The 55,080-nt window shown below is 64.6% G+C and carries 58 protein-coding genes and 1 pseudogene (1 of these 59 only partly in view); 30 read left to right on the forward strand and 29 right to left on the reverse strand.

Features of this window, described 5'->3' with window-relative positions; genetic code table 11:
• Positions 1-362 carry the 5' end (the start) of an ABC transporter permease gene (locus EA473_RS10935; RefSeq protein ID WP_124195702.1) on the reverse strand. 1,261 nt of this gene lie to the left of the window's left edge, so 362 of the gene's 1,623 nt are visible here — the first part of the coding sequence; its start codon is at positions 360-362; the stop codon falls past the left edge of the window.
• A 151-nt stretch (positions 363-513) separates the two neighbouring features.
• Complete coding sequence (locus EA473_RS10940) at positions 514-1,776, reverse strand: extracellular solute-binding protein (RefSeq protein ID WP_124195703.1); 1,263 nt, start codon at positions 1,774-1,776, stop codon at positions 514-516.
• A gap of 353 nt (positions 1,777-2,129) precedes the next feature.
• On the opposite strand from EA473_RS10940, the gene EA473_RS10945 reads away from it, so the two are divergent.
• Positions 2,130-2,810 carry a class I SAM-dependent methyltransferase gene (locus EA473_RS10945; protein ID WP_124195704.1) on the forward strand — a complete coding sequence of 227 codons (681 nt, stop codon included), beginning with the start codon at positions 2,130-2,132 and terminating at the stop codon, positions 2,808-2,810.
• Between the two features lie 123 nt (positions 2,811-2,933).
• Here the strand turns inward: EA473_RS10945 and EA473_RS10950 are convergent, their stop codons facing one another.
• A complete protein-coding gene (locus tag EA473_RS10950) occupies positions 2,934-3,314 on the reverse strand; it encodes a 2Fe-2S iron-sulfur cluster-binding protein (RefSeq protein WP_124195705.1) in 381 nt (126 codons plus the stop codon).
• Positions 3,315-3,478: 164 nt separating this feature from the next.
• Entirely contained in the window at positions 3,479-4,063 is a 585-nt protein-coding gene (locus EA473_RS10955; protein WP_124195706.1) for a DUF1684 domain-containing protein, read from the reverse strand.
• Positions 4,064-4,213: 150 nt separating this feature from the next.
• Between EA473_RS10955 and EA473_RS10960 the strand changes: the two genes are divergently transcribed.
• Positions 4,214-5,173, forward strand: a complete 960-nt coding sequence (locus EA473_RS10960) for a CPBP family intramembrane glutamic endopeptidase (protein WP_124195707.1) — start codon at positions 4,214-4,216, stop codon at positions 5,171-5,173.
• A gap of 665 nt (positions 5,174-5,838) precedes the next feature.
• Here the strand turns inward: EA473_RS10960 and EA473_RS22270 are convergent.
• Positions 5,839-5,991, reverse strand: coding sequence for a C2H2-type zinc finger protein (locus EA473_RS22270; RefSeq protein WP_165875263.1), 153 nt, complete (start codon positions 5,989-5,991; stop codon positions 5,839-5,841).
• 441 nt (positions 5,992-6,432) lie between these two features.
• On the opposite strand from EA473_RS22270, the gene EA473_RS10965 reads away from it, so the two are divergent.
• From EA473_RS10965 to EA473_RS10970, 3 genes are all read left to right on the forward strand, one after another.
• On the forward strand, positions 6,433-7,398 hold the full coding sequence (locus EA473_RS10965) for an alpha/beta hydrolase (protein ID WP_124195708.1): 966 nt from the start codon (positions 6,433-6,435) through the stop codon (positions 7,396-7,398).
• Between the two features lie 423 nt (positions 7,399-7,821).
• Entirely contained in the window at positions 7,822-7,956 is a 135-nt protein-coding gene (locus tag EA473_RS23070) for a hypothetical protein (RefSeq protein ID WP_279387658.1), read from the forward strand.
• A 307-nt stretch (positions 7,957-8,263) separates the two neighbouring features.
• Positions 8,264-10,708 carry an ATP-dependent DNA helicase gene (locus tag EA473_RS10970; RefSeq protein WP_124195709.1) on the forward strand — a complete coding sequence of 815 codons (2,445 nt, stop codon included), beginning with the start codon at positions 8,264-8,266 and terminating at the stop codon, positions 10,706-10,708.
• 204 nt (positions 10,709-10,912) lie between these two features.
• Here the strand turns inward: EA473_RS10970 and EA473_RS10975 are convergent, their stop codons facing one another.
• The 4 genes from EA473_RS10975 to EA473_RS10990 form a co-directional block, all read right to left on the reverse strand.
• Complete coding sequence (locus tag EA473_RS10975) at positions 10,913-11,224, reverse strand: DUF7521 family protein (RefSeq protein ID WP_124195710.1); 312 nt, start codon at positions 11,222-11,224, stop codon at positions 10,913-10,915.
• Between the two features lie 274 nt (positions 11,225-11,498).
• On the reverse strand, positions 11,499-11,984 hold the full coding sequence (locus EA473_RS10980; RefSeq protein WP_124195711.1) for a GNAT family N-acetyltransferase: 486 nt from the start codon (positions 11,982-11,984) through the stop codon (positions 11,499-11,501).
• Between the two features lie 123 nt (positions 11,985-12,107).
• Positions 12,108-12,320 (reverse strand): ubiquitin-like small modifier protein SAMP2, encoded by a 213-nt coding sequence (gene samp2 / locus EA473_RS10985; protein WP_124195712.1) that lies wholly within the window; start codon positions 12,318-12,320, stop codon positions 12,108-12,110.
• A gap of 68 nt (positions 12,321-12,388) precedes the next feature.
• Positions 12,389-13,480: a bactofilin family protein gene (locus EA473_RS10990; protein WP_124195713.1), complete on the reverse strand. Its 1,092-nt coding sequence runs from the start codon at positions 13,478-13,480 to the stop codon at positions 12,389-12,391.
• Between the two features lie 136 nt (positions 13,481-13,616).
• Here EA473_RS10990 and EA473_RS10995 point away from each other — a divergent pair, with 136 nt between their 5' ends.
• Positions 13,617-14,621, forward strand: a complete 1,005-nt coding sequence (locus EA473_RS10995; protein ID WP_124195714.1) for a replication factor C small subunit — start codon at positions 13,617-13,619, stop codon at positions 14,619-14,621.
• A 95-nt stretch (positions 14,622-14,716) separates the two neighbouring features.
• On the opposite strand, the gene EA473_RS11000 is transcribed toward EA473_RS10995, so the two are convergent.
• Complete coding sequence (locus tag EA473_RS11000; protein ID WP_124195715.1) at positions 14,717-16,474, reverse strand: GAF domain-containing protein; 1,758 nt, start codon at positions 16,472-16,474, stop codon at positions 14,717-14,719.
• Positions 16,475-16,626: 152 nt separating this feature from the next.
• Between EA473_RS11000 and EA473_RS11005 the strand changes: the two genes are divergently transcribed.
• The 3 genes from EA473_RS11005 (at position 16,627) to thiM (ending at position 18,794) form a co-directional block, all read left to right on the forward strand.
• Positions 16,627-17,235 (forward strand): GNAT family N-acetyltransferase, encoded by a 609-nt coding sequence (locus EA473_RS11005; RefSeq protein WP_124195716.1) that lies wholly within the window; start codon positions 16,627-16,629, stop codon positions 17,233-17,235.
• 63 nt (positions 17,236-17,298) lie between these two features.
• On the forward strand, positions 17,299-17,964 hold the full coding sequence (thiE, locus tag EA473_RS11010) for a thiamine phosphate synthase (protein ID WP_124195717.1): 666 nt from the start codon (positions 17,299-17,301) through the stop codon (positions 17,962-17,964).
• The gene (thiM, locus tag EA473_RS11015) at positions 17,961-18,794 is read left to right on the forward strand and encodes a hydroxyethylthiazole kinase (RefSeq protein WP_124195718.1); all 834 of its coding nucleotides are present in this window, start codon (positions 17,961-17,963) and stop codon (positions 18,792-18,794) included. The genes thiE and thiM overlap by 4 nt, the downstream gene beginning before the upstream one ends.
• Before the next feature lie 144 nt (positions 18,795-18,938).
• On the opposite strand, the gene EA473_RS11020 is transcribed toward thiM, so the two are convergent.
• Positions 18,939-19,571 carry a rubrerythrin family protein gene (locus EA473_RS11020; RefSeq protein ID WP_124195719.1) on the reverse strand — a complete coding sequence of 211 codons (633 nt, stop codon included), beginning with the start codon at positions 19,569-19,571 and terminating at the stop codon, positions 18,939-18,941.
• Positions 19,572-19,625: 54 nt separating this feature from the next.
• Complete coding sequence (locus EA473_RS11025; protein WP_124195720.1) at positions 19,626-20,615, reverse strand: aldo/keto reductase; 990 nt, start codon at positions 20,613-20,615, stop codon at positions 19,626-19,628.
• A gap of 164 nt (positions 20,616-20,779) precedes the next feature.
• Between EA473_RS11025 and EA473_RS11030 the strand changes: the two genes are divergently transcribed.
• From EA473_RS11030 to EA473_RS11040, 3 genes are read left to right on the forward strand one after another with little or no spacing between them, the layout of a single operon-like run.
• Positions 20,780-21,097 (forward strand): DUF5789 family protein, encoded by a 318-nt coding sequence (locus EA473_RS11030; RefSeq protein ID WP_124195721.1) that lies wholly within the window; start codon positions 20,780-20,782, stop codon positions 21,095-21,097.
• A gap of 15 nt (positions 21,098-21,112) precedes the next feature.
• Positions 21,113-21,697 carry a YciE/YciF ferroxidase family protein gene (locus tag EA473_RS11035; RefSeq protein ID WP_124195722.1) on the forward strand — a complete coding sequence of 195 codons (585 nt, stop codon included), beginning with the start codon at positions 21,113-21,115 and terminating at the stop codon, positions 21,695-21,697.
• Between the two features lie 19 nt (positions 21,698-21,716).
• Positions 21,717-22,220, forward strand: a complete 504-nt coding sequence (locus tag EA473_RS11040) for a YciE/YciF ferroxidase family protein (RefSeq protein WP_124195723.1) — start codon at positions 21,717-21,719, stop codon at positions 22,218-22,220.
• A 16-nt stretch (positions 22,221-22,236) separates the two neighbouring features.
• On the opposite strand, the gene EA473_RS11045 is transcribed toward EA473_RS11040, so the two are convergent.
• Together EA473_RS11045 and EA473_RS11050 are read right to left on the reverse strand one after the other, a co-directional pair.
• Positions 22,237-22,998 (reverse strand): ABC transporter permease, encoded by a 762-nt coding sequence (locus tag EA473_RS11045; RefSeq protein ID WP_124195724.1) that lies wholly within the window; start codon positions 22,996-22,998, stop codon positions 22,237-22,239.
• Between the two features lie 135 nt (positions 22,999-23,133).
• On the reverse strand, positions 23,134-23,703 hold the full coding sequence (locus EA473_RS11050) for a DUF6789 family protein (protein ID WP_124195725.1): 570 nt from the start codon (positions 23,701-23,703) through the stop codon (positions 23,134-23,136).
• A 359-nt stretch (positions 23,704-24,062) separates the two neighbouring features.
• Here EA473_RS11050 and EA473_RS11055 point away from each other — a divergent pair, with 359 nt between their 5' ends.
• Positions 24,063-24,419: a hypothetical protein gene (locus tag EA473_RS11055; protein ID WP_124195726.1), complete on the forward strand. Its 357-nt coding sequence runs from the start codon at positions 24,063-24,065 to the stop codon at positions 24,417-24,419.
• Positions 24,420-24,485: 66 nt separating this feature from the next.
• Here the strand turns inward: EA473_RS11055 and EA473_RS11060 are convergent, their stop codons facing one another.
• Positions 24,486-24,752 carry a DUF7553 family protein gene (locus EA473_RS11060; protein ID WP_124195727.1) on the reverse strand — a complete coding sequence of 89 codons (267 nt, stop codon included), beginning with the start codon at positions 24,750-24,752 and terminating at the stop codon, positions 24,486-24,488.
• Between the two features lie 311 nt (positions 24,753-25,063).
• Between EA473_RS11060 and EA473_RS11065 the strand changes: the two genes are divergently transcribed.
• Positions 25,064-26,347: a DUF7125 family protein gene (locus EA473_RS11065; RefSeq protein WP_124195728.1), complete on the forward strand. Its 1,284-nt coding sequence runs from the start codon at positions 25,064-25,066 to the stop codon at positions 26,345-26,347.
• Between the two features lie 28 nt (positions 26,348-26,375).
• Here the strand turns inward: EA473_RS11065 and EA473_RS11070 are convergent, their stop codons facing one another.
• Together EA473_RS11070 and EA473_RS11075 are read right to left on the reverse strand one after the other, a co-directional pair.
• On the reverse strand, positions 26,376-27,161 hold the full coding sequence (locus EA473_RS11070; RefSeq protein ID WP_124195729.1) for a MinD/ParA family ATP-binding protein: 786 nt from the start codon (positions 27,159-27,161) through the stop codon (positions 26,376-26,378).
• A complete protein-coding gene (locus EA473_RS11075; protein WP_124195730.1) occupies positions 27,158-27,529 on the reverse strand; it encodes a DUF7857 domain-containing protein in 372 nt (123 codons plus the stop codon). Before EA473_RS11075 ends, EA473_RS11070 begins: the two co-directional genes overlap by 4 nt.
• Positions 27,530-27,668: 139 nt before the next feature.
• Between EA473_RS11075 and EA473_RS11080 the strand changes: the two genes are divergently transcribed.
• Complete coding sequence (locus EA473_RS11080; RefSeq protein ID WP_124195731.1) at positions 27,669-29,807, forward strand: S9 family peptidase; 2,139 nt, start codon at positions 27,669-27,671, stop codon at positions 29,805-29,807.
• 72 nt (positions 29,808-29,879) lie between these two features.
• Positions 29,880-30,080: a YgaP family membrane protein gene (locus EA473_RS11085; RefSeq protein WP_124195732.1), complete on the forward strand. Its 201-nt coding sequence runs from the start codon at positions 29,880-29,882 to the stop codon at positions 30,078-30,080.
• Positions 30,081-30,148: 68 nt separating this feature from the next.
• Here EA473_RS11085 and upp read toward each other — a convergent pair whose 3' ends face one another.
• The gene (upp, locus tag EA473_RS11090) at positions 30,149-30,826 is read right to left on the reverse strand and encodes a uracil phosphoribosyltransferase (protein ID WP_124195733.1); all 678 of its coding nucleotides are present in this window, start codon (positions 30,824-30,826) and stop codon (positions 30,149-30,151) included.
• 102 nt (positions 30,827-30,928) lie between these two features.
• On the opposite strand from upp, the gene EA473_RS11095 reads away from it, so the two are divergent.
• The 5 genes from EA473_RS11095 to EA473_RS11115 all read left to right on the forward strand — a co-directional run bounded on the left by EA473_RS11095 (position 30,929) and on the right by EA473_RS11115 (position 35,601).
• Positions 30,929-31,651 (forward strand): DUF5828 family protein, encoded by a 723-nt coding sequence (locus tag EA473_RS11095; protein ID WP_124195734.1) that lies wholly within the window; start codon positions 30,929-30,931, stop codon positions 31,649-31,651.
• Positions 31,652-31,781: 130 nt separating this feature from the next.
• Positions 31,782-32,972 (forward strand): inorganic phosphate transporter, encoded by a 1,191-nt coding sequence (locus EA473_RS11100; RefSeq protein WP_124195735.1) that lies wholly within the window; start codon positions 31,782-31,784, stop codon positions 32,970-32,972.
• Positions 32,973-33,194: 222 nt separating this feature from the next.
• Positions 33,195-33,932, forward strand: coding sequence for a hypothetical protein (locus EA473_RS11105; RefSeq protein ID WP_124195736.1), 738 nt, complete (start codon positions 33,195-33,197; stop codon positions 33,930-33,932).
• Between the two features lie 100 nt (positions 33,933-34,032).
• Positions 34,033-34,404, forward strand: coding sequence for a phosphoribosyl-AMP cyclohydrolase (gene hisI, locus EA473_RS11110; protein WP_124195737.1), 372 nt, complete (start codon positions 34,033-34,035; stop codon positions 34,402-34,404).
• 3 nt (positions 34,405-34,407) lie between these two features.
• A complete protein-coding gene (locus EA473_RS11115; protein ID WP_124195738.1) occupies positions 34,408-35,601 on the forward strand; it encodes a DUF7118 family protein in 1,194 nt (397 codons plus the stop codon).
• Between the two features lie 63 nt (positions 35,602-35,664).
• On the opposite strand, the gene EA473_RS23160 is transcribed toward EA473_RS11115, so the two are convergent.
• The 4 genes from EA473_RS23160 to EA473_RS11135 all read right to left on the reverse strand — a co-directional run bounded on the left by EA473_RS23160 (position 35,665) and on the right by EA473_RS11135 (position 37,665).
• Positions 35,665-35,967 (reverse strand): HalOD1 output domain-containing protein, encoded by a 303-nt coding sequence (locus EA473_RS23160; RefSeq protein WP_165875265.1) that lies wholly within the window; start codon positions 35,965-35,967, stop codon positions 35,665-35,667.
• Entirely contained in the window at positions 35,921-36,100 is a 180-nt protein-coding gene (locus tag EA473_RS11125; protein WP_124195739.1) for a hypothetical protein, read from the reverse strand. Before EA473_RS11125 ends, EA473_RS23160 begins: the two co-directional genes overlap by 47 nt.
• A 559-nt stretch (positions 36,101-36,659) precedes the next feature.
• The gene (locus tag EA473_RS11130) at positions 36,660-37,097 is read right to left on the reverse strand and encodes a hypothetical protein (protein WP_124195740.1); all 438 of its coding nucleotides are present in this window, start codon (positions 37,095-37,097) and stop codon (positions 36,660-36,662) included.
• Positions 37,090-37,665 carry a DUF7342 family protein gene (locus EA473_RS11135; RefSeq protein WP_124195741.1) on the reverse strand — a complete coding sequence of 192 codons (576 nt, stop codon included), beginning with the start codon at positions 37,663-37,665 and terminating at the stop codon, positions 37,090-37,092. Before EA473_RS11135 ends, EA473_RS11130 begins: the two co-directional genes overlap by 8 nt.
• A gap of 337 nt (positions 37,666-38,002) precedes the next feature.
• Here EA473_RS11135 and EA473_RS11140 point away from each other — a divergent pair, with 337 nt between their 5' ends.
• Positions 38,003-38,425, forward strand: coding sequence for a universal stress protein (locus EA473_RS11140; RefSeq protein WP_124195742.1), 423 nt, complete (start codon positions 38,003-38,005; stop codon positions 38,423-38,425).
• 114 nt (positions 38,426-38,539) lie between these two features.
• Entirely contained in the window at positions 38,540-39,049 is a 510-nt protein-coding gene (locus EA473_RS11145) for an HPP family protein (RefSeq protein ID WP_124195743.1), read from the forward strand.
• 27 nt (positions 39,050-39,076) lie between these two features.
• On the opposite strand, the pseudogene EA473_RS11150 reads toward EA473_RS11145, so the two are convergent.
• The 3 genes and pseudogenes from EA473_RS11150 to glmM form a co-directional block, all read right to left on the reverse strand.
• Positions 39,077-39,388, reverse strand: a pseudogene (locus tag EA473_RS11150) (hypothetical protein); the annotation flags it as partial.
• A gap of 61 nt (positions 39,389-39,449) precedes the next feature.
• Positions 39,450-40,667, reverse strand: coding sequence for an RNA-guided endonuclease InsQ/TnpB family protein (locus EA473_RS11155; RefSeq protein WP_124195744.1), 1,218 nt, complete (start codon positions 40,665-40,667; stop codon positions 39,450-39,452).
• A 154-nt stretch (positions 40,668-40,821) separates the two neighbouring features.
• Positions 40,822-42,186: a phosphoglucosamine mutase gene (gene glmM / locus EA473_RS11160; protein WP_124195745.1), complete on the reverse strand. Its 1,365-nt coding sequence runs from the start codon at positions 42,184-42,186 to the stop codon at positions 40,822-40,824.
• A gap of 115 nt (positions 42,187-42,301) precedes the next feature.
• On the opposite strand from glmM, the gene EA473_RS11165 reads away from it, so the two are divergent.
• From EA473_RS11165 to EA473_RS11175, 3 genes are all read left to right on the forward strand, one after another.
• A complete protein-coding gene (locus EA473_RS11165; RefSeq protein WP_124195746.1) occupies positions 42,302-43,195 on the forward strand; it encodes an HVO_0234 family beta-propeller protein in 894 nt (297 codons plus the stop codon).
• 111 nt (positions 43,196-43,306) lie between these two features.
• Positions 43,307-44,158 carry a ribose-phosphate diphosphokinase gene (locus EA473_RS11170; RefSeq protein ID WP_124195747.1) on the forward strand — a complete coding sequence of 284 codons (852 nt, stop codon included), beginning with the start codon at positions 43,307-43,309 and terminating at the stop codon, positions 44,156-44,158.
• A 151-nt stretch (positions 44,159-44,309) separates the two neighbouring features.
• The gene (locus tag EA473_RS11175; RefSeq protein ID WP_124195748.1) at positions 44,310-44,837 is read left to right on the forward strand and encodes a heme NO-binding domain-containing protein; all 528 of its coding nucleotides are present in this window, start codon (positions 44,310-44,312) and stop codon (positions 44,835-44,837) included.
• 25 nt (positions 44,838-44,862) lie between these two features.
• Here EA473_RS11175 and EA473_RS11180 read toward each other — a convergent pair whose 3' ends face one another.
• The 3 genes from EA473_RS11180 to EA473_RS11190 form a co-directional block, all read right to left on the reverse strand.
• A complete protein-coding gene (locus EA473_RS11180; protein ID WP_124195749.1) occupies positions 44,863-47,130 on the reverse strand; it encodes a hypothetical protein in 2,268 nt (755 codons plus the stop codon).
• Positions 47,131-47,315: 185 nt separating this feature from the next.
• Complete coding sequence (gene ileS, locus EA473_RS11185; protein WP_124195750.1) at positions 47,316-50,615, reverse strand: isoleucine--tRNA ligase; 3,300 nt, start codon at positions 50,613-50,615, stop codon at positions 47,316-47,318.
• A 151-nt stretch (positions 50,616-50,766) separates the two neighbouring features.
• Positions 50,767-51,009 carry a hypothetical protein gene (locus EA473_RS11190; protein ID WP_124195751.1) on the reverse strand — a complete coding sequence of 81 codons (243 nt, stop codon included), beginning with the start codon at positions 51,007-51,009 and terminating at the stop codon, positions 50,767-50,769.
• Positions 51,010-51,113: 104 nt separating this feature from the next.
• Here EA473_RS11190 and EA473_RS11195 point away from each other — a divergent pair, with 104 nt between their 5' ends.
• Both EA473_RS11195 and EA473_RS11200 read left to right on the forward strand, forming a co-directional pair.
• Positions 51,114-51,803, forward strand: coding sequence for a uracil-DNA glycosylase (locus EA473_RS11195; RefSeq protein ID WP_124195752.1), 690 nt, complete (start codon positions 51,114-51,116; stop codon positions 51,801-51,803).
• Between the two features lie 70 nt (positions 51,804-51,873).
• Positions 51,874-52,629 (forward strand): metallophosphoesterase family protein, encoded by a 756-nt coding sequence (locus EA473_RS11200; protein WP_165875264.1) that lies wholly within the window; start codon positions 51,874-51,876, stop codon positions 52,627-52,629.
• 153 nt (positions 52,630-52,782) lie between these two features.
• Here EA473_RS11200 and EA473_RS11205 read toward each other — a convergent pair whose 3' ends face one another.
• Complete coding sequence (locus EA473_RS11205) at positions 52,783-54,042, reverse strand: MgtC/SapB family protein (protein ID WP_243645234.1); 1,260 nt, start codon at positions 54,040-54,042, stop codon at positions 52,783-52,785.
• Positions 54,043-54,313: 271 nt separating this feature from the next.
• Here EA473_RS11205 and EA473_RS11210 point away from each other — a divergent pair, with 271 nt between their 5' ends.
• Together EA473_RS11210 and EA473_RS11215 are read left to right on the forward strand one after the other, a co-directional pair.
• On the forward strand, positions 54,314-54,733 hold the full coding sequence (locus EA473_RS11210) for an HIT family protein (protein WP_124195754.1): 420 nt from the start codon (positions 54,314-54,316) through the stop codon (positions 54,731-54,733).
• On the forward strand, positions 54,730-54,963 hold the full coding sequence (locus tag EA473_RS11215; RefSeq protein WP_124195755.1) for a hypothetical protein: 234 nt from the start codon (positions 54,730-54,732) through the stop codon (positions 54,961-54,963). The genes EA473_RS11210 and EA473_RS11215 overlap by 4 nt, the downstream gene beginning before the upstream one ends.
• Positions 54,964-55,080: the final 117 nt, after the last annotated feature.

The raw sequence follows: 55,080 nt of genomic DNA on the forward strand, positions 1-55,080 counted from the left end.
GGAATGACGAGCGGGAGCGCGGCCACGACCGTCCAAAATCGGGGATATGGGAGGTCGGTTCGTGTCGTCAGTACGGCGAGCGGAACGCCGAGCAAGATCGAAAACAGCGTGACGGACAACATCAATACGATGCTGTTCGCGGTGATCAGCGCGGTCTGTGAGGAGACGACGAGGTTGTACGCACGTGAGAACTCGACCGTCGACGCTTGCCACACCACCCAGAACATCGGGGTGACGACGAGAAAGGCGACAATGGCACTCAGCGCACCCAACCCGACCATCCACGGGTCGATGCGCTTGAGCCGACCACCGATCGAATCGGATCGATGTGTGGTCTCGGCGTCGTTCGTTGTCGATTTCATCGTGTGTCTCGCGCACCGATTGGATCAGTTCGCGTAATCGACCGGTCGGCGCTCGACGTTCTTGAAACTCTTGATTGGCTCGTCGGACAGTTCTGATCGCCTGCGGACAGCGACCGCGTTTCCGATCGGTGATCGAAACGGCTGACTGCCGCTATAGCGGCATCATGCCTTCGTCTTCCAGAAGTTCGCTGGCTTCTTGCAGTTCCATGTCGAACTCGCTGAGATCGAACGTCGGCGAGTTGAGCTCGTCGGGGCTGGGTAGCGGGCCGACGTAATCGACGCCTTCGACGACGGGGAATTCGCCGTTGGCGTCCATCATGAACTCCTGTCCTTCCACGGCGACGAGGTGACGAACGAATTCGGCGACAAGTTCGGGGTCCTCGACGCTGTTCGTGGCGGCGACGCCCGCGACGCTGAACAGGCTTCCTGGGTCGTCTTCCGTAAACGTCACCCGGATCGGCGAGTCAGGATCCTCGTTAACCAGTCGCGCGGCGTAGTAGCTGTTGCCGAGCCCGATGATCGGGTCGTCGTCACCGCCCTGTTCGACGGCTGCGGCCTGGCTGCTCCCACCCGAAAACAGCTGTGGGTCCTGATCCATGAAGTCCCGAACCCACTGTCGCGTCGCCTCTTCGCCTTCGAGGTCGACCATCGCCTGAATGAACCCGCGGAACGTTCCGGAGTTCGGACGCGTCGAGATGATGCCCTTGAATCGATCGTCTTCCGCGTACGCGAAGATGTCCGTCGGAAGCTCGTCCCAGCTATCGAACGGCGTTTCGTCCAGGCGATCCTCGTTGTACATGATCGAACGGACGCGTCCGCTGACGCCGGTCCAGTGTCCGCCGGGTTCGCGGTAGCTCTCGGGAACGGTGTCGACGACGTCTTCCGGAAGCTCCTGGACGAGGCCCTCGTCGTGGACCGCACCGAGCGCTCCTGGGTCCTGTGAGTAGAACACGTCTGCTGGTGTTGCGTCGCCTTCCTGGACCAGTTGATTGACCTGCACGTCGTTGTCGTCGTAATTTCGGTGGATTTCGAGTCCGTCGTACTCGTTCTCGAGTTCTTCGAACACCAGATCGATCTGGTCGCGAGTTCGACCGGAGTAGACAGTGATATCACCCTCGAGATCGCCGAGATCGTCCCAGGAAACCCCGCTCGGGTCGACCGGGCTGGCAAGCGGCTCGGCGTCGGCGACAGTTGTGCCCCCGGCGTCTCCGTTGCCGTTGCCACCGTCGTCACTTCCGCCGTTGCCACCGCCGTTGCCGCCGTCGTCACTTCCGCCGTTACCACTGCCGTTGCCGTTCTCGTCCCCGAGACAGCCTGCGATCCCGGTCGTTCCGGCGACGGCGGCGCCTGCCAGGGCGAGAAACGGTCGTCGACTGGTCGTTCGAGGCGTCTGACTGCTGTCGCGTCGTACCATGTCTAGTTTTAGGTCGACCTAAAACACATATAGCTTCCGATGTTCGTCGTCGGTTCGGAAAAAACGCGGCGGCAGCTACCGCTCGAGGGTCGTCAGCCTCGATGATGCCCACGGTTTTGGCTGACCTAAACCCCTGCACACTACTTTTTAGGCTATCCTAAAGAGTCTGTCGGTCGGCTTGAGTTCCCGGAGAAAGACGGCTCGAGCCACCGGCCATCTTGCGCCTCGGCCGATGTCAATCACCTCGCGTTCCGGTCGATCGGGTCCGGCTCGCGACGTTGTACCCTCGAAGACGGCTCGAGCGCCGACCGGGAACCCGTAACGGGGAAGGCGTTTCTGCTCGAACGACGGATATGAGCGTCCGCGAGGAGTTCGACGAGTGGGCGGCGAGCGGGAAAGACAGAGGGATGGAAGAACGCCACTGGCACACCGCGAAACACGCGCTGGCGCGGATGCCGATCGAACCGGGCGACGTTGTCCTCGACCTCGGCTGTGGCAGCGGATACGCCGGGCGAGCCTTACGGGAGACGAAGGGTGCCGGCCGCGTCTACGGTCTGGACGGCGCACCGGAGATGGCGCGAAACGCCGCCGGCTACACCGCCGATCCCGGTGTCGGCTATCTCGTCGGCGATTTCGACTCGCTTCCGTTCGCCGCCGACTCGATCGACCACGTCTGGTCGATGGAGGCGTTTTACTACGCGGCGGATCCACACCACACCCTCGAGGAGATCGCCAGAATCCTCCGGCCGGGTGGGACCTTCTACTGTGCAGTCAACTACTACGAGGAGAACGTTTACTCTCACGCGTGGCAGGAATCGATCTCGATTCCGATGACTCGCTGGGATCGCGACCAGTATCGGAGCGCCTTCCACGATGCTGGCCTCTACGTCGCAGAACAGGACAACGTTCCGGATCGCGAGATCACGATCCCCGACGCCGACGAATTCCCGACCGACGACTGGGACAGCCGAGAAGAGATGGTCGAGCGCTACCGCGAGTACGGTACGCTGCTCACGGTCGGTGTCGCCCCCTGATTTCCACTCGAGCGAACTTCGAAGTCGGGCTATCGATCGCCGTCTGCGTTCGAGTACGCACGCTGAGCGGGAACTCTCCGGTTTCGATCCCGCAGTGGGACGTATTTCCAGTCAGCCCCTCGTTCACTGGGTCGAATCCGGCGTGTCGGTTCGCTCGTCGGACTCGATCGATCCGCGCGGTTCCTCCACTCGCTCTCGCTGGCCCCACAGGCCGTCACCCTTCCTCACGTCGACGTCTCCGAGCACCTCGGTCTGACAGGACAACCGCAGGTCGTCCTGGCCTCGCAGGGGTGGAATCCCGAGCCGTCGACGCTCTGCCGCCGACGGTTCGCTCACGTCACCATCGATTCGGACGGCACAGGTGCCACACGTCGCGCGACCGCCGCAATTGAGCCGCGTTGCCGCACCGTTGTGTGGCGACAGCCCCGCATTCAGCAACGCATCCCGGAGAATCTCCCCTCGGTCGCACTCGAGTCGCTCCCCGTCGTAGTGTATCGTCGGCATATATGGATGTGTGCTAGCAAAGAACAAGTCTCTGTGGGTCCTCAAGGTCCGTCAGTGTGAACAGACAGTTTCGGGGTCCAGTGTGAACGAACACTTCGCGTGGAACGTTTTCGATTCTGGGACGTGAACGTACGCTCTCGCGATCCGAGGACGTCGCGACCGTCTCACTCGAAGCGTTCGCCGGCGGGAACCGCGATCTCGAGCCAGTTTTCCTCGGGTGGAAGGGGACAGTCGTAGGTCTCGCTGTAGGCACAGAACGGCGTGTACGCGAGGTTGAAGTCGACGACGATCTCGTCTCCGTCTTCGAGGTCCTGCTCCGGTGCGAGTTCCATGTACCGACCGCCCTCGTAGCTCTGTTGCCCGGTCGTCTTGTCCCGGAACGGGACGAACAACTGCCGCTCGTTCGGATTCTCGAGTCGGTAGGCAGCCAGTTCGAACGTTCCGTCCTCGAGGTCGTCGTCCGCGCGCTCGAGGTCGAACGAGAGTGTCGCGACGCGGAGATATCGCATCTCCCGACCTGCGGTCGTGTCCATCAACACGACATCGGGGTCGTCGTGGCTCTCGACCGTCGCGTTCACGCGGTAGGACGGATCCGGGCCGAAGTACTCGAGTCCGTCGAACGTCTCCCGTTCGTCGGGGGGAATCGGCGACTGGGGGTGCTCGGCGAAGAACTCGTCTTTCTCGGCTCGTTTTTCCTCGAGTTCGGTTCGCCACTGGTCGACGGCGTCGCCCTCGAACGATTCGGTCATACCCGGTGTAGCGGTGCCGGACGGGAAGGGGTTGCGCTTTGCGGGTCCCATCAATGCACCGCCGATACCCGTCGCGATTCCACCGAACGAACGATGTAAAATACACAGCTACATTACAGCATCGCGCGTATCTCCCGGGACGAACACGCGATGGATCGTCACCCACTCCTGATCTTCCTCGGATCGCTCATCGCGCTCTCGAGTGCGTTCGTGGCCGTCTCGCAGTTCGTCGGCGTGAGCATGATCGCCCTCGCGCCCGCGTACATGTTCACGCCGATGCTCGCCGGTATCCTCACGTGTATCGTCGCGACACCGTCGTTCGAACGGGCGGGCCTTCGGTTCCCGTGGAACGAGTATCGATGGCTCGCCGTCGCCGCCGTCGCGCCGATCGTCCTGATACTGATCGGTACCGGCCTCTCGATACTCCTTCCCGGCGTCGAGTTCGTCCCCGACGCGAACCCGCTCACCGGCGAGGGAACGGAGTTCGCGCCCGAAGGGGGTGACGCGGACGCCCCCGTCGGTCCGTCGCTCCCGGAGTGGCCGCTCAACCTTCTGATCACAGTCGTCGCCGCGCTCGTTTTCGGCGCGACGATCAACGCCGTCTTCGCGTTCGGCGAGGAGTTCGGCTGGCGGGGCGTCCTCCTCACGGAACTCGCCCCGCTCGGTTTCTGGGGCGCGTCGGCGATCATCGGCGTCCTCTGGGGGCTCTGGCACGCGCCGGTCATCCTCGAGGGGTACAACTATCCGAACAACCCGGTCCTCGGCGTCGCCGTTATGACCGCCGCCACGCTCACGATGTCACCGGTGTACACCTACGTCACGGTCCGCGCCAGATCCGTCCTCGCACCGACGGTCTTCCACGGGACGTTCAACGCCTTCGCCGCGACCATGTTCGTCTTCGCACAGGGCGGGTCGGAACTGATCGTCAACCCCGTCGGCGCGGTGGGCATCTTGGTGTTCGCGGCCGTGGCCGTCGTTATCGCCGTCACCGGTGCGCCCGACCTCGAGCGCGACTGGGCACTCGAGGACGACGCCACGGGCGGGCCTCGAGCGGATTCCGACGCCGAATCGGTCGACGTTGACGTCGAATCGGGCGAACACGACGTGTAGTCCCGGGCCTGACCCGACCTCGACCGGCATCATCGCTGAAGTGAGTACTGGAAACCCAACCCAGTGTCCGAACCCTGCTACTGAATAACCTGCCACCATGCGGAGCTACACATGGTCGTACAACTCACCACCAACTGCGACTGTGGTACCGACGTTCGTACGAAGCGGACCGACGGCACGGTGATCTGCCCCCACTGGGAGTCATACGGATTGCTGTAACGATTTACCGGCGCAACCGCGACCCGGGCGGCGGTTGCGCCGGAAATGACTTACAGTAAACCGTATCAGTGCTCGAGACGACGGTCATCGAACTCGAGAACGATCAGGATGCATCCAGCACTCGCTACGGCACTCCGGACCGCTCGGGGTGGCAGTGATCGAGGAAAGCGGGTGACTGGCCGTTGGCTGCCATCACATCCTCTCGCTTTTAGTGCTGTTCAGATCACACGGGAAGGGATGACGTAGGCGTCTTCTGACAGCATTGATTACACTGACTTCTCCAGCGAACATCCAGACACGTAGGGCAGTTTATTGAACGTTGAACGGTCTATCAGCATTGAACGGCGTTCAGAATATCGTGCAAATATGGCGTATATCTTGTCCGGACGTGGATACCGTCAGGAACGCTGTCCTTGGGCTTGACAGCGATTAGAGGGGTTGTTCTGTTAGTGCGATTCGTGGATGTGGTCGCGCAGCGACTCTGTATCGTCGAACTCCTCGCTGCAGACTCCACAGGTGTGGTGGTGGAGCGGAAGGTGTTGGGTTAGTCCCGCTGCCGATTCGAACTCTTCGTCGCACGTTGAACATTTGACTGCCATTGCGTTGTTAACGTGGACGCGACACCATAAAAAGGATTGTTAAGACAGCGCGAAAAATCCCGACATAACGTATTAACTTCGATACGTGGGTTCTCATCATACGGGCGTTATAGTGCCCACTGCAAGTCATTGTACACCCGATCGCCAGACGAGTCGGCGATCAGTGTGTAAATCGTTGCAGTTGTTACTGAAGAGAGGGCGCGAATGTTGCACGGACTGAGGGGCAATAGACGCGGAAGGCTGAACGCTCAGGACGGGAGAAGCAGGTAACGGAGGTGTGTTTGATTCCTCCATAGCCGACAATAATAGTCAAATTGTTCAATTATGATGAAACAGTTAATACATTCGACCACGAATTCACCCCGGGCGTTCGTTAGACAGGAAATGTGTGGTCGGCGCTGTGAGTGTTGTAATGAATGCTCGCCAAAGGAGGGAGGATCCATGACAGACACAACGCCGGAAAGCGACGAAGAGACAGAACCCCACCCGACCGACACTACCGGCAGTACCAAGATCGCCGGGGAGGCGAAAGAATTGCGCTTCCGGTCGGACGATGAAGAGTGCGCCGCCTCGCTGTATCGTCCCGACGGCCCCACCGAGGTCGACATACCCTGTGTCGTGATGGGCAATGGCTTCAGCCTGACTCGCCGCGACGGGCTCCCCTACTTCGCCGAACGCTTCGCAGCCGCGGGAATCGCGACGCTGACGTTCGACTTCCGTCATCTCGGGGACAGCGATGGCGAGCCCCGTCAGTTGATCGACTACCAGCGCCAGCGCGCCGACCTCACCGCCGCCATAGACTTCGCACGATCGCTCGAGGGAATCGACGCCGACCGGATCGCGACGTGGGGGTTCTCGTTCGGCGGTGGACACGCCGTCCACGTCGCCGCAAACGACGACCGGGTGGCAGCGGCTGTCTCGATGTTCCCGATTATCGACGGATTGGCGGCGGCACGAGAGTACGGGCTGCGCACCAACGCGCGGCTAATAGCCGCAGCAGCACGCGCCGCGATGGGCCGTCGGCCGCTGCGGATGCGCGTGACCGGGCCGCCCGGGTCGCCGGCCGTGTTGAACCAGCCGGAGGCGGAACCCGGCTTCGCCGCCGTGTGTGCGGAGGACTCCACTTGGCGTAACGAGTTCCTCGCGAAGCCGAGCCAGCCACTCGCGGAGATCCGCCCGGTGCACGACGTCCCAAACGTGGGTTGCCCGCTGTTGTTCTGTCTCGGCACCAAGGACACGATAGCGCCAGTCGGGCCGATCGAACGAGCTGCCGACCGAGCACCCCGCGGCGAGTTACGCCGTTACCCTGTCGGCCACTTCGACGGGTTCCTCGATGCGTTCGAGGAGGTGGTTGGCGACCAGATCGAGTTCCTCAACCGCCACCTCACAGTGTCGCCCTCGGCCTGATCGATCGCCGACACAGTAACATCGCAGCACGAACGATCGGTCTCTGCTGACTACAGGGCGCGAATGTCCCACGGCAACGTAGTGGCGCTTCAGGTATGAACTGATAGAGGTGACTTAGGACCGCTGTAGTGCAAAGATCTAGCGATTTGCGGCTGAATCTCCACTACCCAAACAAAGTTCGGTGCTGCATATTGGATTCTACCGTCCGACGGACAACGGCTGTATTTTACCCCATCGAATAGATACGTCTCGTCGGCTCGTCGAGCACCTCATCGGGACCGTTCAGGATAGTTCGGATTCGCACTTAGTTAACAACTGAATTCAGAAATTTACTACGTGTTGCCAACTCCTATCTGTTATTACACAATCCTGTTCCGGATACTAACAGGGCTTATACTCTCCAAAACCCACGTTCCAGACGGAATGTGTCACTGCTTCGAATCCGTCGACGACCTCTCGGAAAGCGAGCGAAAAGAAATCGTCACTGAACACAGCACGGACGAACTCCGTGCCGAGTATTCGAGTGAAGAACTCGAAAAGCTCGGTATCGCAGCTTGAGCTAGCCACGACTAAACACAGTAGCCACTGCACGTCAGCCCACACCCGATCGCCAGCCGAGTCGGCGATGGGTGTGTAAATCGTTGCAGTTGTTACTACAGTAGTTGCTGAAGTAGCCAAGCGACGATTGTTGTCTCGGTCGTTATCTCGATACGGTCGAGACAACCGAGGCAACTACTGTAACGCCGTAGGTTTTCTCCAGTGTCTCGTATAACCAGAGAGATCGTCCGAACACTCCTCACACTCGAGCCGACAGTTTATATCCGATGGCGAGGCACGACTCCGTCAACGCTATGGCCGACCGACGATGAGTACGGGGAGAGTCATGGACTGGCGCTCGATCTTCGGTCACGCCCGACCCTACGACCAGCAGGTCGATGGTATCGAGACCGTCCTCGAGACGGCTCGAGACGGCGGCTACACGGTCGTCGAGGGTGCCTGTGGGACCGGAAAGACGATGATCGCGCTCACCGCCGGCATCGATCTCGTGCGCGATCCCGAGACGGACTACGAGCGCGTCTTCGTCCTCACGAGCGTCAAACAGCAACTGCGCCAGTTCGAGGCCGACCTCGAGACGATAAACGAGAACCTGCCAGGCGGCTGGGATCCGGTGTCCGGACTCACGCTCGTCGGCAAGGCGGACGTCTGTCCGTACAACCGCGAGGGTGCGGGCGGGATCGACGACGGAAACGTCTACGACCGGTGTGAGACGCTTCGGGACCGGACGCGGGACCTCTCCGGTGAGGGCGGGGAGACGACCGCGGCCAGCCTGGCCGCGGGGGCCCGCAGCCAGCAGATCGGACTGGCCGACAGCGGGGATCGTGGCGGCGGCGCGAACTTCCTCGAGACCGCGGGCGAACCGACGCCGTACCCGCCCGATCTGCCGACGTACAGCGACGGCGGAGCCGCCGGGGTCGAAACCGAGTACTGTCCGTTCTACGCGCAGTACCTCGAGGATCTCCCGGAGGAGGGGAGCGAGGGCGACGCGGCCGAGGCTGTCCCGTTCGATTTTACCGGTGCCGGAATGGTCACGCCGGAGGACCTCGTCGCCCGCTCGATACGTCACGGTACCTGTCCACACTCGGTGATGGGTGCCCTCCTCGGACACGCCGAGGTCGTCGTCGGCAACTACTACCACGCCTTCGACCCCCGAACCGTCGGCTCCTTTACCGGCGCGTTGCTCGACGAGTCGACGTTCGTCGTCTGCGACGAAGCGCACATGCTCGAGCCCCGCGTTCGCGATCTGGTCAGCGACGGGATCGCCGACGCGACGCTTCGGGACGCCGAAACCGAACTCTCGCGGGTGATCCAGCCGGTGAAGTTCGAACGCGAGGGTCGCCAGGCCGAGGGCGGGTCGAAGACCGCCGACGCCGACCTCGTGCGAGCCGAACTGAACGATACCGACGTCTCCTACGAGGACCTCAACCGTACACTCGAGTTCCTCCGGGATATCCGGGGCGAACTCGATCGACGGGTGACCGCCCACCTCGACCGAAACCACGGGGCGTGGAAGTCGGATCTCACCGACCTCTCGGACGACGAAATCCCTCTTCGCGATCCGGCCCAACCCGCCGAGGACGACCTCACGGCGTGGGCGCGCGAGGCGGGCTACGGCGACGCGGACTGGGTTCGAGCCGAGGCCGTCGGAGCCGTCGCCGCCCGGATCCTGAACGAAGCCGAAGACGAAGAGCGGACGCGGGCCGCGCCGTCGGTCGGCCGCGTCCTCGGCGAGTGGTACCGGTGTGGACACACCGACTACTTTCGCGAGATCGAACTCGAGCGGACGTGGAACGAGACCGAACCGGCCGACTCGTGGCGACGCGCCTACACCGCTCGCCTCGCCCTTCACAACTGCGTCCCGAGCGACGCCATCGGGTCACGACTCGCTGCTTTCGGCGGCGGAATCCTGATGAGTGCGACCCTCGAGCCGATGGACGCGTTTACCGAGGTGACGGGACTGGAGTATCTCGACCGCGAGGAAGATCGGCCGGTGGTTACGCGCCGCTACGGGCTGCACTTCCCAGAGGAGAACCGGGAGAGCTTCGCGGTCGCCGCGCCGAAGTTCACCTACGAAAACCGGGGGCCGCCGGGAGGCGGAGCCTCGAGCCCGGGAGACGGGAGTTCGACACGGGGTGACGAGAACTCCACGCGAGCTCACTACGTCGACGCCGTCTCCCGGGTCGGTCGCCTTCCCGGGAACGTCCTCGTCGGAATGCCGAGTTACGCGGAAGCGGAGTGGATCGCCGGGGCCCTCGAGGATTGCCTCGAGAAACCCGTCTTGCTCGACGCCTCGAGCGGCGACGAGGCCACGGAGGCGCTCAAATCCCAGTTCTTCGACGGTGAGGGGAAGGTCCTCGTCACGAGCCTCCGCGGGACGCTCACCGAGGGGGTCGATTACAGCGGCGACAGACTCTCGGCAGCGGTCGTCTGTGGCGTTCCGATCGTCAACACCGCGAGCCCCCGAACGAAGGCCGTCCGTCGAGCGTACGACGACGAGTTCGAGGACGGGTTCACCTACGCGCTGTTGATCCCTGCGGTCAGAAAGGCGCGCCAGGCGGTCGGCCGGGTCATCCGCTCTCCCGAGGACGTCGGCGTCCGCGTCCTGCTGGACGAACGCTACGCTCGTGAGAGCTGGGACTCGGTCCGACCGTACCTGCCCGACGACGGCGAGTTCCAGCCCGTGAGTCCGGACATGCTCGAACTGGGCCTCGATCGGTTCCGATCGAAACTCGAGCCGGAATACTCGCCGTAGCTCCCTTCGGAACGGGTGGATTCGGACGGTCCACGACGTCGTTTTCCTCACCCGACGAACCGACGTCGTTTTCCTCACCCGACGAACCGACGTCGTTTTCCTCACCCGACGAACCGACGTCGTTTTCCTCACCCGGCGAACCGACGTCGTTTTCCTCACCCGACGAACCGACGTCGTCTTCCCCGTCCCGGCGAACCGCCGTCGTCACTCCGTGACCGCCACCGTCTCCGTTCGCGTCGTCGCCGTCTCGACGTACAACGAGTACAGCAGGATCCCGAATCCGCCCGCGACGAACGAACTCTGGATCGCGACGCCGAGTGCCACGTTCCCCTCGAGGAGGTGTACGACGCCGCCGACGACGGAGCCGACGACGATGAACACGAATCCGGCAGCGACCGCCTTGAGGGATCGCGATCCGGTTCTCCGATACGCCCTGTAGGAAAACGTCGCTACGGCACCGCCCGTCAGCAGCGTTGCGGTGTTGGCGACCGCGATGATTAGCGTATACTCGTCCATGGGTCTCACCGGATCGGTCGCGATCCGATCTCGAGCGGCCGGAACTCGATTGGATCGATCGACTCGATACCGGTCGATTCGCGGTCCGGATCCTTCAGTAACGACCGTCCTTCTCACTCGAGGGGAACCACGATGAATATGTTCGGCAAACGTCGTCCGGGAGAGAAAATCGTTCGTCAGATCCGGTGTCGACAGTTCCAGTACGACCGGCTGGTAGTTCCAGAACGTCCAGATTGTCCCGATATCACGCCGCAGACCGGAACGGGAGACCGCATCAGTCCTGTTCGTACGTTCGCCCCGTCTCTACGGCGACGCCGTGATGTCGTCTGTCGTCGATCGGCTCGATCGAAAACCCGAGGGACTCGTAGAACGGCCGGACCCGATCGTCGAACCGGACCGTTAGCCGCCCTTCGCGCTCGAGCGCTCGCTCGACCAGCGCGCGACCGATTCCGCGATTCCGGTGGCGACGGCGAACGCCGACAGCGGAAACGTGTGCGCCCGTCTCCTCGACGACTGGCTCGAGGACGAGCGCTCCGAGGATCCGCTCGGACCCGCCGGCGGAATTCGGCCCACCAGTCGGCTGCGAGCCCGAACTCGAGCGCTCGCTCGTGGTGGATCGTCCCCGACGGTCCCCCGCCACGAGGACGTCGTCGGCTGCGATTCGACCCTCGATGTCCCCCGGCTCGAGCATCGCAGCGTCGAGGATGCGTCTCACCTCGAGGGCGTCGTCGTCAGTCGCGGTTCGAACGTAGGGTGACATCGCAGCGTAAACGGGGTAGGACGCGGATCGGCAAAACGGCGGAGCTTTCGACGCCCGATTTCGTGGGTGTCGGTTCCCCGGTTTCGTGGGTATCGTCCCCGCTTTCGTCGCGATCGAACTGGCCTACCCGCCTTTGATGAGTCTGAGGACGGTGACGTGATCGCTTTCGACCGGTTGATCTTCTGGAACCGGGCGGCCGTCGACGAGAACGCTCACCTCGTGGGGGCTGAGGCCGACCTCGGCGAGGAGACTCGCGTACGTTGGCGGAGACCCGTCCGTCCGCTCGAGTTCGAGTTCGTGGGTGTCTTCGCCCTTGACGTCGACGGTGACCCGCATACCAGCAGTTACGAGAGGACGAACTTGAGCGCGTCGCTCGCGGCGTGCTCGGGATACTTCCCAACCGATCAGTCAGCCGATGGCTCCTCCGGGCCGACGCCGCCCCGCGGATCCCGCTCTCGTCTCCGTACCGATTGCCGACGAGCGTAGAGGCCTCGAGCGAGCGCCCCGAGTCCGAGCAGGAGGACGAGCAGGTTGATCAGGCTCCCGAAATAGGGAATCTGGACGACGAGGGCACCGGCGACCAACCCGACGACGAGCGCGACCCAGCGATTGTGCACGTCGACGAGCGAGAGGACCCACGCCGCGACGGCGAAGCGACCGTAAACGATCGCGATCCAGATCGCCAGGGCGAACGCGAACCCGCCGACGAACGAGATCGGAAGCCCGACGATCGTGACCGCAATCGCGACCAACAAAACGGGGACACCGACGAGGGCTCCGAGGCCGACGAGCCCGGTTCGCAGGGGATCGTTCGCCACGTGATCGGCGACGCCGCCTGAGAAGCGAGGAAAGACGAGCAACAACGCCGCGCCGAGAACCAGATTCAGTGCGAGAACGTAAGCCGAGAACAGCCAGGAGAAGACCGTTTCGAACCCCGTCTCGTCCCCCCAGCCCCACGTCGTCTCCTGACGAATCTCGCCGGCGACCGCGTCGGTGTTCCCCTCCAACGTGCCGCCGTACCGGAGGTCGCCGGCGATAGCGGCGTCGTCCCCGAGCCGAATCGTCTCCGCACCGACCGCCGCGTTGCCGTCGACGGTTCCGTCGATCACGACGGTCCCCGCGCCGGCCGAGAGGTCTCCTCCGACAGTCCCGTCTTCCTCGATCGAGAGCGTTCCAGTCGCGGCCTCGAGATCGCCGTCGACGTTCCCGGCGACGGTGGCGCTCCCGCCGACCGCCTCGAGGTCGCCGCCGACGTCGCCGTCGATCCGGACGTCGCCCCCGACGGCGCTTACGTCACCCGTGACGGTTCCCTCGACGACCACCGTCCCCGCGAACGCTTCGAGTTCGTCGATCGTTTCGCCCTCCTCGACGACGACCGTCCCGCCGACCTGCGATTCCGACTGGGCAACCGCGGTTCCGGGGACTGCGACACAGAACACGAGCGCGAACGCGAGGAGCAGGGCCGTTCGCCGGCCTCGAGCGGTCCCGATGTCCATACGCTTTCTCCCTCGAGCAACGCCAAAAACGTGACACACAGGTATCAGGATATAGAACGGTTCGGTTGCGCGATTCTGTCACCGAGGGGACGCTCGCCTTCGGTCGATTTATTTTCCGTCCGCTCGTTGGACGGGTATGAGCGAGGCCGACGCCGAGGCGGTAGAACCGACTCCCGGCAAGACCGAAGTCTGGATCGAGAAGTACCGGCCGGAGCGCCTCGACGAGGTCAAGGGCCACGAGAACATCGTTCCCCGCCTCGAGCGGTACGTGGAACAGGACGACCTCCCCCACCTCATGTTTGCGGGGCCGGCCGGAACGGGAAAAACCACCACAGCCCAGGCCATCGCCCGCGAGGTGTACGACGACGATTGGCGTGAGAACTTCCTCGAGCTCAACGCCTCCGACCAGCGCGGGATCGACGTCGTCCGGGATCGAATCAAGGACTTCGCGCGCTCGTCGTTCGGCGGCTACGACCACCGCATCATCTTCCTGGACGAGGCCGACGCACTCACTTCCGACGCCCAGTCGGCGCTCCGACGGACGATGGAGCAGTTCTCGAACAACACCCGATTCATCCTCTCGTGTAACTACTCGAGTCAGATCATCGACCCGATCCAGTCTCGGTGTGCCGTTTTCCGGTTCACCCAGCTCTCCGAGGATGCGATCGACGCCCAGATCCGAGAGATCGCGACGACCGAGGACATCGAGGTGACCGACGACGGCGTCGACGCGCTCGTCTACGCGGCCGACGGCGACATGCGCAAGGCGATCAACGGCCTGCAGGCCGCCGCCGTCATGGGCGAAACCGTCGACGAGGAGACCGTCTTCGCGATCACCGCGACTGCCCGGCCCGAAGAGGTCGAGGCGATGGTAAACCACGCCATCGACGGCGACTTCACCGCCGCCCGCGCCGCGCTCGAGGATCTGCTTACGGATCGCGGACTTGCTGGCGGCGACGTGATCGATCAGCTTCACCGTTCGGCCTGGGAGTTCGACCTCCCCGAGCAGGCGACGGTGCGACTGCTCGAGCGACTCGGCGAGGTCGACTACCGCATCACGGAGGGGGCAAGCGAACGGTTGCAACTCGAGGCGATGCTGGCCTCACTTGCGCTCGAGGGCGCCCCGTCCGAAACTGACTGACCGAGACGGCGTCCGACCGGGCTGATCGGTCACTCTTCAGTCGTGTCCGACCGAGCTGATCAGTCACTTTCAGTCGGCCTGATCGAGCCGATCAGTCACTCTTCAACCGCGTCGACGTCGCGCTCTGATCGTTCTCCCCGTTCCGATCGCTCTCCCCGTTCCGGTTCGGCTCGTGCGCTCTCGCTCAGCCGGTCGATACATTCCAGGAGCCGATCCTGTGCGCTCTCGACCTCTTCGAAGTGTTCCTCGTCGCCGGTCGCTTCCGCCAGTTCGAGGAAGCCACGGGCCACGTTCAGCGGCCGGCGGACCTCGTCGTCGATCAGTTCGGCGATCGTCTCCAGTCGCGTTTCGGCCGCGGCCAACTCCCGTTCGCGACGGCGTCTCGGCGTGACGTCCCTGTAGACGATCACCCCCTCGGGATCCCTGTCGGCTTCGCCACCTCGGCCGTTCGCCGTCTCGAGTGGGGTCACGAGGAGTCGGAACTCTCGGAGCCCGTTTGCGGTTTCGACGTCGGCGGTGTATCGACGGCGCTCGCCTCGTTGGATCGCCTCGAGCAGCGTCGGCTCCGGCGCATCTGGATTCGCTCCGGCCACGAGTTCGTCTGGAGACGCGTCGAGGATCGTCTCGCGCTCGACGTCGAAGACGTCGACGAGACACTCCGTGACGTTCCGGACGACCGGTCGTCCGTCGTCGATTTCGTACCGCACGGCCGGAACCGGGAGCCGCTCGAACGCGACTCGAGCGCGATCCCGTTCGGTTTCGAGTCGATCTCGTTTTGTGTGGAGTTGCTCCCGTTGTGCGACGAGCCGATCCCGTTCGGCCTCGAGTCGATCCAGTTCCGAAGCGAGCCGATCTCGTTCCGCCTGAAGTTCGGTTCTGTCGTCCACCAGCTGGTCCCGCCGTTCCTGAAGCTTTCCCCGCTCTCGGCGCAGTCGATCGCGCTCGCTTGCGAGCTGTGATTCGGTTTCGATCCGCTCGAGGGTCGCTCCGGCGCAGCGACCGTACGCCGCGAGGAGGTCACAGTCACGGCCGTCGAACGTCCCCGGCTGCTCGTCGGCGACGCAAAGAACGCCGGCGTCGCCGATCGGAACGCAACACGCCGACCGCTGTCTCTCGTCGATCGGCAACTCGTCGCTCTCGCGATCCTCGAGCAGAATCGGCTCGCCGCTCTCGAGTACCGTCTCGAGGGGGCCGTCGCGAGAGACGCCGTCGACGTCGTCGGGAACGGCCGCCGTCCGCGCTCGAGTCGTGAACGTCCCGAAGTGGACCGTCGACAGCCAGCAGTAATCGGTCTCGAAGGCCCCCGAAACGTCGTGGACGAGCAACTCGAAGAGTCGATCGCGCTCGCGCTCGAACGCTACCGTTGCCAGCGACTCGAGGAGCCGGTCTGCCGGTTCGGCGTCCGCTACGGACCGCTCGCCGGGCATCGCGATCGGATCGGCGTCGGATTCGTCCCCGCGGTCGTCGCCACAGACCCATTCGATCTCGTCTGCGAGGTGTTCGAGGGCGTCTTCGGTGTCCCGTCTGACGTAGCCGTCGACTCCGTCGGTCGCCCGTGCGGCGGTTGGCGCGTACGATGCGTCGGTAAAGAGGACGACTGGCGTCGAACCGCACGCGTCGGCGACTTCGAGCAGGTTCGACCCTGCATCGGTCGTCGGCGTCTCGGCGAAGACGACGCAATCGGCGTCCGGTGCCCAGTCGCGAAGGCGATCGACATCGTTCGTCGACAGCGACGCGATCGTTCGGTCGGGACCCGAGGGGAGGTCCTCGAGCGCGGCCGCGTCGCGGGCGGTGGCGTCGCTTGCGGTGAGATAGAGGACGGTACGCGGGCGTGATCGTGGCGGCTCGTTCATGGCGATGCGGATCTTCTATCCGAATCTGTTCCGCCACCCCGATAAATGTGCATCCGAAACGATTGCTGTCTGACGAGATTCGTGACGGCCGTTCGTCAGCTATCGCACCGATTCTTCCGCGGATTTATTCCTCGCCACGCGAACCCACGGACATGGATTCGACGGGCCGAATTCGCATCGCACGAGCGACGGATGCAGCCGCCGTTCGGGAGATATACGCCCCCTACTGCGAATCGACGCCGATCACATTCGAGGAGACCGCCCCGAGCGAAGCTGAACTGGCCGATCGGATCGAGTCGACCCTCGAGACGTACCCGTGGCTCGTTTGCGAGCGCGACGGCGCGGTCGTCGGCTACGCCTACGCGAGCCGGTTACGATCTCGTCGCGCCTACCAGTGGGTCGTCGAACTCTCCGTCTACGTGGCCGACGACGCCCGCGAATCGGGCGTCGGAACCGGCCTCTACGAGTCGCTGTTCGCGATCCTCGAGCACCAGGGCGTTCGCGACGCCTACGCGGTAACGACGGTTCCCAACCCTGGGACGGTCCGGTTTCACGAGCGGCTGGGGTTCGAGCGCCTGGTGGAGTTTCCCGCGATCGGACACACGGACGGCGACTGGCGGGACGTCGCCTGGTGGCGTCGACCGATTACCGAAAAGACGGCCGATCCGGATCCGATCGCACCGGTTTCGAAACTCCGTACGAAGCCGGGGTGGAAATCCATCCTCAGAACCGGGGAATCCGCACTCGAGCCGTTCGATTGATGCTGAGTAGGTTCGAGCCGATCGTTCGAAGCCGATTAGTGCGCCCGTCGTCGAATACGCGGTGTGAACTACCCGAACTGGGGAACCTACCTCGTCACGCAGGAGTCGCTCTCGAGGGGGCGATCGACCGGTCGGATCGTTCGGGAGGCCGTCGCCGGCGGGATCGACGTCGTCCAGCTCCGGGAGAAAGACACCGACGCTCGGTTTCGGTACGAGTTGGGGCTGGAATTACGTGAGATAACGGCGGAGGCGGGCGTCGATCTGATCGTCAACGACCGAGTCGACATCGCCGATGCGATCGACGCCGACGGCGTCCACGTCGGCCAGTCGGACCTCCCGGTCGCGGTCGCCCGGGACCTGCTCGGTTCGGATGCGATCGTCGGCTGTTCGACGTCGACAGTCGAGCAGGCCGAACGCGCCGAAGCCGACGGCGCGGACTACCTCGGCGTCGGCACGATATACGGCACCACCTCGAAGGACGTCGCATCGGAGAAAGACGGCGTCGGCCCAGAACGAGTGGCCGCGATCGCCGACGCCGTGTCGATTCCGATCGTCGGAATCGGCGGCGTGACAGTTGACAACGCGACCCCGGTCGTCGAAGCCGGCGCGGCCGGCGTCGCCGTCATCTCGGAGATCACGACGGCCGACGATCCGCGAGCCGCGGCCGCGGGCCTCGTGGAGGCCGTCGAAACCGGGAAGCAACTCGGGAGCGAACGTCACGACGAATGAGTGACTCCATCGACGTTACGCCGGACGAACTCGGAGCATCGCTTCGGTCGATCGCCGAGACGGAGCCGCTGGTCCAGTCGGTGACCAACGAGGTGACGATGAACGACGTGGCGAACCTGATTCTCCACTGGGGTGCTCTTCCGGTGATGGCCGACTCTCCCGGTGACGCCGAAGAGATGGCGGATATCGCGAGCGCGCTCCTGATCAACATCGGCCAGATTCCGGAGACGAAAGTCGAAGCGGCGCTCGAGGCCGGTTCTCGAGGCTCCGATCGTGGAGTTCCGATCGTCCTCGATCCCGTCGGTGTCGGTGCGACGCCGTCGCGCGATTCGGTCGCAAAGCGGCTCCTCTCGGACCTCGACTTTTCGATAATCAAGGGAAACTACGGCGAAATCAGCGCCCTCGCCGGTGTCGAAGCCGAAGTAAAAGGAGTCGAATCCGTCGGCGACTACGAGGAGATCGAACGGACCGCCCGCTCGCTCGCCGATTCGACCGGGGCGACCGTCGTGGCCTCCGGCGTCGAGGACATCGTCGCCGACTCCGATAGCGCCTACCGACTTACTGCCGGCCACGGGATGCTCGGCGAAATCGTCGGCACCGGCTGTATGCTCGGCGGGACGCTCGCGGTGTTCGACGCGGCCCTCGAGGACAGCCACGCGGCGGCCCTTCAGGGCACGCTCGCGTTCGACGTCGCGGGCGAACGGGCGACCGAGTTGCCACACGACGGCCCGGCGAGCTACCGGACGAACTTCCACGACACCGTCGCCGGATTCACTCCCGAGGCCGTGGACGATCTCGACCTCTCCGAACGGGTCGAACGCGTCGTGTGATACTGTCGGACAGAAGTCAGTGAGACGTCGATCGCGAATTCGCGGCCGTCGCCGTCGGAGACGGCCGCAGGAGAGCGACCGATCTTCAAATAGTTCTGTCCGACGGTACGAGACGGATGTGTCACCGGTTTCTGGCGTAGCCGATCAACAGACCGGCTTCGGGTTCGCGCCCATCGCCTCCAGATTCTCGACGTACTCGCCGTAGGCGGCTTCGATCGCACCCGTCGCCGCCGCGAGCGCGTGCTTTCGATCGTCTTCGTCCGCACACACCTCCGCTACGAGCTCCGTCGCCCGCTCGAGTTGCCCGTCCAGATCGTCGCCGAATTCGCGGAAGACGCCGGCGGTCTGTGGGTCGGCGTCGCCGACGAAATAGCCGACGACCTGCTCTTTCGAGCGTTTGCTCGCGAGGATACGTCCGACGAACGCGCCGACGCGTTCGTTCGTCGACTCGAGTCCACGCAGGTACTCGTGTAGCGCCGGTACTTGCTGGGGCTCGTATTCGTCGCCGAGGTGATCGACGACGGTCTCGAAGTGGTCCAGTTCTTCCGCCGCGGTGATCTCGAACGCCTCGCGTGCGCCCTCGTGGGGTTCGTCGTTCGCCCACTGCTCGAACGTTTTCCGTGCGGCGTGTTCGGCGTCCGCAGTCGCCTCGAGTACCGGTTCCGTTTCGATGTCCCCGCCGGTGTCGGCGTACAGCGACTTCGACGAACCGAGTCTCGAGAGGGCTGTCTGGTTCTCCTCGCGGACGGTTTCGACGAAGGCGTCGGCGTCGGTCATGCAGGTTCGTTCGCGGGGACTCGAGTTAGACCTGTCGTCGCGGGTGGGCCGGCGTTACCAGCGATGGTGAACGTGATCGGAGACGAACTCCTCGTAGACGTCCCTGACCGCGCCGTGGACGCGATTCGGCAACCTCTCGAGATCCGAGACGGCCGCGTTGCTCCGGACGTGGTCCGGCGAGGTCGTTCCCGGAATGACGGTCGAGACAGCCTCGTGGTCGAGAATCCACCGGAGCGTGAGATCTGCGAGCGTCAGGCCGGCTGGGACGTGGGACTCGAGAGCGTCGACGGCGTCGTGGCCCGTCTCGTAGGGGACGCCGGCGAACGTCTCGCCGACGTCGAACGCCTCCCCCTCGCGGTTGAAGTTGCGGTGGTCGTCCTCGGCGAACGTCTGGTCGCGCTCGAGCGCGCCGGTCAGCAGTCCCGAGGCGTATGGAACCCGGACGATCACGCCCACGTCTTCCATTCGGGCCCGTTCGAAAAACAGCTCCTTGGGCCGCTGGCGGAACGGATTGAAGATGATCTGGACGGTGTCGACGACGTCGTACTCGATCGCTTTCAGAGCCTCCTCGACTCGTTCGACGCTGACGCCCGCGTGAGCGATCCTCCCCTCGTCGACGAAGCGCTCGAGCGCCTCGAACGTCGATGGCTGGTAGTACGCGTCGGCCGGCGGACAGTGCAACTGGAGGAGGTCGAGCGTCTCCTGACCGAGGTATTCGCGACTCCGGTCGACGAACGGGGCGAGTTCGTCGTACGCGTAGCGATCCGCTTCGTGGGGATCGAGACGACGCCCGGCCTTGGTCGCGACGAAGACGTCGTCCGTCGCGTCTCGTTCCTCGAGGACGTGACCGATGTGGCGCTCGCTGCGCCCGTCGCCGTAGACGTCCGCGGTGTCGAGGAAGTCGATGTCGGCGTCGAGGGCGGCTCGAACGACGTCCCGTCCGGTTTCGTCGGAGACGTCCCCCCATTCGCCGCCGATGTTCCACGTTCCGAGACCGATCTCCGAAACGGCGTGCCCGGTCGAACCGAGCCGTCGGTAGTTCATACGGAAACGTGTTGCTCCGGTGAAATACGCTTTCGGTCCGAGGCAAACGCTCCAGTGGCGGCGTTCCCGCCGACGCGGAATCACCTGACCGGATGGGTGTCCGGCCGGCGTCTCTTCACTTGCAGGCTCCATCACTTTGCCACCGATCGGGGTAGGAGGATTCGATGAACGACGCAACCGAATTCAGATCGCTCGGAATCGGAACGGGACGTCGCCTGTACGAGAACGTGGTGTTCCCGGCGACCACCGAGGAGCTTCTCGAGCGGTTTGGGGACGTCGAGATCACGTACGCACACCGCTCGGACACGTTGCGGGCGGTCCTCGAGACCTCGGGTCACGAAACTTACGAGAGCCGAGACGACCTCGAACTCGCGATCTTGAACGGCGTCAGGCGGGATGCGATCGGTAGACCGCGCTACAGCGACCGTGGTGACAGTCCGAACGACCTCGACGAAGACGTTCGAATGCAACAGTCGTTTTGATCGCCCAGTTTCCCTATGAACACCGGAAACGATCGCGTACACGAGACGCTCGTCGCCCAGCTCGAGCGTCTCTACGCCGTCGAGCGCAGGTTACACGACGAACTCGCGACCCTTTCGGAAGACGTCGCGATCGATACGCTGGACGATCTGCGCGTCCTCGAGTGTCGCGAGCAACTTCAGTACGTCATCGACCGCCATCGAACCGAGACGGATCGACACGTCGAGCGGATCGAACGAGCGTTCGACGCCCTCGAGGAGACGCCGACGACCCGCCGCGTTCCGGAACTCGAGGGACTGTTCGCGGACAAAGAGACGTTCAACAACGTCGTGTTGAACGACGGGCTTCGTCCGCTTTACTACATCGAGACGATACTGAAACTCGAAGCGCTCGAGTGTACGATCTACGGACGAACGGTCGATATCGCCGACGAACTCGAAGAGGGCGAGACGGTAGTCGACGTTCTCGAGGAGAGTTACGCCGACGCACGAGAGCGACGGACGGATATCGAATCGCTGGCCGACGGTGATGCGGTTCTGTCCCTGCTGACCGCGAGCATCCAACAGGACGGGAGACGAACGGGATCCGACCGACTGCGGTGATTACATCGATCAGAGTACTATGAACGTCGAAACGCTCGAAGATCTGTTCGAATACCAGTTACGACACGCCTACTACGTCGAACGGACGCACGTCGAACTGCTCGAGGAACTCGCGGCCGACGCGTCGACTGCGAATCTCCGGGAAACGCTTACGAACCATCGCGCCGAGACCGCAGAACAGATCGACCGACTCGAGGGGATTTTCGCGTGGATCGGCAGACGACCGCGGGCGAGTCGGTCTCGAACCGCCGACGGGCTGGCCGAATCCTGGCAGTTACGAACCGACGGGACCGACGGGACGATCGTTCCCGACGACCTCGAGACCGCGCTGCTTGCCGAGCGACTCGAAATTCGGGCGTACGAATCGCTGCTCAGAATTGCCGGACGACTCGCCTACGCTCCGGACGTGATCGAGCCCCTAGAGGAGACGCTCGCGGAAGAACGGGACGCACTCGAGAGGCTCGAGGCCCTCGACTCCGGGTGGCTGTTCCAGGGCGACCCCGCCGGCACCGAACGCCGCTGAGACGGGTCGCTGTCCGTCAGATCACGCCTGCGATGAATCCGATCCCCATGGCGACGAGGACGACCGCGGTGATCGTCGGCAGGTACGGCGTGACTCGTTCGATCCGCTCGCGGTGGCGTTCGTAGCCAGCGATCAGCAACAGCGTCGGTGCGACGATGGCGACGATCACGGCCGTCGAGTAGATCACCATCAACTCGAGGCAGGCCTCCGTTCCGACGCAGATCGCCAGTATCTGGATCGGTTCCTCGTGGGCGAACCCGAGCAAAAGCGCCGTGGTCCCGAGTGCCATCAGTCCTCGGTCGGCGTGTTCCTCGCTGAGGTGCTGGTGACCGTTGCCGGGGAGCGCGCTACGAATTCGTGAGAGGGGGCCACGGTTGGAGTTCTCACCGTGGCTGTGATCGTGTGAGTGATCGGCGTGATCATCTGCGTGACCGTCGTGTTCGTGGTCGTGCGAGTGACCGTCGTGTTCGTGTACATGACCGTGTCCCCCGTAGCGGTACTCGTGGATCCCGAGAAGGATGAGGAGGGTTCCGGCGACGTATCGAAGCCACGGTCCTTCTGCAAACGCCGCGAAGGCGCTGAACCAGAAGTACGCGAGAACGAGCGCAACGCTGCTCACGAGGTGGCCGACACCGAGAATCAACGCTGCGAGAAGCCCGTACAGGAGGCGACGGTTGCGGTTGAGCGCGTACGTCGCCGCGATCGGCCACCCGTGATCCGGCAACACGCCGTGGACGAATCCGATGAGGACGACGCCGGCTACGAGCCCCAGATCCATATCCAAAACGCGTCTCTCGGGGCTCTTACGGGTTGTTATGCACGAAATCCCTCGGTCGTAATACGAATGCTAAAAATTGGCAGGGTGTGAGAGAAATTATTAAGAAACGCGGAATATCGAGCGCGAATTGTGAAATCAATTCCCGTCGTCGTACTCGTACTCCGTTTCGGGGTCCTCGACACCCTCCGTTCGGGACCCGACCCAGGCACCGAGGGCGATCCCGTAGACGAGATGGCTCGCGTGAAACAACGCGAGTTCGTCGCTCTCGAGGGTCGTTCCGAGGAGTTCCTTCAACATGATCTGTGAGCCGAACGCGGACAGCGCCATGCCGTAGACCGATCCCCAGACCAGCCCTCGCTGTTCCGGTTCGATCGACCGATCGGCGTCGAACAGTGCGAAGAGCGCTCCGAAGACGGCTCCCGCCTGAACGCCGTAGAGGAGGTGTAACACGAGTCCAGCGGTCGGATGATCGTCGGGATCACCGCCGGTGACGTACTGGGCCCAGAAGTTCGCCGACGGCGGCAGCGAACGCATAATCGGGAGCCGGAACGCCGTCATGATCACCGTCGCAACGAATCCCGCCTGGACTCCGCGGATGGTCGCTCGAGCGGCGTGTTCGAGACGCGATTCCGCGTCCACGCTGCCGGGGCCGTCGTCGGTTTTCGAGTCCGGTCCCAATCGTCGTAATCGGTCGGATACAGACATCGTACTCTCGAACGACGACCTACGACGGGCCGGGGCTTAACTCTCGAGCGTGACACTGACGGCAACCGTCCCAACCCAGGACGCATCGACGCGGGTTCCCCGCCGGCGATCAGACACCCGAACGGACGAGATCACCGGCCACCGCCGGCGGAGGTCCACAGATGAGGCCACTGCTGGTCGAAATTGCGGCCGAACGCGACGTCGCCGATCGTCAAAAAACCGATGATGAACGACCGAACATCCAAATTACGCACGTATTGTGGGTTAAAAACCCTCTACTTGTCGCTGTCCCGACGCTGTCGGCGGGAATATTGCACGATACGATACGAACGTCCGGTTCTGGTGGGTATACTCGGTCGATGAACGCCGACGTACCGCTCGAGTGGAGCGTCGAGGAGTCACAAACGTACGATTCGTCCGTCACTGGGCGGGAAATGGAATACCGAACGTATCGACACGAATCCGGAGACCTGCGGATAAAAGTCGCTCCGGCGTCGCTCGATGGCCACGACCGGCCGGGATACGCGCTCACGACGACGAGTTACCCCGGCCTCGGCTTTTCCGAGACGACCCGTATCAGAACGGTGCTTACGTTCCGCCGGTGTAACCGCATCGCCCGTCGGTTCATGAACCTCTTCGTCGCCAGATACGACGGTCCCGGTTCGCTCGAGGACGCTCTCGAGTACGCTACTCGCCGAACGCGTACTCACCGGTGACCGTCTCGTCAGGGCCGTTGTCCGGACGTGGGGTGGGGCCGCGACCTCTTCGGGTTCATGATAGAATCAGGCCTGCTCGAGCCCCTCGCGGTACTCCTCGGCCCGCTCGAGCGCGCGGTCGATCCGCGCCTCGACGTCGCCGGTCGCCCGCTCGCGCGCCTGACGGAGCGTGTTGAGATGATCGTCGAAGACCGCGTGATCGGGGTCGGTGTCGTCCGAGGCGTACTCCGCGAAGGCGGCGGCCGTCTCGCGGAGGTCGTCGCGTACGTCGTCGTCGGCACGTTCGACGGCGTCCTCGAGTTCGCTGCGAGCCTGCCTGAGTTTCTGGGTCATGTCCGGACCCACCACGACGCAACCCATAACGGTTTGGCGGACACGAGCCACGTCCCACCGACTGCCAGCGACGAGTCGGTTCGTCCCGATGGCGGCCACGAGTCGGTTCGTCCCGATAGCGGCCACGAGTCAGTTCGTCCCGAATGCCTGTCACTCGTCCCGAACTCCCGTCACTTCCGGCCGCGGCGGTGTGTACTGGCGTCCCAAGCCTGCACTGACGAGTGAAATCCTGCGGTGTGGCCCGATTTCGCTCAGCAGTCGACGCTTGGGAGGGTAGTACGTTCAAAAGGGAAGGGGTGACCAGTGTCGGTATGATCGCCATTGCCGGTGCGAAAGGCGGATGCGGAAAGACGACGTTGACGGTGGGCCTCGCGAGGGCGTTCGCCCGTGCCGGGGAGCCGACGATCGCCGTCGACACCGATCGCCAGCTCCCGAACCTCCACGTCGTCACCGACGCAGAGCGGACGCCGACGCTTTCGGACGCCGTCGACGACGTCGGTTCGGCCGTACAGCCCCTGTCCGAGACGCCCGATGCGGGCGTGATCTCGGCACCCGAACCCGCGGATTCGATCGACGTCTCTGCGGCACTCTCCCGACTCCGCGGCGAAGACGTGCGAATACTGCTCGACTGCCCGTCCGGTGCCGGCCCCGACGTCACGGATCCGCTCGAGGCCGCCGACCGGGTCGTCGTCGCGACGACGAACACCGAACGCGGCCGACGCGCATCGCGAACGACGATCGAGATGGCCCGCCGGCTCGGGATACCCGTCGCTGGGGCGGTCGTGATGCGAAGTGCCGGCGCTACGACCGACCTCGAGTCGGCGCTTGGCGTTCCGGTCCTCGGGGCGGTTCCCGAGTGCGAGTCGCCGCTGTCGGCCGACGGCACGCGCGATGCGTTCGACGCGATCGCCGGCAGGCTCTACGGTGATCCGTCCTCGGGCGAGTCTCGCCCCGGAGTGGACGCCGACCGACTGTCGACCGGGATTCGCTCGCTCGATGCGGCACTCGGCGGCGGGTTTCCTCCGGGATCGGTCGTCGCGTTGACCGCCGACCCGGCGAGTCAGTCCGAACACCTCCTCGCCGACGTCACGCGGACGCGGGGGACGCTCTATCTCGCCACCGATCGCTCGCGACGGAACGTCGAGCGCGCGCTCGACTCGACGGGCGACCAGGGTGTCAGTCCAACGGTCCGTCGCGTCAGCGGAGAGAACCGACTCGAGCGGGCGACCGCCCTCGTCGAGAAGCTTCCCGAGGGGGCGAACCTCGTCGTCGATTCGACGAACGCACTCGAGCGAACCGACCGGGACGCGTACCTCGAGTTCCTGAACGCGGTGATCGATCGGATCGCGGATATCGAGGGGTTCGCCGTCCTCCACTGCCTGAAAGGTCGGCCAGTGCCCGACCATCGGCCAGTGACGAAACAGCTCGTCGACGGCGTCGTCGACCTCCGGACGTACTCGGCGGGCGTCGGGACGGGCGTCGAACACACGCTCTCGGTTCCGAAGCGTCGCGCTCGACGGTTCACGGAGACGATCGACCTCGATCTCGGTCGGTCGTGGACCCGTGTCGCCGCCGAACGGCGCGACGCCCACTGATGCCGATTGGTCATACTGACGGACAGAACTATTTAAAGATCGGTCGCTCTCCTGCGGCCGTCTCTGACGGCGACGGCCGCGAATTCGCGATCGACGTCTCACTGACTTCTGTCCGACAGTATGAGCCGAGTCGACGCCGGGTACACCGCTCGACCGTTCGTGCGACCCGCTCGAAGGCGTCGAGTGCTTTCGCGTTCGGACGAACGTCTCGAACCGGCCGTCCGACCCGTCTCGCGTCCTCGATCGACGAGCGTTCGGCCAGCACGGTCACCCGGGTTTCGAACGTCTCTTCGACCTGGTCGACGAGTCGCTCTCCCGTCCCGTCTTTCGAGCGATTGAGGACGAGGGCGGCTATCGGCGTCTCGAGATCGAGCGCGAGCGTTCGGGTGCGAAACGCATCGACGAGCGCCGGCCTGTTGGGGGTCGCCACGAGGACGGCGACGTCCGAGCACTGAAGGGCGATGCCGACGTCGCGTGCAAGCCCTGCAGGGCAGTCGACGACGACGCGATCGTACTCGCGCTCGAGGCGTCGGACGGTTCGGTGGAGCTCGGACAGATCGGACGCACGCGCACCGGCGAGGGTTCGACCACACGAGAGGATCCGAATCGATCCGATTCGGTCGACTGCGTCCACGGGATCGATCCGTCCGGCGAGCACCTCGTGTAAGCCCGGACCACCCGGACCATCACACCGGGGGAGATCGGACGCTGAGAGATCGGCGTCGACGACGACGGCCTCGAGTTCTCGTGCGAGGTTGACCGCGACCGTCGACTTGCCGACGCCGCCTTTGCCGCCGGCGACCGCCACGATCATCGATCGCCGGGGGGTCGAGCGACGTCTCTCGTCGGCTGGTGGTCCTCGAGTTCGGCGAGGACGGCGTCCGGGTCTCGGCGCTCGTCGGCCGTCGATCTGTTCACGGCGACGATCTCGACCGGTCGTGCGACCGGTTCGGCCGGTGTCGCGAACCCGAACCCGCGGCGTCGGTTCGACCCCACGACGGCCTCCCAGCAGTCGCCGTTCCACTCCGGCACCGTCGTCCACCCCCGGCGTGGCAGCCAGGTTGGCCCGTCGACCCGGCTCTCGAGGCGGACCGTCTGTGCCGTCGTTCGGCTGTTGAAGACGACGCCGCTGACGAGCGTCACTCCGTCGTGGCGATCCGTCTCCGTCTCGAGTTCGACCATACCCGCCTTCGCTGCCGCATCCGGTATAAATCCGCGTCTCGTGTGGTCGTCCCCGAACGATCCGTTCGCCGAAACCGAAGCGAGCGGGCCGGCCGCCGGAAGCAAAACGACTTTCGTGATCCTGTCGTTGGAGCTGTATATGAACGGAATCGAGGCGATCGACGCCCTCGAAATAGTACATCCCGGGGAGCCGCGTATCTCGCCGGACGACGAACGTGTGGCGTTCGTTCGACGCCGGCCCGAGGACGGCTCGACGACCACCGCGACGATCCACGTCGTACCGGTCGGCGGCGACGAGGCCGTCCAGTTCACCGCCGCGGACGACGTCGACAGCCAACCGCGGTGGAGCCCCGACGGCGACCGACTCGCGTTCGCGAGCACCCGCGGCGAGGGCGACCGGGAACAGATCTGGCTTCTCCCGACCGCCGGTGGCGAGGCTCGGCAACTCACGTCGGTCGTCGGCGGCGTCGACGACCTCGAGTGGAGTCCGGACGGCACCAGGTTGCTCTTCTCCCAGCGCGTGACGGCGGCCGACCGCGAGACCGATCGAGAGTTCGCGGTCGAACCCAACTACGAGGTCGAGCCGCCCGATCCACGCGTAATCGACCGGATGATCTACCGCGCGGACACGGAGTACGTCGACGGACGGTGGCGTCACGTCTACGTCCTCGACGTCGCGACCGCGCTCGAGGACGGCGTCGACTCGATCGGTTCCAGCGACGACGGTAGCGTCGGCGACGCGATCACCCGCCTCACCAGGGGCGACGCCGATTACGTCCACCCCACCTGGGGAGACGACCGGACGGTCTACTACGCGAGCAAAGTCGGCGAACGGCCGGACGACTCCCTGACTTACGAAATCGTCGAACACGACGTCGAGCGCGGCGAGACGACCGCGTTCACGGAGACGACGGGGTGGCTCTCGGGACTCGAGGCGACGGCTGACCGCCGCGTAGCCTTCGAGTACACCCCCGAAGAGCGCGCCTCGATGCGCCAGACGGAGATCCGCGTCCACGACCGCGAGAACGGGTCGGAGACGACGCCGACGGCACCGCTCGACCGGACGATCGGTCACCGCTGTCGGCTCGAGTGGTCGCCCGGCGGTGAGACGCTCTACTTTACGACCCCCGACGAGGGATCGCGAGTGCTCTGGTCCGTGCCGGGGGACGGAAGCGAGGAGCCGACGAGGATCTACGGAGAGGGCGTCACCGTCGAGGACTTTTCGATCGGGTACAACGCCGTTGCGGTCGTCCAGAGCGAGTGGGACCACCCCGGCGACGTCTTCGTGACGACCCGAAGCGGCACCGAAACCCACCGGCTGACTCGAGTGAACCACGAGTATCTCGCCGACCGTGCGGTCCGCCAGCCCGAGGAGGTGTGGTTCGAACGCGGGGACGCCGACGCCGGGAACGGGTCGAACGAACGAATTCAGGGGTGGGTCCTGACGCCGCCCGCCTTCGACGCCGACGCCTCACCCGGCGAAACGTATCCGCTGATCGTGGACATCCACGGTGGGCCACACGCCCACTGGACGACCGCGGGAACGATGTGGCACGAGTTCCAGACTCTCGCCGCCCGCGGCTACGTCGTCTTCTGGTGTAACCCGCGTGGATCGACCGGCTACGGCGAGGATCGCGCGACGGCTATCGAGCGCGACTGGGGGGACGTGACGCTGTCCGACGTCCTCGCCGGCGTCGACACCGTCTGCGAGCGCGAGTACGTCGACAGCGAGGAGGTCTTCGTCACCGGCTGCAGTTTCGGCGGGTTCATGACCGCGTGGGCCGTCGGCCACACCGACCGCTTCCGGGCGGCCGTCGCCCAGCGCGGCGTCTACGATCTCACCGGCTTCTACGGCTCGACGGACGCGTTCAAACTCCTCGAGGGCGACTTCGATGCGACGCCGTGGGACGAACCGGAGTTTCTCTGGGAGCAATCGCCCGCCGCACACGTTCCGGAGGTGGAGACGCCGACGCTCGTGATGCACTCCAAACGGGACTACCGGACGCCGGCCAACACGGCCGAACTGTTCTACCTCGGCCTGCAAAAACACGGCGTCGACACGCGACTGGTCAGGTATCCGCGGGAGGGCCACGAACTCTCCCGGTCGGGCGAACCCGACCACGTCGTCGACCGACTCGAGCGCATCGTCCGCTGGTTCGACGGCTACTCCGATCACCACGACGCCCCGCCGGCGCTCGAGCGCGACCGCGACGACGGTCTCTCGGGCGGTTCGGAGGCGGCGAGCGACGCCGACTCGAGCGACTCGAGCGAGAAGTGAACTCCGGCCCGGTGGATTCAGCCTGTGAGAGACTGGGACACCACTACGTGGCTCGCTCACGTCGGGTGTCGTATGGAAAAGAACGTCGGCGGGTACGATCGCCCGCTTCGATTTCTCATCGGCGCGGCGTTGCTCACGTTCGGCTACCGAAACCGAGAGCAGACGGTCGGAACCATCGCGTTTCTCATGGGAAGTGACCTCTTCTCGACGGCGGTCATCCAGCGGTGTCCGGTCAGCGCGGTGTTCGGGATCGACACCTGCAACGGTGGGTAGTCTGTCCGGTGGGCACCGCGGTGACCTGCCACCGACGCGCGTCGGCGGAACCGACGGACCGCCGTCGGTTACGTCGTCCTGAACGCCCGGTCGCCGGCGTCGCCCAAGCCGGGGACGATGAAGCCGTTCTCGTCGAGTCGGTCGTCGATCGCCACCGTCAGCAGGTCCGCCTCGGGAGCCGCATCGCCGACCCGGAGCAAGCCGTCCGGTGCCGACACCGCAGAGAGGACGATCAGGTTCTCCGGCTCGACCGAACTCTCCGTCAGGTGCTCGAGGACGGTACACATCGTACTTCCCGTCGCGAGCATCGGGTCGGCGACGATCACCGTATCCTCCTCGTGGATCTCGGGCAGTTTCACGTAGTCGACCGTAATCGGGAACGAACCGTCCTCGCCGCGGCCCGCCTCCTCGTCGCGGCTCGCGCTGATGACGCCCTGTCTCGCGCGCGGGAACGCTTTCAACAGTCCCTCGACGAAGGGTGTCGCCGCGCGCAGAACGTTGATGATGACGACGTCGTCCAGCCCGCGGACGCGCTCGCCCATCGTCGGCTCGAGCGGGGTTTCGATCTCGACGTACTCGGTTTCCATTCGGCCGTCGATGATCTCGTAGCCACAGATCCGGCCGAGTTTGACGAGGCCCTTGCGGAAGCTGACCTGTTCGGTTTCGACGTCTCGAATGCGCGAGAGCGTGTCTTTTGCCAGTGCGTGGGTGATGAGATACGCGTTCTCCCGGTTCTCGATCGGCATACTCGTACACGCTTTCGCCGGATAGTTCACGTTATCGATCGACGTCGTCCCCTGCGGCGAAGAAGTTTATACGGATCCACCACGTAGGGGTCGCCCAGCCGAATGGAAGAGAGCATCTCGGGATTCAAAGTCCGGGGCGACTGGAGTGACGTCGTCGAACACGGCGAACGCATCACGCAGGCGCTTCGGGAAAACGGCGTTCACGATCCGGACCGAGACGGCGAAGCACACCTCGCTCGTGCGTTCGAAGAGTGGGACGAGTGGCGACCCAAGGCTCACGAAACCCTCGACGCCGACGTCAGCGAAAAGACCGCGGATCAGGCGAGCGTCGAGGAGGGCAAAGGTGAAAAAGCCGGAAAAGAGCCCGACGAAGATATCAAGACCGCCGGAGAGAAACTCTCTGCGTCCTACGAACAACTCGAGGAGGACGACCCCGATGCGGCAGTCGACAACTGGAAGGAGTCGATCGATTACGTCACGCGGGCGGCCGACTCCGCGGGACGCAAGGCGTTGCGCAGGGTCGAGGATACGGTCTATCAGAACGTGATGACCCAGCTCGCTCCGTACTACTTCGACAACGAACTGATCAGCGCGAACATCCAGCAGTCGACGCGAAACGGCGACAGCGGCGAACGCTTCGTCTTCGAGGTCAACGTCAACGACGACGTCCTCAAAGACGACGTCTCCGATCGCCTCGCCGAGTACGACGACGAGATCGACCGCTGGCACGTCGAGGTCGAGAAGGACACCGACACGGCCGAAGCGATCGAAGGGGCCGAACCGCCGCCGGAAAACGGCGACAACTCGCGATCGACGACGAACTGACTTCGACGAGCCGGCCAATCGCCGGCCGGCGGCGGGCGACTCCGAGCCGTCGATCGGTCGCCATCGGAGCGCGACCCGCTCGACGCAGGTCGGCACACACTTGTAGACCCCGCCAGTAGCAACCGCGTAGATGGTCGAGATCGCGACGGTCGCGACGTTTCTGGTCGCCGCACTCGCCAGCCTCTTTATGGCCTGGGCGATCGGTGCCGGCTCGAGCGGATCGACACCGTTCGCCCCGGCCGTCGGGGCCAACGCGATCTCGGTGATGCGAGCGGGCTTTCTCGTCGGTATCCTCGGGTTCGCGGGCGCGGTGTTACAGGGCGCGAACGTCTCCGAAGCCGTCGGGACGGAGTTGATCGGCGGCGTGACGCTGTCGCCGATGGCGGCGACGATCGCGCTCGTCATCGCTGCCGTGCTGGTCGCGATCGGCGTCTTCGCAGGCTACCCGATAGCGACGGCGTTTACGGTGACCGGCGCGGTCATCGGCGTCGGTCTCGCGATGGGCGGTACTCCGGCCTGGCCGAAGTACGTCGAGATCGCCACCCTGTGGATCCTGACACCGTTCGTCGGCGGCGGACTCGCCTACGGAATTGCACGCACGCTTCGGGCCGAACCGCTCTCCGAGGAGACGCTCATCGTCGTCCTCGCGGCGGTCGTCGGCGTCCTCGTCGCCAACATCGAGTTCGCGGTGCTCGGTCCGCCCGAGGGTGGTGCCTCCATCGCACAGGCGACGGGCAACTGGATACCCGGTCCCGATCTCGCCGGCGTGGTCGCCGTCTCGAGTCTCATCGCACTCGTCTGGGCGGGTCTGATCGCCGTCGATCTCAGGGGCGGAACCGAACGCGGGGAGCGACACTTTCTGTTGATACTTGGCGGGCTGGTCGCCTTCTCGGCGGGCGGAAGCCAGGTCGGGCTGGCGATCGGTCCGCTGATTCCGCTGTCGGGAGACGTCGGGCTTCCGTTGCTCGCGTTGCTCGTCGGCGGCGGATTCGGCCTCCTGCTCGGATCGTGGACGGGCGCGCCCCGTATGATCAAGGCGATCGCACAGGACTACTCCTCGCTCGGCCCGCGTCGGTCGATCGCCGCGCTCATCCCGTCGTTCATCATCGCCCAGACCGCCGTCCTCTTTGGCATCCCCGTCTCGTTCAACGAGATCATCGTCAGTTCGATCATCGGCAGCGGCTACGCTGCGACCGGCGCTGGCGGCGGCGTCAGCGGACGCAAGATGGGAGTGACGGTACTCGCGTGGATTCTCTCGCTGGCCGGCTCGATCGTCATCTCTTTCGTCGGATACACCGTGCTCGCAGCGCTCTTGCTGTGACCGGGTGACCTTCTCCCGTCCGGCGTTCGCCTGTTCGTCGCCAGCCCCTCTCCCGTCCGGCGTTCGCCCGTTCGTCGCCAGTCCCCGTCGATCGCCTCCGATCGGATCCGGCTCGCTCGAGCACTCGGCTCGAGGCGCTTTCCCGCCGTGCTTTCTCGTCTCCGAGGCCGTCGAACGGCGGGATATCGAACGGACTTTACCCGACCGAATCCGAGAACGAGTATGGGAGCGAACGCGGCCGTCAATCCGGACGACTCCGATACGATTCAGTGGCGACGCGACGCCTCTACGTCGACTGCCGTTCGGCTCTGCTGGTCGCTGGGGGTCGGTACGTTCTTCGCGGCGATCTCCATCGTCGCCTTCTGGCGGGTGTACGATCTGTCCGGCCAGGCCCTCCCCTGGCTCCAGCCCGTGCTCCTCGCCCTCGCCGCCGCCGTCGCCGTCACGGTGCTCGCGCTCGCGACCACCGGGAACACGAAGGGAACACTCGAGACGCTCACCCGGCGACTGCCCGTCTCCTCGCCCTCGGGAACTGCCCTCGTACGCGCGATGGACGCCGCCGTCGGGACGGTCGTGATGGGCGTCGTCATCGTCGGATTGCTACTCGGCGGTCGACTCGTCACCCGGACCGGCGCGCTCGATCCAGTCGGTGCCACTCCGTTTACGGGGGCCGTTGCGCTCTTGATTCCCCTCGCGCTCGTCGCACTGGTCTTCTCGTCGTTTCTCCGATCGGCGGGCGCACTCGACCGCGACGACGCCACGCTCTATCTCTTCGATCCCGAACAGGCAGTGGACTTGGCGACGATCGACGCGGTCTCGAGCCGACAGTTCGGCGGCGTCGTCGTTCTCAAACTCAGATACGCTCAGCCGGACGGACGGTACGTCCCCGGACCGCGCCGGATCGTCGTCCCACCCTCGGTCGCAGCCGAAATCGAACGAGCCGTCGCCTCGGAGAGTTGACCGTCGTCCGTCGCTTCGCTCGTGGGCTTTTGTTCCGTCGTCTCGGGGACGAGACCGAATCGGCAAAAGACCTATCGCCCCGACGACCATCCTCCCTGACATGGACGACGGAATTGCCATCGATTTCGGTGAGAACGGGCTGGTGCCCGCCGTCGCACAGGACGCAGAGACGGGCGAGGTGTTGATGCTCGCCTACGTCTCTCCCGAGGCGCTCGAACGGACCCGCGAGACGGGGCGAGCGCACTACTACTCGCGCAGTCGCGACGAACTGTGGGAGAAAGGGAAGACGAGCGGCCACGTCCAGGCGGTCCGTGACATTCGAGTCGACTGTGACGCCGATACCCTCCTCTACGTGGTCGACCAGGAAGGCGGCGCGTGTCACACGGGTCATCGCTCCTGTTTTTACCGGACCGTCGAGGGCGAGAACGTCGGCGAACGAGTGTTCGATCCCGAGGCAGTCTACGAGGAGTAGTCGATGAGCGAACGCGCCCACTCCTCCGGCTCGAGCGCCACCGATGCAGCCGGAACCGGGTCGCAACCCCTCGAACAGCTCGAGTCGGCCCGGAACCGATTCGAGCGGGCCGAACGGGCGATCGACGACCACGGCGGCGAGACGGCCGAGGACGCGACCGACGCCGTCGAACACGCGGCCGAGGCCTACCGGAACGCGACGGACTTGCTCGATTCGTACGTCGACCGGGCGACCGGAACCGGACGCGAGAACTTCAAGGCGTACGTCCAGCTCGAGGGACAGTTCGCGGCGCTGGTCGACGGCCTTCCCGAGGAGCTACAGGGCCGGAACGCCTTCGAAGACGCGCTCGAGGCGATCGACAAGCGGCGGCTGAGCGAGTCCGACTTCGAGCGGGCACACGACGCTCTCGAGCCGGCCTCCCGGTACGCCGAGTTGATCGACGAGCGCGAACGAGCGCGCGAAACGCTTTCGGAGGCCCGAACGGCCGCGAGCAAACGTCTCCGGGAGATCAACGACGAAATCGACGAGCGCGAGCGGCTGCTCGAACTGGCGACGGCAGACCTCGAGGCCCCGGTTGACCGTCTGCGTGATCCGATCGACCGGTACAACGACCTGATCCGCGAGGCGTTCGAAGAGTACCGACTCGAGGCGTCGGTACGCGAGGTGTTCGCCCTCCTCGAGCGCAGTCACTGGTATCCGTTCGTCGAATTCGAACGCCCGCCCGAGGACCTCCGGACGTACGTCCGCGAGAGTTCCGACGGCGAGTACACGATCCCGAAACTGCTCGAGTACGCAGACTACTCGCGGTCGAAACTCGCTCACTACGTCGAAGACGCCGACGTCCTCAAACGCCGCGTGGCGACCCAGCGGACGTTTCTCGACGGAATCGACGCCGAGCCGTTGACAGTCGAGTGGCCGCCGGGCGAGGCCGAACTGTTGCGCCGCCGGACGCGGGAGATCCGGCCGTTCGTCGCTCGGGTCGCAAACGAGGAAACCGTTGCGGCGCTTCGTGCCGTTCGACAACTCACGTACGACGCTGACTACGATCGGCTTCAGACCGCAGCTCAGGCGGTCGCCCAGCTCACTCCCGAGGAACGCGAGCGCCTCGCGTCCGGTCGCGTCGAGACCGAACTCGAGACGTTGCGAACCGAGCGCGAACGACTCGAGGCGGCACTCGAGGTCGACGACCCGATCTAGCACCCTTCCAAGCGTCGGCTGATAGGCGAAATCGGACCACACCGCGTGAGTTCCCTCATCAGACTAGGCTTGGGGGGGTAGTACGCATTCGGAACACTCTCTCGAGGCTCGAAAGCGGCGTTCGGTTCGTCTCGACTCGCCTCGATTTCGCCTTCTTCCCCGTGGTCGCGGTGGCTCGAGCGCCACGGGGCCGATCACGACGCGGTCGCCCTCGTACTCGAATCGGGCGGTGGCTGTTGCGTCCGACTCGAGCAGCGAGGCCAGCGCCTCGGTGTTCACGGACTCGGAAAGCGGCGAGAGTGGCGTCCGCTCGCCGCCCTCACGGACCGCGACACGAGCGAATGCCGGAGCGGAGGCTGGGCGTATCGCGTTCGGGAACGAATTCGATGATCGTCGTCTCGAACACCGATTCGCAGTCGGGACAGGAGATCCGACCGTCGGTTTGCTCCGTTCGGACGTCGGTACCACAGTCGCAGTGGATGGTGAGTTGCGTACTCATGTGTGTCTCCGTACAGCCCGACACAGCGGAGTACAACCCACTCGAGCGACCGGCGTTCGTCGGAGACCAGCGTTTGCGAGACCGGTTCGGTAGGCCGAACGGGTGAGACTGGCTCGCCGAGCCACCGGAACGACCTGATGGCGATACGTCGGCAGGTCTTTATTTCGCCGGTGTCTATGGTGGATTGCTCCCGCTATGCGGGGGTCGTGTGAGCCGGAGTGTGTGGTTGGAGCTGTACGCTCCGGCTCTGCGCACTTTCGTGCGCGTTTATTGTCTTCTCAATCAAGCGTAAAGAATGTTAGGATACTGATCGTTGGTGGCGGGCAGTTGATCACGTCTGAGCGCAGTCCCGCTCAGGCATTCGCCTTCGTTCCCCGCCTCGAGGAGGTGGTGAGCGACAGGTAGTTGACGTTCCTGTTTCCTGGCGAGCACGGTCTGAGGACACACTGTACGAACGCTTCATACGGATTACTGTATCTTTGTACCGGCGCACCCGCCGTTCGGGTCGCGGTTGGGCCGGCCACGACGTACAGTAAACCGTATCAGTCTCGCCAGGATGTTACTCGTCCCAGAACGCGTAGATTCGGTCATCGAGACGGTCGAGCACGGTGGCGAGTACGTCTCGCCATTCGTCGGGATAATCAGCGTCCTCTCCAGGTGTCGGCGCAACTGGGGGCGGGTGGAAATGCTCGCGGATGTTATGATCGTTCGGGTGGCGGTCCCATCGACACTCCCACGAGTCGTCTGTTCGGTACTGTTCGGAGTAGTGGATGCTGAAGTCATCGGTCTCGAACCAGCGAATCCGAAGGTACGCACGAGTGACGCCGCCTGGAAAGTATCCGAGATCGTAGTCAGCGACGACCGCATTTGGTGCGTACGACGGTCGTGTCTGGATGTCGGCAAACCGTTCGCTCCGGGCAAGGTGGGCGGCGACTCGGTCGAGAATTTCCGTATCGATCGGGCCTCGACTCGGTGGCGCAGCTGTGTCGTCAGGCATCGATGCGTCGTGGATTGCTGCCAGAAACCGGATCATCGCGGCGGGCAGCGTCGAGGAGCGCCGCCCGCCGCTCGAGTGTCTCCCACTCGGAGAGTGCTTCCCATGCCGCTTCTGTGGACATGTCCAGACGCTGCGTTGCGTCGACGAGTGAGACCTCGTCCGGATGCTTTGCATCGAACTGTGTCCTGTACTCTTCGACCCGTTCGATGGCCTCTGCGAGTGCGTCGACGATGTCTTGTTCGGAGTACTCGGCGCGGATATGGTCGATGCGCCGCCACTGGAAGTACGAATCGTTGCGCTCGTAGCGGATCGGGCGGCCGTCGTGGCGGTGGACCATCCCCATCTCGTCGAACCACTCCAAGTAATCCCGTGCTGTCTCGGTGTCACAATCGGCGCGCTCGGCGATCGTCGAAACCTTCGTCGACGTGCGAAGCCCGACGACAACGTCCAGCAGTCGCTCTCGGATCGGCCCGCCCGTGAGGAGCGACTCAGGTGATTCTAGTCCGTCGAGATCGGGCGGTGACTCGCCGCCGTCGTATGCATCGTCGGGGACATCTGTGAGATCCATGCGGAGGTCTCCGTGCTGCAGCCTACCCGGTGCAGCGATATATATCTAAGGTATGCAGGATTATTTCAGCTTCGACTGTATCTATCCTCTCTAAGCGAGAGAATTCCGGCGTCGACGGCGCTTCGAGCCGTCTGTTCGTGGCGTCTTCGACGCCACGCTGTTTCCGACGGCGTGAATCGCTGCCCGAAAGAGAAAACTGACTGCTGTATGCGGTCGTGATCGTCGGTCACAGTGGGGTCTAGGCACAGGGCGTGGCGCAGTCATCCCAGTCCCCCGCGTCGTCCGAACAGCGCCGGACGCCGGAGCGTTTTCTACGATTGCCCGCCAATTCCCGACCGTGACCCGACACCTGCTCGTGCCGATGGACGACTCCGATGCCGCTTTCGCGGCCCTCGAGCACGCCCTCTCGACGTTTCCCGGTGCCGAGGTGACGGTGGTTCACGCCGTCGACGACCTCGAGGCGGGCTACGGCGGCGGTTCGACGACGGACGACCCGACCGCGGCCGACGACGCCGAACCCGACTTCTTCGCCGACGTGCGGGCGGTCGCCGACGAGCGCGCCCGATCCGTCGAGATGGCTATCGTCGAGGGGACGCCGGCACCGGCGATCCTCGAGCACGCCACCGCCGCGGACGTCGACGGCATCGTCATGGGAAGCGAGGGGCGCTCGGGCGTCTCGAGGGTGTTGCTCGGAAGCGTTGCGGAAGCGGTAGCGCGCCGGTCGACGGTACCGGTGACGATCGTTCCTCGACCACCGTGATCCTCCTTCGACCACCGTGATCCTCCCTCGACAGAAGACGAGTACATCCGTTCACGACCGGTCCGACACTGATAGATCAGCACGGTTTTCCACGCGACTGGCGAACGAACGGGCATGGACGACCGGACGGGGACGACGATTCACACCGGCATCCTGATCTCGACGACCGCCGTCCTCGCGTGGCTGTCCGGACTCCCGCTTCTCTTTCCGAGCCTCGGCCCCTCGGCGTTCGTCCTCGCGCTGTTCCAGGACAGCGACGCGACCGCGCCCCGGCGGGTGATCGGCGGCCACGCCATCGGCGTCGTCGCCGGACTGCTCGCCTATCACGTGCTCGCCGGTGGCGTGTCGATGACGGCGGCGACGGGCCCGGCCTCGCTCGAGGGGCTCAGACTCGCCGCAAGCGGCGTCCTCGCCACGACGCTGACCGCCGGCGGGATGCTCGCGACCGACACCCGCCACCCGCCGGCGTGTGCGACGACGCTGATCGTCTCGCTCGGATTGCTCTCCGCGCCGCTCGAGGGGGCGTTGATCGTTATCGCGGTCGCGGTTCTCGTCGTCTCCCACCGACTCCTGCTGGCGACGGAACGGATCGGGTCGCGATACGAGCATCGGCTCAGATCCTGATCTCGCTCGACGGGCAACGCTCCCCCGTCACTCCCCCGCGTCGCTGGTGTCGGTCTCTTCCGTCGGAACCTGTTGCTGGAGGACGAACGGGCCGAAGTCCGCGGCCGTCCGTCGAGCGATCGTGGCGATCCGGAGGACGTACGCGAGCAACACGGCGAACGGGCTGAACAGGGCCGTGATCGTCACGCACACGACGACGACGTAGACGTACGGGTGGAACTCGAGGACGAGCAGGTTTCCGTACGCGACGATGACGAACGCGCCGCCCAGAAGCGTCGGAAAGCCGACGTACAGCAGGATCTTCGAGAGGTCGGCGAGTTCCTGTTGCATGTGGACGGTCGTCAACTGCCCCGCGCACGGTGGCGCGGGGCTTGTCAGTGAACTCGGCCTCTGCCGACGGTTAATCGGACGGGACAAATCCCCGGTTCGGTGTCACCGTTCCTGACTTCAGGGCGAGTTGACTGTCGCCCGTCCGCCGAGACGACTGTAGGCCCCGACGGACATACCGCCACCCAACATTCTTCGCACCGACGTAATCTGCATTCTGAGTCGCACCACACGACTCACACTCAAACGCCGACTGTCGCACTCGGTTCCCCTCGCTCGTATGTCCACACTCGGGACACCGCCGACTCGTATTCTTCGGGTCGACAAACTCGACGCTAATCCCGTCGGCTTCAGCCTTGTACTCCACGAGGTCAACGAGTTGCCGGTGTGCCCACTGGTGGAACTCCTTGACAGGTGGCGCACGCTCTCGGATGTGCTTCAGGTTCTCGAACGCGATGTATTCGCAGTCGTGTGTGCGTGCTTCTTCGAGAATCTGATTAGCGACTTGATGAAGTTGGTCACGGAGATACCGTGATTCTCTCCCGCTCATCTGCTGGATCGTCCGATGGGCAGATTGTGTCCCAGTCTGCTGAAGGTTTCCACGGATCCGCTCGAACACCCGGTGGCGGTGCCTGAGTTCTCTCCCCGATGCGAAGTATGCTGTGCTGGTGGTGGCGATGTTGACGATGCCGAGGTCAACGCCGAGAACTGTCCTGTCCTCGTCGTCATCCTGTTTATCGACCTGTTTCTCGGGCTTGTCTTTGCGAAAACCAAGGTGGATGTAGTATTCGTCATCACGCTTCGACAGCGTAGACTCCGTTATTTCCCACTCATCGTCGTTAAGGTATTCGTGTTGGTACCCGTCTTCTTCGTCAGGGAGGTTCAGATCACACCGAATCCGACCATCGACCGTGGAGAGCGAAGCGGACCCGTCATCGAACAGCGTCATTGTCCGAGTGTCGTATTTCACCGTGTTACTGGTGAACTCCGGTCGAGACGTTTTGTAGTGTTCATCAAGGTCTTCGATTGCTTCGACACCATCAAGCGCGGCTGCGGCCTGATGGGTGGCGAGAATTGCGTGTTGACTCCCGAGACGTGTTTCCCCTAACACCTCGTCGTAGGCAAGGTCTTGGAGGTAGGTTTTCCGCGTCTCACCAACGTCCCATCCGATGCGGCTACTGATGTTACAGGCAGTTTTCCACTCAGTGATGGTGGCCTCGAGCAAGTCCTGTTGCTCGGTGGTGAGAATAGGACGGGTGATTACGGTGCGTCTCAGGTAGCCGTCTGCCACAGGCTTCAATAGATGATAGGGGTAGTTAATAGGTTGTGGTCAGTGGCAGCGAGTGTCGGCTTCAACCCCGGGCACGGTGGGCCTGGGAATCCACCTTGATACCTATTTGAAGGGGTATCGGAGAACGGCGACAGAAGGGCTACACCAGTCCGTATCAGGCTTCGGCCTTCGCGTTCACGAGCGTCTCGTACATCCCCTCGGCGAGTTCGGCCGCCCGCTCGCCGTCTCGAGCCTCGGCGTAGACTCGCACGAGCGGTTCGGTTCCCGAGGGTCGTGCGAGCACCCACGCGTCGCCGTAATCGAGTCGGTAGCCATCGCGGGTGTTGAGTTCGGCGTCCGCCGATTTGGCGTGGTTGGCAGCCGCATCGAGCATGGCGTCGCGTTCTGCCGTCGATTCGTAGGCGACGTTGTGTCGGACGTTGGCGTAGCCGTCGTAGGGAGAGACGATCTCGCTGACCGGCCGCTCGGCGACGAGTTCGAGAAACTGTGCCGCCGTGAACGCGCCGTCGCGCGCAAGCCTGTATCCGGGGAAGAAGATCCCGCCGTTGCCCTCGCCGGCGATCGGAACGCGTCGCCCGTTTTCGGTCAGTTCCTCGATCCGCGTGATGATGTTCGTCGAGCCGATCGGCGTGAGCTCGAGTTCCGCGCCGACGTCCGTCACGACGTCGACGAGTCGCTGGGAGACGTTGACCGCTGAGACGGCCGTATCGCCGGTCTCGAGTTCCGCGGCGGCGAGCGCCGCGAGCGTCGCGTCCCCTTCGACGTACTCGCCGTTCTCGTCGAAGAAGATGGCCCGATCGGCGTCGCCGTCGTGGGCGATGCCGACGTCCGCGTCCGTCGCCCTGACGAGTCGGCCGAGGTCCGTCAGATTGTCGACGACCGGTTCGGGATCGCGACCGGGGAAGTGACCGTCTGGCTGGCTGTTGACGGTGACGACCCGACAACCGAGGTCGCGCAAGAACTGTGGGCTGGTCAGCGCGCCGGCACCGTGGCCGGGATCGAGTGCGACCGTCAACTCCGCGTCGGCGATCGTCTCGACACTGGCTGCCTCGAGCAGTTCGTCGACGTACTCCCGGACGACGCCGTCGACGTCGCGGGACCGACCCGTTTCGTCCCACGGTGCGACGGTAAACCCTTCCGTGACCAGCGTCTCTTCGACCTCCTCGAGGTCCGAAACGGCGAGTTCGATACCGTCGGACCCGACGAGTTTGACGCCGTTGTACTGTGGCGGGTTGTGCGAGGCGGTGATGACGATGACGGGAATGGCCTCTCGCTCGGCGTAAAACTGTGCTCCGGGCGTCGGGAGGATCCCGAGACGGTCGACGTCGGTTCCGGTGCTCGCGAGTCCGCTGGCGGCCGCATCCGCCAGCATCCGACCGGTGTAACGCGTATCGCGTGCGATCGCGACACGCTCGACCCCCCAGGCCGTCCCCGCCGCTTTCGCGACGCGCATGACGAACGCGGGCGTCAACTCCTCGTTGGCGACGCCCCGCGTCCCGCTGGATCCGAAGACTTCCATCGAGTCCTAGTCCGACCGGAACCCTCAAAGGGATTCCGAAGGATTCGGTCGGGAGTGAGCGCCACGCGCTGGGAGAGACGGTAACCCTTTCGGCGTCGCCTCCCAGACACTCCGTATGGATTCGATCGAGGAGAAACGCGTCTTCGGGGACCGATCGGGCGCACTCGAGGCGTACGTCGCGAGCGCGCTGGGCGTCGTCCGCGTCCGCATCGCCGGCGAAACCGTCGGCGAGTTCGGTCTCTGTGCGCGCTGTGACGCACGCGACGTCGCGACGAACGGGCAGAGAGTCGCCATCGCGACCGACGAGGACGTTCGAGTGCTCGACCTCGAGACCGGAACCGGGGACGACGAGGGGCGGGAAACGGCCGCCGACCGGTTCGTCGATACCGGGTTCGGTCCGTCGGTCGCGGTCGGCTACGACGGAACGGACCTCCTCGCTGCCGACGCCGACGGGACGATTGCGCGAACGACGGCCGAACGCGACGGGTGGGACCGACTCGAGGCCGATTCGATCGCGTCGGTTCGGGCCATCGACGCCGACCTCGTCGCGACCGACGGCGGTGTGTATCGCTTCCACGACGGCGACCTCGAGCACGCGGGGCTGGCCGACTGCCGTGACGTCTCCGCCCCGGGAGTCCCCCTCGCGGCCACCAGTGACGGCGTGTACAGGCTCGGTAACGGCTGGATGGTCGACCTCGACGGAGCCTTCGAGATGGTCGCGGCGGACCCCCGCTCGACGCCCGGACGACTCGCGCGCGCTCACGCCGTCTCCGGCGAGACGCTCTACGCGTTGGACGGCGGTGTCTGGAGCGAGATCCCCCATCCCGGTGGGCGGATCGTCGACGTCGGCTACGGCGAAACGGTGTACGCCGTCACCGAGGACGGCCGATTTCTCGTGGCGACCGACGACGGTACCGACGAAACCGAAGCCAACGGGTGGCGAACTCGCTCGCTCGGAGTCGACGGCGTCACCGGACTCGCGGTCGTGTCGACACGATCGACGACGTGACCGGCCTGGACTCGGTCGACTCGAGCGGTCTTCGGGGAACGACTCGAGCGGGAGAAGAATGCGGGCACCGAGAACGAAAACCCGTTTACCCCGCGGGCTGTGGGGTCGAGTATGATCGTCAGTGGATCCACGTCACAGGCGCTCGCCGCGGCGCTCGCGCGGGAACTCGAGGAACCGCTCGCGCCCGTCGAGTACGACCGTTTTCCCGACGGCGAACTGCTCGCTTCCGTTCCCGGTATCGGCACACGGGAGCGAGCGGTCGTCGTCGCGTCGACCGTCTCGAGCGACGCCCACCTCGAGGTGCTCTTGTTACAGGACGCCCTGCGTGAGGCCGGCGTCGACGAGGTCGTGACGGTCCTGCCGTACATGGGGTACGGCCGTCAGGACAAATCGTTCGAGTCCGGCCAGCCCGTCTCGGCGCGAGCGGTCGCGCGCGCGATTTCGACCGGAACCGATCGCGTCCTCACGGTGAACCCCCACGAGGAGTCCGTGTGTGAGTTTTTCGAGCCGACTGCGACGGCCGTCGACGCGGCGGGTCGGCTGGCCGATCCGCTTCCCGACGACCTCGTCGATCCCGTTTTCCTCTCCCCGGATGCGGGTGCCATCGATCTCGCCGAGACGGTTCGAGACGCCTACGGCGGCGGCGAGACGGACTACTTCGAGAAGACGCGCCACTCGGGCACCGACGTCGAAATTTCGCCGAGTGACGTGGACGTCGCCGCTCGAGACGTCGTGGTCGCTGACGACATCATCGCGACGGGATCGACGATGAGCGAAGCCGTCGCCGTCCTCCAGGACCGCGGCGTCGACCGCGTCTTTCTCACCTGCGTCCACCCGCTTCTGGTCCGGAACGCGTACACGAAGCTCTCGCGGGCCGGCGTCGAGGCGATCTACGGCACCGACACGATCGAGCGGGAGACCAGCGCCGTCTCGGTCGCACCCTATCTCGCCTCGAGACTGTAGCCGTCGTCGCCGTCCTCGTTTCGCGTTCGTTTCTGCTCGCTCACCCGTCCCCGAAATAATGTCAGGTGTTAAGTAATTTCGATCCGCTGGTCTACGTGACACCGACCGGAACGGCAGCCAGACGCCGGTCGACAACCACTCTCGAGAACCGATGCACGGAATCGTTCACAAGACACTCAAAGAGTACGTCGTCGAACGCACGGACGAGACCTCATGGACCGCGATCGTCGAACGGTCCGGTCTCGAACCATCGCTTTACTTACCGGTCTCACACTACGACGACCGCGAGTTCGAGGCGATCCTCGAGACGCTGTCGGAACTCGCCGTCCAGGACCGGCCGGAGATCGAACGCTCCGTTGGACGGACGCTCGCTCCCGCATTGCTGTCGACGTTCGATGCCCACATCCGAGCCGAGTGGGGACTCCGCGAGTTCCTCGACAATCTCGAGTCGATCACGACGGCTGTCGACGCGTCGGCGGGGGAGACGTCCGTTCCCCACCTCTCGTGTCGACGGGACGGCGACGACGCACTCGTCACGTACCGCTCCCCGCGAAACTACCACGACGTCGCCCACGGAATTCTCGAGGGCGTCGTCGACGAGTTCGATGCGGACGCGACGGTCGCCGTCGATCGGCGAGACGACGAGGGCGTCTGGACCTTCCGCGTCGCCCTCGAGTGAGACGGATCGACGCCATTCCTGCGAGTCACTCCCGGCGAGAGCGTGAAAACGGGGGTGTCACCGCCGTCGCTATCAGGACCGCCAGTAACGCGGCGAGCGCTCCACCGACGCCGAACCCTGGTAGCGGTTCGTCTTCGATACCGATCGCCGAGTCCGTCGACACCGAAACCGTCGTGGACGCGTCGCCGATCGCGACCTCGTACCCTCCGTCGTCGTCGAACGAGAGTTCCGTCTCGATCGTCTCGGTTTCGCCCGGCTCCACCCGGACGAGGTGTTCGTCGACGACGCCGTCGACCGTCCGCACCTCGAGTAAGGCAGCCCCCGCTCGATCGTCGCGGCTCTCGAGCGTCGCCCTCACGGTCGCCGGTTCGCCGGGTTCGACCGTTTCGGGCTCGACCGAGAGATCGGCGACGACGACGCTCGAGTGGGGGCGGACGTGAACGGGTATCCGCTCGGAGCCGACCGCGAGTTCGTACGCACCGGGTTCCGTCGGGGTCCAGACGAGTCGATCGGTCGTTCGTTCTCCCGGCGAAAGCGTCGTCTGGCTGTGATCGACGATTCTGCCGTCGACCTCGAGCGTCGGGTCGGCCGTCCCGTCCCTGTCGCCGACGTTTTCGGCCGTAACGGGGACGCTCACGCGCTGGTCGACGGGAACCGTGATCGACTCTTCGCTCGCGCGATCACGGACCCACGGCTCGTCGGCGACCTCGATCGATTCGGCGTCGAGCCCGTACTCGATCGTGGCTCCCTGGAGGCCGAACGCCGACCCGTGATCGGCCTGGCTCCACATCGCCGGCGTCTCGTCGGTCCGCGTGTAGCGTTCGGCGACCGAACGGACCTCCGGCCCGCCCGCGGCCTCGAGCAACTCGAGGAACTCGGGTTCGGTCACCCCGTCGCGGGCGTTCAGCAGCCGAAAGACGTCGACGAGCGTGCGGTCGCCGTCGGTCGCCTGTCGCAGGGTCCGATCGATCTCTCCGTAGACGAGTCGGCCTTTGACGTAGTCGGTCCGGCCGTCCTGCCAGGTGGTCGGATCGACGAGCACCCCGTCGGCGTACGGCGATCGCTCGCCGGCTCCGAGGTGGCGGCTGAACTCCTCGAACTCGATGAGTCCCAGTTCGAACGAGAGCAGTGCCGCGTAGTACTCCGCCTGCGCTTCGGTCAGCCACTCGGTCCCGGACCCGGCGTCCGCTTCGCCCCCACCCCCGGTGAATCCCTGCCGCACGTGGACGTACTCGTGAACCCAGACGTTGGTCGGGTCCTCGAGGGGCGCATCGGCGACGACCCAGGCGTCGGCGTCACCGTACTGGACGCCCTGAGGACCCAAGTCGACGTCGGCTGGGGCGGCGACGACGAACACCTCGTCGCTCCGGGCTCCGACGTCGAGGCGCTCGCTCGCGTACGCGAGCGTGTCGAGAACGTCCGCCGGTCTTTCCTCGAGATCCGCGGCGTCGGGGACGACGAGCCTGATGGTCTCCCCGCCGACGGTCCGCTGGTGTTCGGTCACCTCCCCGAAGAACGCGATGTGGCCGCCGGTCGCGCCGGGACCGTCGATTTGCACTGTCTCGTCGTGACCGACCGACTCGGTCTGGCGCAGTGATATGTCGATGCCGGGAACCTGTACGATCCCCCACTCCCCGGTATCGACGAAAGTGTATCCATCGTTCGTCGCTCCCGTAAAGGCCTCCGCGTCCGACGCGACAGCGGGCTCTACTCCGTCCGACGCGAGCCCGATCGACCCGTCCGCCTGCGGCTCGAATCTGACTGATCCGTCCGCCTGCGGCCCGATTTCGGCAGTCGAGTGTGAGTGGTGACCCACGTCGCCGGTCCGATTTGCCGGCCTCGTAAAGCGAACCACCGGTTCGTCGGTTTCCCCGGTCCACCGGAGCCAGCCGTCGCCGGTCTTCTCGAAGCCGTCCGTCGATTCGATCTCGGATCGTTGCCCGACGTGAATCTCGAGATCGACGACCGGGTCGGGAACCCGAAATCGCTTTTCAGTCTCGAACGTCCCGGGCCGATCGGGGAGATGTCGAAGCGTCGTCGTCCGGTGAAGGACGTCGTTCGCGCCGTCGTTGTCGGCCCTCGAGGCCACTGCCGGATGGGCCGCGTTCGAGACCGCCGCCGTCTCGCCGGGTGCAGCCTCGAGGTCGCCGCCCGCTGGGGCGTCGCCGGGGTCGCCGGATCCGACGGAACCGGACGTCGAACCCGCGATTCCGGTCGTCGCACCCGCAACGCCCGCCGGGAGCGAACCCACCAGCAGGACGACGAACGCGAGGACGACGAACCGGTTACTCATCACCCCGCTTCTGGGGAGTCAACGGGCATGACTGTTGTGAAAATCGTACGGTCGGCGGGGCTGAAACACGCCCAACGCGAAGCGGCGAACGGTCCCCCGAGATCGGACGGTTTCCTGTCCGTCAGTTCCGGCCCACCCGCGACCCGGGCGGTGGGTACGCCGGGACGTCGGTACAGCAATCCGTATCAGTCCGACGCTTCTGGCGTCGCGAGCGGCTCGATCGCGATCGTCATCTCGACGCCTTCGACGTCCCACTCCTTGCGATGGCCGTCGTCGTCCGCCACGTCTCGAATCTCGTCGGCGCGAACCTCTTCGCGAACGAGGCCGTCGCGCTGTGCGACGAGATCCGCGACCCGGTCGTCGTCGATCTCGAGGTCGAGGACGATCCGTTCCTCGACGTCGAGTTCGAGGTCCTTTCGCATCTCCTGGACCCGGCGGATGACTTCGCGAGCGTACCCTTCGCTCTCGATGTCTTCGGTTAGCGACGCGTCGACGTAGACGACGCCGTGGTCGTCGCCGTCGAAGCCGAACGCGGTTCCGGCGATCTCCTCCGGCGTCTCGGTGACGAACGAGACCATCGACTCCTCGAGTTGTGCTCGCGGCTCATCGCCGCCCGAATCTTCCGCGGAGCGTTGCTCCGCACTCTCGCCGTCCTCGAGGACGTCCGCGACGGCGTCCTCGAGTGCCGCGAGGTCCGGTTCGTCGATGCGAGCCTCGTTGAGCGCGTTCATCACCTCGCCCGCGCGACCGCCGAACGCCGGTCCGAGTTCGCTCATGTCGGCTTCGGCGCTGTAGGCGAGTTCCTCCCAGCGGTCTTCGGCGGAGACGACCTCGATCTCGCGGGCGTTGAGCCGATCCTCGAGCAGGCCGGTGTGACGCGAGACGGCGTCGATGACGCGGTCGTCGTCCGCCGCGATCACGACCCGCGGGACGGGCCAGCGGAGCTTTCGGCCGGCCTGCTGGCGGGCGTTCGCACCCGCTTCCTCGATCGCCCGCAGGAACGCGACGTCGGTCTCGAGGCGGTCGTCGACGAACCGGTCGTCGACGGTCGGCCAGTCTTCCATGTGAACCGTGTCGTGGCCGTCGTCGCCGGTGAGCGTTCCGTAGATCTCCTCGCTGACGAACGGGGCGTACGGCGCGAGCAGGACGACGGTCTCGCGCAACACCCGGTAGATGGTGGCGTAGGCCGCCCGTTTCGAGGCGCTGTCCTCTTCTTCCCACATGCGCTCGCGGACCGCCTGCACGTAAAACCGCGAGACGTCTTCGACGACGAACTCGAGTAGCGCCTCGAGGGCGCGGTCCTGTCGGAACTCCTCTAAGTGCTCGGTCATCTCGGCTTTCGTCGACTGGAGCCGAGCGAGGATCCACTCGTCGAGGGCCTCGAGATCCGACTCCACTGACTCGAGCGTGGTTTCGGTCGGATCGAACCCGTCCAGTCGCATGTACGGGAGCGGGAACCGGAAGACGTTCCACAGCGTCCGCAGGTGGTTTTCCATCGTCTGCATGCCGTCCCACGAGAATCGCATGTCGTCGCCTTGCGGGTTGTTCGACAGCAAGAACGTGCGCATGACGTCGCGGCCGTGGCGGTCGATGGCCTCGTGTGGGTCGACGAGGATGTCCTTGGATTTGCTCATCGCGCGCCCGTCTGGCATCAGCGCGTGGCCGTGCATCAACACCTGCTCGTAGGGGCTCTGCCCGAGCGCCGCAGTTCCCATGCCGAGTTGCGACCAGAACCAGCCCCGCGTCTGGTCGTGAGCCTCGAGGATGAGATCGGCGGGCCACAGCTCCTCGAAGCGACTGTCGTCTTCGGGGAAGTCGAGCGTTCCCCACGTCGCGACCGACGAGTCGAGCCAGACGTCGAAGACGTCCGGAACGCGGGTGTACGTCGTCCCGTCTTCGGTGATCGTGAGGTCGTCGACCGTGTCCTTGTGGAGGTCGACCGTCTCGGGGTCGACGTCCTGGTCGACGCGCTCGGCGAGTTCCTCGCGCGTGCTGATGACGATCATTTCCTCGTCGTCTCGCGCTCGCGACTCGTCGCCGTCGTCTCGGGGCTCCGCGCGCTCCTCGGGCGTCCAGACGGGAAGCGGGATGCCCCAGTAGCGCTGCCGGGAGACGTTCCAGTCCGGCGCGTCCTCGACGAAGTCCCGGAACCGGTTGTCACGGGCCCAGTCGGGGTACCACTGGCTCTCCCCGATGTTCTCGAGCAACTCGTCTTTGACGTCCGTGATCGTGATGAACCACTGGTCGGTGACGATCTGGACGATGCCCGTATCACACCGCCAGCAGTGACCGTAGCTGTGGGTAGTCGTCTCGGCGGCCAGCATCGATCCGTTCTCCTCGAGGTCCGAGATGATCTCCTCGTTGGCTTCTTTGACGTACTGGCCCTCGTAGGCACCGGCGTCGTCGGTGTAGACGCCGTCGCCGCCGACGGGACAGAAGATCGGGAAGCCGAGTTCGCGCCCGCGCTCGAAGTCCTCCTCACCGTGGCCCGGCGCGGAGTGGACGAGCCCGGTCCCGTCGCCGTGGGTGTCGACGTAGTCGGCCGCGTAGACCTCGCAGGCTCCCTCGTGGTCGGGGTGGTCGGGAACCTCCTCGGAAAGCGGGTGCTCGTACGACCAGCCGATCAGGTCCTCGCCGGTGAGTTCCTCGACGACCTCGTAGTCGTCGTAGCGACCCGCTTTCAGGACCGCCTCGTGTTTGGGCTCGGCGACGTACAGCAGTTCGTCCGTTCCGTCTTTCTCGGCGCGGACGCCGACGTACTCGCCTTCTTCGTCGACGGCGACGAAGGTGTTCGCCGGGATGGTCCACGGCGTCGTCGTCCAGATGACGACCTTCCCTTCACGATCCTCGAGATCGAACGCGACGTAGATCGAGGGGTCCTCGACGTCCTCGTACTCGACCTCGTTGTTCGCGATCGCCGTCTCACAGCGGGGACACTGCGAGATCGATCGGTGGCCCTTCTCGACCAGATCGCGGTCGGCAGCCTTCGAAAAGCCCCACCAGGCGGCCTCCATGTACTCGGGGCTGACCGTCCGGTAGGGATCGTCCCAGTCCATCCAGACGCCGAAATCCTGAAAGTCGGACTGGAGCCCCTCGAGCTGTTCGTTCGCGTAGTCTTTACACTCCTGGATGAAGTTCTCCTCGCCGAACTCCTCGATGTCCTTTTTGTTCTCGAAGCCCAGTCGCTCTTCGACGCGGGTCTCGATGGGGAGGCCGTGCATGTCGTACCCCGGTCGGTCGGTGACGTCGTACCCCTGCATCCGCAGGAATCGGATGTACACGTCTTTCAGCGACTTGTTCCAGGTCGTCCCCATGTGCGCGGAGCCGGAAGTGTACGGCGGCCCGTCGACGAAGAAGTAGGTTTCACCGTCCGATCGGTGTTCGACCGTCTGCTCGTAGGCGTCGACGTCGTCCCAGTAGTCGAAGATCCGCCCCTCGAGTTCGTGCGGATCGTACTGGTCGTCGACCTCGGCGAACCTGTCCATACGTGAGGTGATTCGCTCCGAGAGTAAAGGGGAATCGGTCCTCTGCGAGGGAGTTTCTCCCGCCAGATCGAACCACGGCGGTGTCGCCCGTCAGATCGAACCACGGTGGTGGCCCGCCCTGCTCGTGGGCAGATCCGTGGGTGCGGACCGATCAGCGACTCGAGACGAGCACCTGGGCGAAGACCTTCTTGTACGCGAGTCCGTAGACGCCAGCGTAAATCATGACTGCGCCGATGGCAGCGAGCCAGAACGCGCTCATGAGGTCTCCGCTTCCGAGGTGCTGGACGCTCGCGTACTCGGCGGCGAGGCCGCCCGCGGTCAGGATTCCTGCGAGGAGCGTGTACGCGAGTAAGGGAAGCAGTTCTGCGAGTAGTTCGGGTGCGGCCGGTGCCATTACCGATCAGAGCAACTCAATCGAGGTAAATCTGTCCCTCCGGTCGTCGGTCCGACCGAACTCGACCGGTCCAGGTATAAACGCGTCGAGACCAAGTGCCGGGTGTGTCCCCCACCAGTCCCGATCCGGACTCGAGCGCCGAGTCGACGGTAGAACCGGCGTTTCCGGACTCGCGTCACGTCCTCGAGGCCGGCTGTGCGCGCTGTCCCGCACTCGCGAGACACCGCGAGTGTATCTCGTGGGGAACCGGATCGCTCGAGGCGAGCGTCTTCGTGATCGGCGAGGCTCCCGGGTACGGCAACCCGGAGGCCGACCGCTGGCGCGGCGGAAACTGGACCGGAAAAGCCTACACCTCCCGCCACTCGGGTCGGCGGATCCGCCGGATGCTCGAGCGAATCGGTTACGACGACGCCTACTACACGAACGCAGTGAAGTGTTTCCCCGCCGATCCGGACGATCCCTCGAGCAACCGGGAACCGACCCCCGAGGAGCGGGCGAACTGCCGGCCCCACCTGCGTTCGGAACTCGAAACCGTCGATCCCGAGGTCGTCATCGCGACCGGCAAACACGCGACGGCGACGGTCCTCGCCGCCGAGGGTCGCGACCTCGAGGGTTTTCTCGAGACCGTCCTCGAGCCGATCCGATGTACTGAACTCGGGGTCCACCTCGTCCCCGTCGTTCACCCGTCCTACCAGGACGTCTGGATCGGCCGCCTCGGCTACGAACCGGCGGAGTACCTGGAGGCGATCGGCGAGACGCTCGACCGACTCTGTGAACCGTCGCTCGAGCGGTAACGCCGATCGCGGTTCGAACGACACCGACGCCGAGAAATCTATGGACTTCTACGATAACCCCTCTAGTACCATGGGCGCTCGAATCGGCGTTATTTCCGACATCCACATGCGAAGCGGCCATCGATCCGAGATCCGTCGCCGCCTCGAGTCGACCGCGACCCACCTCCGCGAGTTCGACCCCGACCTGATCGTCGTCCTCGGCGACGTCATCGAGGAAGAAGACGAGCGGACGGACGCCGAACACGTCGAACTCGTCGACGAGACGCTCGAGTTCGACTGTCCCGTCAGGTACCTCGCCGGAAACCACGATCCGGTCACGCTCTCACGCGAGCGCCTCGAGGCGCTGTTCGGCAACGATCTCTGGGGAACGCGGCGAATCGGCGACGAAAAACTCGTCTTTCTGGATACGTCCGCGCCGTGGGTCGAGGGCTCGCGAGGGGAACTCACCGACGAGCAACTCGCGTTCCTCCGCGAGGAGATCGCGGCCGGCGAGCCGGTTACGATCTTCGTCCACCACCCGATCCACTACTACGACGTCTCGAACTCCTACTGGTGGGCGACGTATCCCGAACGGGCGTTCTGTGGTAACAAAAAGGAGGTGACGGACGCGCTGGATCCGGAACTGGTCAGGGGGACGATCAACGGCCACACCCACGAGAACGCCCTCACGAACTACCGCGGAATCGAACACGTGACGCTCAACGCCTTCAGCAAGGAGACTCGAGAGAAGCCTGTCACGGGCACGTACGCGGAGGTCGTGATCGACGACACCGTCGCGGTCTCGGTCAAGGTCGCCGACGAACTCGTCAGGGCGTACGAATTCTAGTACCCTCCCAAGCGTCGACTGCTGAGCGAAATCGGACCACACCGCAGTATTTCGCTCATCAGTGCAGGCTTGGGACGCCACTAGGGCCACACCAGCCCGTATCACGGGACGAAAACAACAGCCCGTATCACGGGACGAAAACAACAGTCCGTATCACAGGACGAAAATCGACACGACGCCGAAGCCGATCCCGACGGCGATGAGGATGGCGTTGTAGATCACGACCGGTTTGATCAACGAGCGCTCGATCGTCGCGGCGAAAAACACCTTGACGCTGATGGAGGCGGCCGTTCCGGCGATGACGCCGAGCACTCCGGTCTCGGGAGTGATCTGTCCCGTGCTGACGAGCGTGACGGCCGTCGTCGCGGCGGTTCCCGAGGAGACGAGGCCGGCCAGAAACGTCGCCATGACGAACCCACTCGCGCCGATGATCTCCTGGGCTCCCGCCGAGACGAGCAGGACGATCAGGAACAGACCCCCGAACGTGAGGGCGTTTCGAAGGCTGAACGGCGACTGGAGGTCCGTCTCGAGGTCGGCCGTCCAGTCGCTCGTGTACATCGAGAGGAGAACGCCGGTGACCGCGATCGCCCCGAGCGGGAGGCCGACGGTCAACACCTCCGAGGGGATAAACGCCGCGACGACGACGGCGTTTCGAATCGCCATCGCGGCGTTGGCGAGCAGGATCGCCCCGACCGCGAGGCCGGTCAACGACGGGTCTCGAGTGGCGCGCTTTGCCATCTCGGCGATGACGGCCGTCGAATTGACGAGACCGCCGAAAAAGCCGGTGAAAGCGATTCCACGCCCCTCGTATTGCTTGACGAGGATGTAGTTGACGAACCCGATCGCGCTGATCGCGATCACCAGAATCCAGATGACTCGCGGCTGGATCGCGTTCCACGGACCCATCGTCTCGTTCGGGAGCAACGGATAGATGACGAACGCGAGAACGACGAACTCGGTCGCCGAGCGAACTTCCTCTTTCGAAAGTCCCCACGCGAACTCGTGGAGTTCCCGCTTCAAGACGAGCAACAGCGAGGACATCACCGCGACGGTCACGCCCTCGAGGTACAGCCCTTCGGCGACGAGCACTCCGATACTGTACGCGACCAGCATCGATACCGAGGTCGTCAGCGAGAGCCCCTCGTGTTCCTCCTGGATGAAACTCCGGATCGCCAGCAATACCGCGTGTGCGATGATCAGGATTCCGCCGATGATGAGCAACCCGTCGTAGTCGACTACGACGAAGACGGCACCGAGCAGGCTGATCAGCGCGAACGTCCTAATCCCGGCGGTCTTCTGTGACCACTCGCGCTCGAGTCCGAGAAAGAGTCCGAGGAGGGTCGCGATGACGAGGTTGGCGACGGTCGTATCGATCTCGGTCAACAACGCGCTCTCGATACCCGCGTCTATCACGACGTATCACCTCCGCTGGCGCTCCTCATAGACGGATCGTGGTGGTTTCCCCGGCCGGGTCGATGACGTACGGCATATCTCCGATAGAACGGCCGGACGGGTTTAACAGTTACGAATGTGAATTGTTGTCATAGTTTGTCTATATAGTAATATATACTCTCTGCGCTTGGATCGAAAATTACGATCGTCGGCCTCGCTCGGTAGCAATCCGGGTATCGCCGCCGGATACTCTCGAGTAACCTTCTTACGGCGGGCCGACAGACACAGGTCTATGAGTACGATCTTCAGCCAGATCGTCGAGGGGGAGATCCCCGCACGAATCGTGTACGAAGACGAGACGACGATCGCCTTTCTGGACGCGAACCCGCTCGCGCCGGGACACACGTTAGTCATCCCGAAAGACGAACACGAACGGCTGAACGACGTCCCCGAGGACGTCGCGTCAGATCTCTACGCGACGATCCACCGGCTGGTCCCCGCCGTCGAGGACGCGGTCGACGCCGACGCGAGCACGGTCGCGTTCAACAACGGCGACGCGGCCGGACAGGAAGTTCCCCACGTCCACTGCCACATTATCCCGCGCTTCGAGGGCGACGGCGGCGGACCGATCCACGGCGTGGCCGGCGACCCGCCGGAACTCGCTGACGACGAACTGGACGCGATCGCAGACGACGTCGAATCGCGGGCATGACCGGCGGGCTCCTCGCACAGTTTCGCGAACACCCCGTCGCGTTGACCCTCGAGGTCGGGAGCGTCCTCGTCTGCGTTCTGTTGTTCGTCGGCGTGCTCGTCCTCCTCGCGAGCGGCCCGCCGACGGGAACCGCGACGCCGTGGCTCGCCGTCGTCGGAATCGGCGCGGCGTTCGTGCTGTTCTGGACCGCACTGGTCCCCCTGTACGAGCGAACGGTCGGCCCGATCTGACCCGGCGGCGGCCTCGAGTCGACGACCGTATCTCTCGACTGATAGGTCTACCGTGCCGATCTACCGTACGAGAGCAGGCGGGGCCACGGTCTCACCGGAAATGACGTCCAGTAGTCC

The sequence above is a fragment of the Natrarchaeobius chitinivorans genome, from assembly GCF_003841505.1.
In the GTDB taxonomy this organism is placed as follows: domain Archaea; phylum Halobacteriota; class Halobacteria; order Halobacteriales; family Natrialbaceae; genus Natrarchaeobius; species Natrarchaeobius chitinivorans.

Coding starts and splice junctions, on each gene's coding strand:
- EA473_RS10940 (WP_124195703.1), bottom strand. CDS start 1,776: ATGGTACGACGCGACAGCAGTCAGACGCCTCGAACGACCAGTCGACGA.
- EA473_RS10945 (WP_124195704.1), top strand. CDS start 2,130: ATGAGCGTCCGCGAGGAGTTCGACGAGTGGGCGGCGAGCGGGAAAGAC.
- EA473_RS10950 (WP_124195705.1), bottom strand. CDS start 3,314: ATGCCGACGATACACTACGACGGGGAGCGACTCGAGTGCGACCGAGGG.
- EA473_RS10955 (WP_124195706.1), bottom strand. CDS start 4,063: ATGACCGAATCGTTCGAGGGCGACGCCGTCGACCAGTGGCGAACCGAA.
- EA473_RS10960 (WP_124195707.1), top strand. CDS start 4,214: ATGGATCGTCACCCACTCCTGATCTTCCTCGGATCGCTCATCGCGCTC.
- EA473_RS22270 (WP_165875263.1), bottom strand. CDS start 5,991: ATGGCAGTCAAATGTTCAACGTGCGACGAAGAGTTCGAATCGGCAGCG.
- EA473_RS10965 (WP_124195708.1), top strand. CDS start 6,433: ATGACAGACACAACGCCGGAAAGCGACGAAGAGACAGAACCCCACCCG.
- EA473_RS23070 (WP_279387658.1), top strand. CDS start 7,822: ATGTGTCACTGCTTCGAATCCGTCGACGACCTCTCGGAAAGCGAGCGA.
- EA473_RS10970 (WP_124195709.1), top strand. CDS start 8,264: ATGAGTACGGGGAGAGTCATGGACTGGCGCTCGATCTTCGGTCACGCC.
- EA473_RS10975 (WP_124195710.1), bottom strand. CDS start 11,224: ATGGACGAGTATACGCTAATCATCGCGGTCGCCAACACCGCAACGCTG.
- EA473_RS10980 (WP_124195711.1), bottom strand. CDS start 11,984: ATGTCACCCTACGTTCGAACCGCGACTGACGACGACGCCCTCGAGGTG.
- samp2 (WP_124195712.1), bottom strand. CDS start 12,320: ATGCGGGTCACCGTCGACGTCAAGGGCGAAGACACCCACGAACTCGAA.
- EA473_RS10990 (WP_124195713.1), bottom strand. CDS start 13,480: ATGGACATCGGGACCGCTCGAGGCCGGCGAACGGCCCTGCTCCTCGCG.
- EA473_RS10995 (WP_124195714.1), top strand. CDS start 13,617: ATGAGCGAGGCCGACGCCGAGGCGGTAGAACCGACTCCCGGCAAGACC.
- EA473_RS11000 (WP_124195715.1), bottom strand. CDS start 16,474: ATGAACGAGCCGCCACGATCACGCCCGCGTACCGTCCTCTATCTCACC.
- EA473_RS11005 (WP_124195716.1), top strand. CDS start 16,627: ATGGATTCGACGGGCCGAATTCGCATCGCACGAGCGACGGATGCAGCC.
- thiM (WP_124195718.1), top strand. CDS start 17,961: ATGAGTGACTCCATCGACGTTACGCCGGACGAACTCGGAGCATCGCTT.
- EA473_RS11020 (WP_124195719.1), bottom strand. CDS start 19,571: ATGACCGACGCCGACGCCTTCGTCGAAACCGTCCGCGAGGAGAACCAG.
- EA473_RS11025 (WP_124195720.1), bottom strand. CDS start 20,615: ATGAACTACCGACGGCTCGGTTCGACCGGGCACGCCGTTTCGGAGATC.
- EA473_RS11030 (WP_124195721.1), top strand. CDS start 20,780: ATGAACGACGCAACCGAATTCAGATCGCTCGGAATCGGAACGGGACGT.
- EA473_RS11035 (WP_124195722.1), top strand. CDS start 21,113: ATGAACACCGGAAACGATCGCGTACACGAGACGCTCGTCGCCCAGCTC.
- EA473_RS11040 (WP_124195723.1), top strand. CDS start 21,717: ATGAACGTCGAAACGCTCGAAGATCTGTTCGAATACCAGTTACGACAC.
- EA473_RS11045 (WP_124195724.1), bottom strand. CDS start 22,998: ATGGATCTGGGGCTCGTAGCCGGCGTCGTCCTCATCGGATTCGTCCAC.
- EA473_RS11050 (WP_124195725.1), bottom strand. CDS start 23,703: ATGTCTGTATCCGACCGATTACGACGATTGGGACCGGACTCGAAAACC.
- EA473_RS11055 (WP_124195726.1), top strand. CDS start 24,063: ATGAACGCCGACGTACCGCTCGAGTGGAGCGTCGAGGAGTCACAAACG.
- EA473_RS11060 (WP_124195727.1), bottom strand. CDS start 24,752: ATGACCCAGAAACTCAGGCAGGCTCGCAGCGAACTCGAGGACGCCGTC.
- EA473_RS11065 (WP_124195728.1), top strand. CDS start 25,064: ATGATCGCCATTGCCGGTGCGAAAGGCGGATGCGGAAAGACGACGTTG.
- EA473_RS11070 (WP_124195729.1), bottom strand. CDS start 27,161: ATGATCGTGGCGGTCGCCGGCGGCAAAGGCGGCGTCGGCAAGTCGACG.
- EA473_RS11075 (WP_124195730.1), bottom strand. CDS start 27,529: ATGGTCGAACTCGAGACGGAGACGGATCGCCACGACGGAGTGACGCTC.
- EA473_RS11080 (WP_124195731.1), top strand. CDS start 27,669: ATGAACGGAATCGAGGCGATCGACGCCCTCGAAATAGTACATCCCGGG.
- EA473_RS11085 (WP_124195732.1), top strand. CDS start 29,880: ATGGAAAAGAACGTCGGCGGGTACGATCGCCCGCTTCGATTTCTCATC.
- upp (WP_124195733.1), bottom strand. CDS start 30,826: ATGCCGATCGAGAACCGGGAGAACGCGTATCTCATCACCCACGCACTG.
- EA473_RS11095 (WP_124195734.1), top strand. CDS start 30,929: ATGGAAGAGAGCATCTCGGGATTCAAAGTCCGGGGCGACTGGAGTGAC.
- EA473_RS11100 (WP_124195735.1), top strand. CDS start 31,782: ATGGTCGAGATCGCGACGGTCGCGACGTTTCTGGTCGCCGCACTCGCC.
- EA473_RS11105 (WP_124195736.1), top strand. CDS start 33,195: ATGGGAGCGAACGCGGCCGTCAATCCGGACGACTCCGATACGATTCAG.
- hisI (WP_124195737.1), top strand. CDS start 34,033: ATGGACGACGGAATTGCCATCGATTTCGGTGAGAACGGGCTGGTGCCC.
- EA473_RS11115 (WP_124195738.1), top strand. CDS start 34,408: ATGAGCGAACGCGCCCACTCCTCCGGCTCGAGCGCCACCGATGCAGCC.
- EA473_RS11125 (WP_124195739.1), bottom strand. CDS start 36,100: ATGAGTACGCAACTCACCATCCACTGCGACTGTGGTACCGACGTCCGA.
- EA473_RS11130 (WP_124195740.1), bottom strand. CDS start 37,097: ATGCCTGACGACACAGCTGCGCCACCGAGTCGAGGCCCGATCGATACG.
- EA473_RS11135 (WP_124195741.1), bottom strand. CDS start 37,665: ATGGATCTCACAGATGTCCCCGACGATGCATACGACGGCGGCGAGTCA.
- EA473_RS11145 (WP_124195743.1), top strand. CDS start 38,540: ATGGACGACCGGACGGGGACGACGATTCACACCGGCATCCTGATCTCG.
- glmM (WP_124195745.1), bottom strand. CDS start 42,186: ATGGAAGTCTTCGGATCCAGCGGGACGCGGGGCGTCGCCAACGAGGAG.
- EA473_RS11165 (WP_124195746.1), top strand. CDS start 42,302: ATGGATTCGATCGAGGAGAAACGCGTCTTCGGGGACCGATCGGGCGCA.
- EA473_RS11170 (WP_124195747.1), top strand. CDS start 43,307: ATGATCGTCAGTGGATCCACGTCACAGGCGCTCGCCGCGGCGCTCGCG.
- EA473_RS11175 (WP_124195748.1), top strand. CDS start 44,310: ATGCACGGAATCGTTCACAAGACACTCAAAGAGTACGTCGTCGAACGC.
- EA473_RS11180 (WP_124195749.1), bottom strand. CDS start 47,130: ATGAGTAACCGGTTCGTCGTCCTCGCGTTCGTCGTCCTGCTGGTGGGT.
- ileS (WP_124195750.1), bottom strand. CDS start 50,615: ATGGACAGGTTCGCCGAGGTCGACGACCAGTACGATCCGCACGAACTC.
- EA473_RS11190 (WP_124195751.1), bottom strand. CDS start 51,009: ATGGCACCGGCCGCACCCGAACTACTCGCAGAACTGCTTCCCTTACTC.
- EA473_RS11200 (WP_165875264.1), top strand. CDS start 51,874: ATGGGCGCTCGAATCGGCGTTATTTCCGACATCCACATGCGAAGCGGC.
- EA473_RS11210 (WP_124195754.1), top strand. CDS start 54,314: ATGAGTACGATCTTCAGCCAGATCGTCGAGGGGGAGATCCCCGCACGA.
- EA473_RS11215 (WP_124195755.1), top strand. CDS start 54,730: ATGACCGGCGGGCTCCTCGCACAGTTTCGCGAACACCCCGTCGCGTTG.